This window comes from Pseudomonas sp. CC11G (genome assembly GCF_056174845.1).
Genome location: NZ_JBWBZC010000011.1, coordinates 1 through 57,671 on the forward strand (window position 1 = coordinate 1; position 57,671 = coordinate 57,671).

At 60.4% G+C, this 57,671-nt stretch carries 44 protein-coding genes, 1 tRNA gene and 7 pseudogenes (1 of these 52 running past the window's edge); 28 read left to right on the forward strand and 24 right to left on the reverse strand.

Annotated features, from left to right (window positions below; genetic code table 11):
- The 4 genes and pseudogenes from AC0V2S_RS14550 to can form a co-directional block, all read left to right on the forward strand.
- Positions 1 to 242, forward strand: a pseudogene (locus AC0V2S_RS14550) (hypothetical protein); the annotation flags it as partial.
- Positions 243 to 401: 159 nt separating this feature from the next.
- A complete protein-coding gene (locus tag AC0V2S_RS14555; protein ID WP_475510366.1) occupies positions 402 to 599 on the forward strand; it encodes a hypothetical protein in 198 nt (65 codons plus the stop codon).
- 77 nt (positions 600 to 676) lie between these two features.
- Positions 677 to 880 carry a hypothetical protein gene (locus AC0V2S_RS14560; protein WP_475510367.1) on the forward strand — a complete coding sequence of 68 codons (204 nt, stop codon included), beginning with the start codon at positions 677 to 679 and terminating at the stop codon, positions 878 to 880.
- A 693-nt stretch (positions 881 to 1,573) separates the two neighbouring features.
- A pseudogene (gene can, locus AC0V2S_RS14565) lies at positions 1,574 to 2,220 on the forward strand (carbonate dehydratase).
- A gap of 105 nt (positions 2,221 to 2,325) precedes the next feature.
- On the opposite strand, the gene osmE reads toward can, so the two are convergent.
- Positions 2,326 to 2,664: an osmotically-inducible lipoprotein OsmE gene (gene osmE / locus AC0V2S_RS14570; protein ID WP_475510368.1), complete on the reverse strand. Its 339-nt coding sequence runs from the start codon at positions 2,662 to 2,664 to the stop codon at positions 2,326 to 2,328.
- Positions 2,665 to 2,786: 122 nt separating this feature from the next.
- Here osmE and AC0V2S_RS14575 point away from each other — a divergent pair, with 122 nt between their 5' ends.
- Positions 2,787 to 3,143: a hypothetical protein gene (locus AC0V2S_RS14575; RefSeq protein WP_475510369.1), complete on the forward strand. Its 357-nt coding sequence runs from the start codon at positions 2,787 to 2,789 to the stop codon at positions 3,141 to 3,143.
- Here AC0V2S_RS14575 and AC0V2S_RS14580 read toward each other — a convergent pair whose 3' ends face one another.
- Positions 3,144 to 3,344, reverse strand: coding sequence for a hypothetical protein (locus tag AC0V2S_RS14580; RefSeq protein WP_475510370.1), 201 nt, complete (start codon positions 3,342 to 3,344; stop codon positions 3,144 to 3,146).
- A 214-nt stretch (positions 3,345 to 3,558) separates the two neighbouring features.
- Between AC0V2S_RS14580 and AC0V2S_RS14585 the strand changes: the two genes are divergently transcribed.
- On the forward strand, positions 3,559 to 3,993 hold the full coding sequence (locus AC0V2S_RS14585; protein WP_475510371.1) for a GreA/GreB family elongation factor: 435 nt from the start codon (positions 3,559 to 3,561) through the stop codon (positions 3,991 to 3,993).
- A gap of 135 nt (positions 3,994 to 4,128) precedes the next feature.
- Here AC0V2S_RS14585 and AC0V2S_RS14590 read toward each other — a convergent pair whose 3' ends face one another.
- The 17 genes and pseudogenes from AC0V2S_RS14590 to AC0V2S_RS14670 all read right to left on the reverse strand — a co-directional run bounded on the left by AC0V2S_RS14590 (position 4,129) and on the right by AC0V2S_RS14670 (position 25,070).
- Positions 4,129 to 5,394, reverse strand: a complete 1,266-nt coding sequence (locus AC0V2S_RS14590; RefSeq protein WP_475510372.1) for an Hsp70 family protein — start codon at positions 5,392 to 5,394, stop codon at positions 4,129 to 4,131.
- Positions 5,395 to 5,604: 210 nt separating this feature from the next.
- Complete coding sequence (locus tag AC0V2S_RS14595; protein ID WP_475510373.1) at positions 5,605 to 6,204, reverse strand: MarC family protein; 600 nt, start codon at positions 6,202 to 6,204, stop codon at positions 5,605 to 5,607.
- Positions 6,205 to 6,237: 33 nt separating this feature from the next.
- The gene (locus AC0V2S_RS14600; RefSeq protein ID WP_475510374.1) at positions 6,238 to 9,024 is read right to left on the reverse strand and encodes a response regulator; all 2,787 of its coding nucleotides are present in this window, start codon (positions 9,022 to 9,024) and stop codon (positions 6,238 to 6,240) included.
- A gap of 125 nt (positions 9,025 to 9,149) precedes the next feature.
- Complete coding sequence (gene purD / locus AC0V2S_RS14605; RefSeq protein WP_475510375.1) at positions 9,150 to 10,439, reverse strand: phosphoribosylamine--glycine ligase; 1,290 nt, start codon at positions 10,437 to 10,439, stop codon at positions 9,150 to 9,152.
- A 116-nt stretch (positions 10,440 to 10,555) separates the two neighbouring features.
- Entirely contained in the window at positions 10,556 to 12,163 is a 1,608-nt protein-coding gene (gene purH / locus AC0V2S_RS14610) for a bifunctional phosphoribosylaminoimidazolecarboxamide formyltransferase/IMP cyclohydrolase (protein WP_475510376.1), read from the reverse strand.
- An 82-nt stretch (positions 12,164 to 12,245) separates the two neighbouring features.
- Complete coding sequence (fis, locus tag AC0V2S_RS14615) at positions 12,246 to 12,566, reverse strand: DNA-binding transcriptional regulator Fis (protein WP_108098422.1); 321 nt, start codon at positions 12,564 to 12,566, stop codon at positions 12,246 to 12,248.
- On the reverse strand, positions 12,563 to 13,561 hold the full coding sequence (dusB, locus tag AC0V2S_RS14620; RefSeq protein ID WP_475510377.1) for a tRNA dihydrouridine synthase DusB: 999 nt from the start codon (positions 13,559 to 13,561) through the stop codon (positions 12,563 to 12,565). Before dusB ends, fis begins: the two co-directional genes overlap by 4 nt.
- A gap of 167 nt (positions 13,562 to 13,728) precedes the next feature.
- The gene (locus tag AC0V2S_RS14625; protein ID WP_475510378.1) at positions 13,729 to 14,973 is read right to left on the reverse strand and encodes a DUF3426 domain-containing protein; all 1,245 of its coding nucleotides are present in this window, start codon (positions 14,971 to 14,973) and stop codon (positions 13,729 to 13,731) included.
- Between the two features lie 29 nt (positions 14,974 to 15,002).
- Positions 15,003 to 15,074 (reverse strand): annotated as a pseudogene (locus tag AC0V2S_RS14630) (MJ0042-type zinc finger domain-containing protein); the annotation flags it as partial.
- A 67-nt stretch (positions 15,075 to 15,141) separates the two neighbouring features.
- Positions 15,142 to 16,020, reverse strand: a complete 879-nt coding sequence (prmA, locus tag AC0V2S_RS14635; protein ID WP_475510379.1) for a 50S ribosomal protein L11 methyltransferase — start codon at positions 16,018 to 16,020, stop codon at positions 15,142 to 15,144.
- 39 nt (positions 16,021 to 16,059) lie between these two features.
- Positions 16,060 to 16,911 (reverse strand): EI24 domain-containing protein, encoded by an 852-nt coding sequence (locus tag AC0V2S_RS14640; RefSeq protein ID WP_475510380.1) that lies wholly within the window; start codon positions 16,909 to 16,911, stop codon positions 16,060 to 16,062.
- A gap of 64 nt (positions 16,912 to 16,975) precedes the next feature.
- Positions 16,976 to 18,319 carry an acetyl-CoA carboxylase biotin carboxylase subunit gene (accC, locus tag AC0V2S_RS14645; RefSeq protein ID WP_475510381.1) on the reverse strand — a complete coding sequence of 448 codons (1,344 nt, stop codon included), beginning with the start codon at positions 18,317 to 18,319 and terminating at the stop codon, positions 16,976 to 16,978.
- 17 nt (positions 18,320 to 18,336) lie between these two features.
- On the reverse strand, positions 18,337 to 18,792 hold the full coding sequence (accB, locus tag AC0V2S_RS14650; protein ID WP_475510382.1) for an acetyl-CoA carboxylase biotin carboxyl carrier protein: 456 nt from the start codon (positions 18,790 to 18,792) through the stop codon (positions 18,337 to 18,339).
- A 23-nt stretch (positions 18,793 to 18,815) separates the two neighbouring features.
- Positions 18,816 to 19,259 carry a type II 3-dehydroquinate dehydratase gene (gene aroQ / locus AC0V2S_RS14655; RefSeq protein WP_108098429.1) on the reverse strand — a complete coding sequence of 148 codons (444 nt, stop codon included), beginning with the start codon at positions 19,257 to 19,259 and terminating at the stop codon, positions 18,816 to 18,818.
- Positions 19,260 to 19,388: 129 nt separating this feature from the next.
- Positions 19,389 to 21,167, reverse strand: coding sequence for a protein-disulfide reductase DsbD (locus AC0V2S_RS14660; RefSeq protein ID WP_475510383.1), 1,779 nt, complete (start codon positions 21,165 to 21,167; stop codon positions 19,389 to 19,391).
- A 203-nt stretch (positions 21,168 to 21,370) separates the two neighbouring features.
- Positions 21,371 to 23,334 (reverse strand): annotated as a pseudogene (locus tag AC0V2S_RS14665) (methyl-accepting chemotaxis protein).
- Between the two features lie 129 nt (positions 23,335 to 23,463).
- A pseudogene (locus tag AC0V2S_RS14670) lies at positions 23,464 to 25,070 on the reverse strand (diguanylate cyclase).
- A 293-nt stretch (positions 25,071 to 25,363) separates the two neighbouring features.
- On the opposite strand from AC0V2S_RS14670, the pseudogene AC0V2S_RS14675 reads away from it, so the two are divergent.
- From AC0V2S_RS14675 to AC0V2S_RS14695, 5 genes and pseudogenes are all read left to right on the forward strand, one after another.
- Positions 25,364 to 26,434, forward strand: a pseudogene (locus AC0V2S_RS14675) (DUF2333 family protein); the annotation flags it as partial.
- Position 26,435: 1 nt separating this feature from the next.
- Positions 26,436 to 26,995 (forward strand): annotated as a pseudogene (locus AC0V2S_RS14680) (NUDIX hydrolase).
- A 195-nt stretch (positions 26,996 to 27,190) separates the two neighbouring features.
- Positions 27,191 to 27,562: a translation initiation factor Sui1 gene (locus AC0V2S_RS14685; RefSeq protein ID WP_475510384.1), complete on the forward strand. Its 372-nt coding sequence runs from the start codon at positions 27,191 to 27,193 to the stop codon at positions 27,560 to 27,562.
- A gap of 140 nt (positions 27,563 to 27,702) precedes the next feature.
- Positions 27,703 to 29,616 (forward strand): arginine decarboxylase, encoded by a 1,914-nt coding sequence (gene speA / locus AC0V2S_RS14690; protein ID WP_475510385.1) that lies wholly within the window; start codon positions 27,703 to 27,705, stop codon positions 29,614 to 29,616.
- A 112-nt stretch (positions 29,617 to 29,728) separates the two neighbouring features.
- Complete coding sequence (locus AC0V2S_RS14695; RefSeq protein WP_475510386.1) at positions 29,729 to 30,598, forward strand: alpha/beta hydrolase; 870 nt, start codon at positions 29,729 to 29,731, stop codon at positions 30,596 to 30,598.
- A 108-nt stretch (positions 30,599 to 30,706) separates the two neighbouring features.
- Here the strand turns inward: AC0V2S_RS14695 and AC0V2S_RS14700 are convergent, their stop codons facing one another.
- Entirely contained in the window at positions 30,707 to 30,913 is a 207-nt protein-coding gene (locus AC0V2S_RS14700; protein ID WP_475510387.1) for a hypothetical protein, read from the reverse strand.
- 106 nt (positions 30,914 to 31,019) lie between these two features.
- Positions 31,020 to 31,340: a YdcA family protein gene (locus AC0V2S_RS14705; protein WP_475510388.1), complete on the reverse strand. Its 321-nt coding sequence runs from the start codon at positions 31,338 to 31,340 to the stop codon at positions 31,020 to 31,022.
- A gap of 302 nt (positions 31,341 to 31,642) precedes the next feature.
- Between AC0V2S_RS14705 and AC0V2S_RS14710 the strand changes: the two genes are divergently transcribed.
- Positions 31,643 to 32,476 (forward strand): hypothetical protein, encoded by an 834-nt coding sequence (locus AC0V2S_RS14710; protein WP_475510389.1) that lies wholly within the window; start codon positions 31,643 to 31,645, stop codon positions 32,474 to 32,476.
- A 32-nt stretch (positions 32,477 to 32,508) separates the two neighbouring features.
- Positions 32,509 to 33,027, forward strand: a complete 519-nt coding sequence (locus tag AC0V2S_RS14715; protein WP_475510390.1) for a transglycosylase SLT domain-containing protein — start codon at positions 32,509 to 32,511, stop codon at positions 33,025 to 33,027.
- 631 nt (positions 33,028 to 33,658) lie between these two features.
- On the opposite strand, the gene AC0V2S_RS14720 is transcribed toward AC0V2S_RS14715, so the two are convergent.
- The 3 genes from AC0V2S_RS14720 to AC0V2S_RS14730 all read right to left on the reverse strand — a co-directional run bounded on the left by AC0V2S_RS14720 (position 33,659) and on the right by AC0V2S_RS14730 (position 37,443).
- The gene (locus tag AC0V2S_RS14720) at positions 33,659 to 34,264 is read right to left on the reverse strand and encodes a hypothetical protein (protein ID WP_475510391.1); all 606 of its coding nucleotides are present in this window, start codon (positions 34,262 to 34,264) and stop codon (positions 33,659 to 33,661) included.
- Between the two features lie 149 nt (positions 34,265 to 34,413).
- Positions 34,414 to 34,490 (reverse strand) — tRNA-Met (locus AC0V2S_RS14725).
- Positions 34,491 to 34,575: 85 nt separating this feature from the next.
- On the reverse strand, positions 34,576 to 37,443 hold the full coding sequence (locus AC0V2S_RS14730) for a bifunctional diguanylate cyclase/phosphodiesterase (protein WP_475510392.1): 2,868 nt from the start codon (positions 37,441 to 37,443) through the stop codon (positions 34,576 to 34,578).
- Between the two features lie 469 nt (positions 37,444 to 37,912).
- On the opposite strand from AC0V2S_RS14730, the gene tssB reads away from it, so the two are divergent.
- The 15 genes from tssB to tssF all read left to right on the forward strand — a co-directional run.
- Positions 37,913 to 38,404 (forward strand): type VI secretion system contractile sheath small subunit, encoded by a 492-nt coding sequence (tssB, locus tag AC0V2S_RS14735; protein ID WP_475510393.1) that lies wholly within the window; start codon positions 37,913 to 37,915, stop codon positions 38,402 to 38,404.
- Positions 38,405 to 38,444: 40 nt separating this feature from the next.
- Positions 38,445 to 39,983 carry a type VI secretion system contractile sheath large subunit gene (gene tssC / locus AC0V2S_RS14740; protein ID WP_475510394.1) on the forward strand — a complete coding sequence of 513 codons (1,539 nt, stop codon included), beginning with the start codon at positions 38,445 to 38,447 and terminating at the stop codon, positions 39,981 to 39,983.
- A 23-nt stretch (positions 39,984 to 40,006) separates the two neighbouring features.
- Positions 40,007 to 41,362 (forward strand): type VI secretion system baseplate subunit TssK, encoded by a 1,356-nt coding sequence (gene tssK, locus AC0V2S_RS14745; protein WP_475510395.1) that lies wholly within the window; start codon positions 40,007 to 40,009, stop codon positions 41,360 to 41,362.
- Positions 41,363 to 41,400: 38 nt separating this feature from the next.
- Positions 41,401 to 42,033: a type VI secretion system protein TssL, short form gene (tssL, locus tag AC0V2S_RS14750; RefSeq protein ID WP_475510396.1), complete on the forward strand. Its 633-nt coding sequence runs from the start codon at positions 41,401 to 41,403 to the stop codon at positions 42,031 to 42,033.
- The gene (locus AC0V2S_RS14755; protein ID WP_475510397.1) at positions 42,030 to 43,742 is read left to right on the forward strand and encodes an OmpA family protein; all 1,713 of its coding nucleotides are present in this window, start codon (positions 42,030 to 42,032) and stop codon (positions 43,740 to 43,742) included. The genes tssL and AC0V2S_RS14755 overlap by 4 nt, the downstream gene beginning before the upstream one ends.
- A gap of 15 nt (positions 43,743 to 43,757) precedes the next feature.
- Positions 43,758 to 44,249 carry an Hcp family type VI secretion system effector gene (locus AC0V2S_RS14760; protein WP_475510398.1) on the forward strand — a complete coding sequence of 164 codons (492 nt, stop codon included), beginning with the start codon at positions 43,758 to 43,760 and terminating at the stop codon, positions 44,247 to 44,249.
- A 54-nt stretch (positions 44,250 to 44,303) separates the two neighbouring features.
- Entirely contained in the window at positions 44,304 to 46,703 is a 2,400-nt protein-coding gene (locus tag AC0V2S_RS14765; RefSeq protein WP_475510399.1) for a type VI secretion system Vgr family protein, read from the forward strand.
- The gene (locus AC0V2S_RS14770) at positions 46,700 to 47,479 is read left to right on the forward strand and encodes a DUF4123 domain-containing protein (protein ID WP_475510400.1); all 780 of its coding nucleotides are present in this window, start codon (positions 46,700 to 46,702) and stop codon (positions 47,477 to 47,479) included. Before AC0V2S_RS14765 ends, AC0V2S_RS14770 begins: the two co-directional genes overlap by 4 nt.
- On the forward strand, positions 47,476 to 48,015 hold the full coding sequence (locus AC0V2S_RS14775) for a DUF3304 domain-containing protein (RefSeq protein WP_475510401.1): 540 nt from the start codon (positions 47,476 to 47,478) through the stop codon (positions 48,013 to 48,015). Before AC0V2S_RS14770 ends, AC0V2S_RS14775 begins: the two co-directional genes overlap by 4 nt.
- A gap of 155 nt (positions 48,016 to 48,170) precedes the next feature.
- Complete coding sequence (locus AC0V2S_RS14780; RefSeq protein ID WP_475510498.1) at positions 48,171 to 48,620, forward strand: DUF3304 domain-containing protein; 450 nt, start codon at positions 48,171 to 48,173, stop codon at positions 48,618 to 48,620.
- Complete coding sequence (locus AC0V2S_RS14785; protein ID WP_475510402.1) at positions 48,608 to 50,881, forward strand: T6SS phospholipase effector Tle1-like catalytic domain-containing protein; 2,274 nt, start codon at positions 48,608 to 48,610, stop codon at positions 50,879 to 50,881. Before AC0V2S_RS14780 ends, AC0V2S_RS14785 begins: the two co-directional genes overlap by 13 nt.
- A 222-nt stretch (positions 50,882 to 51,103) precedes the next feature.
- Positions 51,104 to 52,222 (forward strand): hypothetical protein, encoded by a 1,119-nt coding sequence (locus AC0V2S_RS14790; RefSeq protein ID WP_475510403.1) that lies wholly within the window; start codon positions 51,104 to 51,106, stop codon positions 52,220 to 52,222.
- Positions 52,209 to 55,577 (forward strand): ImcF-related family protein, encoded by a 3,369-nt coding sequence (locus tag AC0V2S_RS14795; protein ID WP_475510404.1) that lies wholly within the window; start codon positions 52,209 to 52,211, stop codon positions 55,575 to 55,577. The genes AC0V2S_RS14790 and AC0V2S_RS14795 overlap by 14 nt, the downstream gene beginning before the upstream one ends.
- On the forward strand, positions 55,574 to 57,145 hold the full coding sequence (gene tssA / locus AC0V2S_RS14800; RefSeq protein ID WP_475510405.1) for a type VI secretion system protein TssA: 1,572 nt from the start codon (positions 55,574 to 55,576) through the stop codon (positions 57,143 to 57,145). Before AC0V2S_RS14795 ends, tssA begins: the two co-directional genes overlap by 4 nt.
- Before the next feature lie 27 nt (positions 57,146 to 57,172).
- On the forward strand, positions 57,173 to 57,671 hold the beginning of the coding sequence (gene tssF, locus AC0V2S_RS14805; protein ID WP_475510406.1) for a type VI secretion system baseplate subunit TssF. It continues 1,265 nt past the right edge of the window; only the first 499 of its 1,764 coding nucleotides appear in the window; the start codon lies at positions 57,173 to 57,175; the stop codon falls past the right edge of the window.

Below are 57,671 nucleotides of genomic sequence, written 5' to 3' on the forward strand. Positions count from 1 at the left end.
GCAATATCCAGTTCGACCCAACAGCCCCGGCGACGACAGCCTCAAGGCGCACGCTGACGCCGGGCGCATCGTGCCGTACAAAATTGTCGAGAAGGCGGCATCCGCTTCGGTCTGTTTGCCTGCTCGGCTACAACGCCATTGCCGTGTCGCCGATGACCAAGCCGGTGACCTTTGCCGACCCATTGAAACCGACAAAACCATGGTCAAAAAACTCCGCGAGGAGGACAAGGTCGATGTGGTAATTCTGCTCTCGCACATGGGCGTGGCGCAGCAGGACGACGGCACTTGGCGCGGCGAAGAAGTGGAGATGTCGAGGCAGTTGCCGGGCATCGATATCGTGGTCGGGGGCGGCACTCGCACACCGCGTTGCCGCAACCAGTGTTGGTCAACGGTCAACCCCGGTGGTGCAGGCCGGTTCGGAAATCCAATACCTGGGCGAACTGCATATGCGCCTGGGCGACGACGGGCAAAACTCAGTTGCGGGCGATTACAAGCCTGCACCGATCAACGACCAGACCCCGGGCGATGGCGTGATCACCACCCAGGTCGAAGACTTCAAACAGCAAGTCAGCAAACAGATGCTCGAGCCCAAGGGCTAACCGCTTCGACCAGCGCTGGCCAAGGTCGACAAAACCCTGACCCGCGAACACGACGACCCGATTCTCTCGCCAACCTGGTGACCGACGCCCTGCGCGATGCCACTGGCAGCGATATCGCCTTTACCCAACAACGGCACCATTCCGACGACATGATGGCCGGCCGTACCGGCGTGCAGGCGGTGTCTGACCTGTTCCGTATCGCGCCGCTGGGCCATTGGCCAGCTGGACGATGCGCCGGGCTATCCGCTCGTGAAGGTGTTATGTCACCGGGCAGGAAGTGAAAGACAAAATCCTTGAAGTGCTGCTGCTGGCCTATCAGATGCGCGACCAGCGCCAGCTACTTCCCGCGCGTCGCCGGTCTGCGTTTCCAGCTTACCCCGCCCCGAACCGCGTGCCGTTCGACCGCGTCAGCCCGGGTAGAGCTGGGCGACGCGGTGCGCGGGCTACCACGACCTCGACCTGAGACCCCAAGCTCTACAGCATTGGCGCAGCAGTTACGTCGGCAGCTTTACCTGGCTGATCTCCGACCTGAGCAAAGGCCTGATGACCGTGGTGCCCAAAGACTTTAACGGCAAGCCGATTGCCGAGCTGAACGACGCCATCAATCGACGCCGACCGCCCCCAAAACTCCCGCATTCAGGAGTACAAGGAGTGGCAGGGCCTGCCGACCATATCCGCCGCCTGCCGGACGTCGATGGAGATGGTTCTGGCCGATATCCCCACCCACCGGCGCGGCCGCTGAACACGTTATGGTGCGTGCCCCGAGCTTTGCGCCTGCGGAGTTGTTCCGCTATGCCGGTACGTTGCAGTGGGGGCGTGAGCGTGGTGGTGGGTGCTGGGGCTGCTATTGATTGTGTGGCTGGCGCCAGGCGCTGCGCCGTCGGCCGCGTTAAGGCTGTGACCTGTTCGCCGGCCGGCTTGTCAAAGGCACCAAGCGCACCGTAGGGTGCGCGTCGGACTTTCTGGGAGACTGTATGAGTGACGATCTGCAGCAGCTGTTTGACAACAACGAGCGTTGGGCGGAGTCCATCAAACAGGAGACCCGGAATTCTTCGAAAAGCTCGCCCGCCAGCAGGTGCCCGAATACCTGTGGATCGGCTGCTCGGATGCGCGGGTACCGGCCAATGAAATCGTCGGCATGTTGCCGGGGGATTTGTTCGTACACCGCAACGTCGCCAACGTGGTGCTGCACACTGACCTCAACTGCATGTCGGTGATTCAGTACGCGGTGGACGTGCTCAAGGTGAAACACATTCTGGTCACCGGCCACTACGGCTGCGGCGGTGTGCGGGCGTCCATGAAAGACGTGCAGCTGGGGTTGATCGACGGCTGGATTCGCTCCATCCGCGACCTGTACTACGAGCAGCGCGAACACCTGGCGCAGTTGCCGACCGAAGAAGAGCAGGTCGACCGTCTGTGCGAGCTGAACGTGATTCAGCAAGTGGCTAACGTGAGCCACACCACCATCGTTCAGAACGCCTGGCACCGTGGGCAGAAGCTGTCGGTGCATGGCTGCATCTACGGCATCAAAGACGGCCGCTGGAAAAACCTCAACGTCACCGTCAGCGGCATGGAGCAACTCCCGCCGCAATACCGTTTGCGGCCTCTCGGCCAGAGCTAGATCAAAAGCATCGAGGCTGAAGCCTCTCCCACAAAGAACGTGCTTCCTGTGGGAGAGGCTTCAGCCTCGAGTTTTTGATCTTCAGATGTAGGGCGAATCGACGCCTTACATATTCCGCTCGTTGGTTTCCATTTGCTCACAAGTCATAAAGCCCTTGCCGTCGACGCGGTCGTTGGCGTCAAAGCTCACGTAATAAACCTGCTTGGAACCTTCCTTCTCCATCACATAGTTATTGCAGGTGCCCGAGCGCACGGTGCGATGGAGTTCTGTGGAGGGTGGGCCGCCAACGGTCAGCACTTGCGACTTGGTCATGCCAACGTCCACTTGCTTGGCCAGGGGCTCATTGCGGTAGGTGACGTAGTCGACCGGATTTTCCATTTTACTGGCGCAACCTGTAACCGCTGCCAGTGCACAAAAAGCCGCGAGGAGTTTGGTTTTGTACATGGTGTCTTTCCTTGTGGGGGGCCGTTGTCGGCTTACCTCATTTTGGAGACGTCCGTCGGGAACTAAGTTCGAGTTTTTTGCCCCTTACTTATTCCTATAACAAGAACACCAAGGACACCTGCATGTTCGCCAAACGTTTTCGTTACACGCTGCCCCTGCTCGCCAGCCTGCTACTGGGCGCTTGCTCGGAGCCGCCGGCGCCGGCCAGTTTCGTCAATCGGGTATGGAGCGTCAGCGAGTCACCGACGGTGAGCAAAGGCATGCTCTATGTGTTTCTGTCCGACGGCACGCTGGTGCTGGCCTCCAGCGGCAACAAGCCGGCGTTCGGCCAATGGCAGCAAGACGGTGCCGATCTGGTAATGATCGAAGAAGGGCAGCGCTACAAAACCGAAGTGCTGATGGCCACCAAGGACATTCTGCAATTGCGCCAGCACAACCCCGGCGAGCCGGTGGAAATGACCCTGGTGCCGGCTAACTGATTACTGCTCGGTAGCCTGTTTCAAGCGCTCGTTGTTAACGGCATTGGCGGCATCGATCTGCTTCTGCATGTCTTGCATCTGTTGTTGCGCCTGCTGCGCCTGTTTGGCTTGCAGCTCGGCGGTGGCGGCGGTTTCGCCGAGGCCGCAGGCACTCAGCAGGGTGGCGCAGATGACGATGGCGAAGGTCTTGAACGGGGACATGTGGCACTCCAGGCAGGTCGGCTTGCGCCAGTTGGCGAACTCTAGCAAAAGCCTTCCTTAAACACTGCGGTGAACGACACAATGGCGGCCGCTTTAAGATTCTGGATCCCCGCCTTCGCGGGGATGACGGAGTAAATAGGAATAACACCGTCATCCCCGCGAAGGCGGGGATCCAGGGGCTGCCCCCGTCAAGCGTTCAGGCATACCGTTTTCGATGAACAAAACCCACCTTCACCAGCTTTTTGTCGAACGGCTCAACGCCGATCTGCATAACGCCCAACTCGCCCTGCAAACCGCCCATGAAGCGGCCACCCACGAAGAAAACGTCGCCGAAAACAAATACGACACGCTGGGGTTGGAGGCGGGTTATCTGGCCCATGGTCAGGCGCGGCGCGTGGCGGAAATCGAGCAGGCATTGCTGGCGTTTCGTGCGCTGCAACTGCGTGATTTTGATGCCGACAAAGGCATTCAGTTGAGTGCGCTGGTGCTGCTGGAGAGTGATAGCGGGCAACAGCGGCGGTTGTTCCTGGTGCCGGATGGTGCGGGGATGAAAGTGCCGACCGAGGAGGGCGAGGTGATGAGCATCACGCCGCAATCGCCGATGGGGCAGAGTTTGCTTGGCAAAGCGCCGGGGATTTTGTACGGGTAAATGGGCAGGAATCGGAGATTGTTGAAGCGCTATAAAATCCTGTGGGAGAGGCTTCAGCCTCGATTCCTGGAAACGTCTTTTCCAGGCCTGGCCAATCGAGGCTGAAGCCTCTCCCACAAAAAGCAAAGCGGCGTTTTAGCCGTAGCGTTTCTTCGCTTCGATCGCCAACCCACTGCCGATACTGCCGAAGGTGTCGCCTTCGGCGTGACGGGCATTCGGCAGCAGCCGCTGGATATTCGCGCGCAGCGCCGGAATGCCGCTCGAACCACCGGTGAAAAACACCGTGTCGATATCCTCGGTACTCACCCCGGCATCCGCCAACAGCTGCAACACGCTGCCGTTCACCTTGCCCAGCAAGCCGTCGATGGATTCATCGAACAGCTGGCGGTTCAGCTCGGCCACCAGGCCTGGCTCGACGCGTTCCAGGGAAATGTTGCGGCTGTCCATTTCGGTCAGTTCGATCTTGCTCTGCTCAACCTGCATCGCCAGCCAGTGCCCGGCGCGTTGTTCGATCAGCTTGAAGAAGCGGTCCAGGCCGTCGGTGTCGATGGCGTCGTAACGCATGTTCTTCAGCGCGTTCAGCGCTTGCTGCGAATACACGGCGTTGATGGTGTGCCAGGTCACCATATTCAGGTGGTGGCTGGTGGGCATATAGGCCTGGTTTTTCATGCGGCTGCCGTAGCCGAACAGCGGCATCACGCCGGCCAGGCTCAGCTGTTTGTCGAAGTCGGTACCGCCGATATGCACACCGCCGGTGGCCAGAATGTCGTTCTGCCGCTCGGGTTGCATATGGCGCTCGGGGGCCAGGCGGATCAGCGAGAAGTCGGACGTACCACCGCCGATGTCGACAATCAGAACAAGCTCTTCGCGGCTGATGGTGCTTTCGTAGTCGAAGGCGGCGGCGATGGGTTCGTACTGGAACGACACGTCTTTGAAGCCGAGCTTTTTCGCGACGGCGACCAGGGTGTCTTCGGCTTCTTTATCAGCTTTTTCATCATCATCGACAAAGAACACCGGGCGGCCCAATACCACTTCTTCGAACGGGCGGTCGGCCACGGCTTCGGCGCGGGTTTTCAGCTCGCCGATAAAGAAACCGAGAATGTCTTTGAACGGCAGCGCGCTGCCCAATACGGCGGTTTCGCTTTTCAGCAGCTTGGAACCCAGCAGGCTTTTCAGCGAGCGCATCAGGCGGCCTTCGTAGCCTTCGAGGTACTCGTGCAGGGCCAGGCGACCGTACACCGGGCGGCGTTCTTCGAAGTTGAAGAAGACCACCGAGGGCAGGGTGATTTTTCCGTCTTCCAACACAAGCAACGATTGCTCGCCGGGGCGTAGCCAGCCGACGGTGGAGTTGGACGTGCCAAAGTCGATGCCAATGGCACGAGCAGATTGCGCGTTGGTCATGATGAATTCCGGGTACAAAAAACGGCCGCGCAGTTTACGCGAAGGTGGGAGGTGATGCGCGGTGAGGTTTGCGAAAACGATGAAGGGTTTTTGCTCGGCCGCCCGACGTGCTGTAGGAGCGACCTTGGTCGCGAACCCTGGAAAAGGTATTCGAGAATGGTGTTTGCAGGGTTCGCCAGCGAGCTGGCTCCTACGAAGACCAACGGTGTTTTAGGGAGTAATCAGATAACCCTTGATCCCGGTGAAGATAATCTGCGCCGCCAGCGCACACACAAACAACCCCATCAACCGGCCAATAATCTCCAGGCCCTGATCGCCGAGAATCCGCTCGAACATATCGCTGAGGTACAGCACCAACCCCACGGTGAGACTGGCCAGCACGATCGCCACCAACGCGATCAACTTGCTGTCCCAGTGCGGCTGCCCGGCGCCCATTACCAGCATGGCGCCGATGGTGCCGGGGCCGACGGTGAGCGGAATGGTCAGCGGCACGATGGTGACGTCTTGCTGCAGGTTGTCGCTCTGCACCACCGGCCGACCCTGGGCCATGCCGAGGGCGGAGATGAACAACACACTGCCGGCACCAATGCGGAAGGCGTCGATGGTGATGCCGAACACGGTAAAGATGCTTTGTCCGAACAGGTACAGCACGCTGCTGGCGATGACCACGCCGACGGCCACTTTCCACGCGAGCTTTTTGCGTTCTTTGACGGTGTAGCCGCGGGTCATCCCGATAAAACACGACAGCACGAAGAACGGGCTATAGAGCACCAGCATCTTCAAATACAGGCTGAACAGGGTGGACAGCATCGGCAGGCTCGCAGGCAGAAAAGTAGGGGAACGTCAGTGGGGCAGCGCCGAGTCGGATTCTTCCTGGCGACGGGCGTTGCGTTGTGCCACCCAGTGTTCCACCAGCTCGCGCAGGTTGGACAGCTCCACCGGTTTGGCCATATGGCCGTCCATGCCCACGAGCTTCGCGCGTTCCTTGTGCTCGGACAGAATATGCGCGGTCAGCGCCACCACGGGGGTGCGCTGGCGCTGCTCCTGGGCTTCCCATGCGCGCAGTTGTTCGGTGGCAGAAAAACCATCCATCACCGGCATTTCGCAGTCCATCAGCACCAGGTCGTATTGCTGGGCTTTCATCGCGGTCAGGGCTTCTTCGCCGTTGCTGGCGGTGTCGGGCTGCAGGTTGAGTTTGCCGAGCATGCCGCGAATCACTTTGGTGGAAATGCTGTTGTCTTCAGCCACCAGAATGCGGAAGTCTTCGGGGAAGTCTTGCGGCGCCACCACCGGCGCATAGTTGCGCGGTTCGAGGCCGGGTTTGCGCTGGGCCAGTTCGTCGGCCAGGGTGGTTTTCAGCGTGTAGCCAGCCACCGGTTTGGCGAGGATGCGTTTGATGCCGGCATTGCGCGCGATGATTTTGCTCGGCGCGTTGCTGATGCCGGTGAGCATGATGAGCAGCACGTCGTGGTTGAGGCTCGGGTCTTCCTTGATCTTGGCGGCCAGTTGCATGCCGGTCATGCCGGGCATGTCCTGATCCAGCAGCACCACGTCGAAGTATTCGCGGATATTGGCCTTGGTGCGCAGCAGCGCTAACGCCTCTTTGCCAGACGGCACGGCGCTCACGGTCAGGCCCCAGGCGCTGCATTGTTGCAGCAGTACCTTGCGGCAGGTTTCGTTGTCGTCCACCACCAGCAGGCGCGCGCCTTGCAGCGGGCCGTCGAGGTCGGCGGTCGGGTTTTCCAGGCGTTCGGCGTCCAGTGGCAAGGTCAGCCACAGGGTGTTGCCCTGGTTGCCGCCGCTTTGAATACCAAAGGTGCCGCTCATCAACCGCACCAGTTGCCGGGCGATGATCAGGCCCAGGCGCGCGCCCACGCCGGTGGCGGCGAGGAAGTCTTTGCTGTGCAGTTCGGCGTTGAGCAGGGCGTCGCGTTCGGCGCTGTCCAGCGACCGGCCGCTGTCTTGTACGGCAATGCGCAGGCGCGGGGTATCGCCGCTGGTATCGACGGCCACCACCAGCAGAATCTCGCCTTCGTCGGTTTGCTTGAAGGCGTTGTCCAGCAGGCTCAACAGGGTTTGCCGCAGGCGCGTGGGGTCGCCGCTGATCACGCGCGGCACTTGCGGCTGCATAAAGCTGATGAGCTCGACTTTTTGCTGCTCGGCTTTGGCGCGGAAGATATCCAGGCAATCGTCGATCAGGGCGTTTAGGTCGAACTGCACGTCGTCCAGCTCGATCTGCCCGGATTCCAGTTTGGAGATGTCGAGAATTTCGTTGATCAGGGTGAGCAGTTCGTTGCCGGAGCTGTGGATGGTTTGCACGTAGTCGCGCTGTTTGGTCGACAGCTGGGTGCCCAGCAGCAGTTCGGTCATGCCCAGCACGCCGTTCATGGGAGTGCGAATTTCGTGGCTAATCTTGGCCAGGAATTCGGCCTTGGCCCGCAGCTCGGCGGAGTTGGCCGCCTGGTCACGGCTGTAGGCGAAGTGTTCCTGTTGCAAGCGCAGCTGCCGCTCGGCGAGTGCCAGGCTTTGCAAGAAGCCAGTGACCACCGCAAAACACAGCAGGTTGTAGGCCAGCCAATCGGAATCGTACGACCAATAACCAAACAGCGAGGGCAGGGCGCCGATAAACGCCAGGTTGAAAATCAGCTGCGCCAGGGTGAACAACCGCGCCGGTTTGTAACCATGCATCCAGTGGTAAGCGGTCACCACCAGCACGCTCAGACTGCTGATGGCAGCGACCAGGTACACCACGCGGTTGAACTGCAACTGGCTGGCAACCAGCAGCACCACCACCAGCAAGCCGACGGCCACGCATTCGGCCAACAACACCCGGCGCCAGACGCCAGCGGGTTGTACGCGTTTGAAGAAGCTCAGGGTGAACGCCAGGCTGCAGAGCATGGCCAACAGAATCGATAGATTGCCGGCCTGCACTTGCAACCCCGGCCAACCCACCAGGTATGGCGAGCTGATGCCCAGCAGCGTGCTGCTGGTGCCGAGCAGGCTCAACTGCGCCAACGCCAGCCACAAGCTGCTGCGAATACGGGTGTAGGCGAACCGCACCAGGTTGTAGAGCAGCAGCAGGCCAAAGGCGGCCAGCAGCATGCCGTAGAACAGTGGGCGCGAGTCATCGGCGGCTATGGCGCTGGCGTCATCGATGCTGATGGCCGGGCGTAGCGCGTGACTGCTGGACAGGCGCAGGTAGAGGTCGAGGATGTCGCTGGTCACCGGCAGTGGCAGCAGCAAGTCACGGCTAGGCAGTGGCCGCTCGGCCAGCGGCGTCTGGCTGCCGGTGCGGGTGGTGGCGATCAGTTCGCCGCCGCGTACCACGTAAAGATCGAGGTGGCCGAGGTAGGGGCCGAACACCCGCAGCAGGCGTTCGCGGTTTTTACCGGGCAGGCGCACATGCAGCCATTGGGCTACGTTGTCGCCGGGGGTAACCAGTTGCTGGATATCGACAGGGGAGAAGCGCGCGACGCTGCCGCTGGCGCGCACGTCGTCGAGGGTAAGGCTGGCGTCCGGGTCCAGCAGCGCAGACCATTGGCCTTGCTCCGCTGCCAGGGCTGGCAGTGGTGACAGTGCAGCCAATAAGAGGCTGACAACAAGTCCTATGGCAATCCTGAGCCCGCGCACAATGAAATCCCTTCAGGTTTGAGTGGTCGGATTATAGCCAAGCAAACCCTTCACGTAATACGCAAAAGGCAGCCATCAAGGCTGCCTTTTGTGCGTTTTTGCCGATCAATTGCGTAATTACGCGATCAATCTTCGCCACGCTCGCGGGCAATCGCGCGATAGCCGATGTCGTTACGGTAGAAGCAACCGTCCCAATCGACTTTTTTCGTCAGCTCGTATGCATTGGCTTGTGCGGCCGAAACGGTTTCACCTAGGGCGGTGGCGCACAGTACGCGGCCCCCGGCGGTGACCACTTTGCCATCGCTCAGCGTGGTGCCGGCATGGAACACTTTGCCGTGTTCGGAGACGGCCGCGTCGAGGCCTTTGATTTCCACGCCCTTGGCGTAGTCACCGGGGTAGCCACCAGCGGCCAGTACGACGCCCAGGCTTGGGCGCGGGTCCCATTGAGCTTCGATCTTGTCGAGGGCTTCGGCCAGCGCGCCTTCAATCAGCAGCACCAGGCTGGACTGCAAACGCAGCATGATCGGCTGGGTTTCCGGATCGCCAAAGCGGCAGTTGAACTCGATGACTTTCGGCTTGCCGGCCTTGTCGATCATCAGCCCGGCGTACAGGAAACCGGTGTACACGTTGCCCTCGGCCGCCATGCCACGCACGGTCGGCCAGATGACTTCGTCCATCGCGCGCTGGTGTACCTCAGCAGTCACCACCGGTGCCGGGGAATACGCACCCATGCCGCCGGTGTTCGGACCGGTGTCGGCATCGCCTACACGTTTGTGGTCTTGGCTGGTGGCCATGGGCAGCACGTTCTTACCGTCGACCATCACGATAAAGCTGGCTTCTTCACCGTCCAGGAACTCTTCGATCACCACACGCGAGCCGGCGTCACCGAATGCATTGCCGGCGAGCATATCGCGCACGGCGTCTTCGGCTTCCTGCAGGGTCATGGCGACGATCACGCCTTTACCGGCGGCCAGGCCGTCGGCCTTGATCACGATCGGCGCGCCCTTTTCACGCAGGTAGGCCAGGGCTGGCTCTACTTCGGTGAAGTTCTGGTAGTCGGCGGTGGGGATGTTGTGGCGGGCCAGGAAGTCCTTGGTAAAGGCTTTGGAACCTTCCAGTTGTGCGGCGCCGGCGGTAGGGCCGAAGCAGCGCAGGTTACGGCTGCGGAACAGGTCGACCACGCCTTTGACCAGCGGCGCTTCCGGGCCAACGATGGTCAGGCTGACGTTCTTTTCAGCGAAGTCGGCCAGTTGCTCCAGGGCCAATACGTCGATGGCCACGTTCTCGCACTTGGCTTCGGTGGCGGTGCCGGCGTTACCGGGTGCAACGAATACTTTTGCAACGCGCGGGTCTTGCGCGACTTTCCACGCCAGGGCGTGTTCACGACCGCCACTGCCAATGATCAATACATTCATGGTGCAAGCCTCTGTGGGGCTGGAATTCGGTATTGATGGGTTTCGCCTGCGGCTCTACCCATCCTACGAATCTGCGCTCACCCGTAGGATGGGTAGAGCGCAGCGAAACCCATCAATTAATGACGGAAATGACGCATCGAGGTGAGGACCATCGCGATGCCGGCTTCGTCGGCTGCGGCAATCACTTCGTTATCGCGCATCGAACCACCCGGCTGAATCACGGCGGTGATGCCGTTTTTCGCTGCGTTATCGATGCCGTCACGGAACGGGAAGAACGCGTCCGATGCCATGACCGCGCCCTGCACCTGCAGACCAGCGTGCTCGGCTTTGATGGCAGCAATACGGGCCGAATTCACTCGGCTCATCTGGCCAGCGCCGACGCCGATGGTCTGGCGGTTCTTGGCGTAGATGATGGCGTTGGACTTCACGTACTTGGCCACTTTCCAGGCAAAGATCAGGTCGTGAATTTCCTGCTCGGTCGGTGCGCGCTTGGTGACCACTTTCAGGTCGTCGGCGGTGATCATGCCGATGTCGCGGCTCTGTACCAGCAGGCCGCCGTTAACGCGTTTGTAGTCCCAGGCAGCAGCGCGCTCGGCGTTCCACTCACCGCAGGCCAGCAGGCGTACGTTGGCTTTGGCGGCGACCACTTCGCGAGCTTCAGCGCTTACGCTCGGGGCGATGATGACTTCGACGAACTGACGGTCAACGATGGCCTTGGCGGTGGCGGCGTCCAGCTCACGGTTGAAGGCGATGATGCCGCCGAATGCCGATTCGGTGTCGGTGGCGTAGGCCAGTTCATAGGCCTGGCGAATGCCGCCTTCGCTGTCCAAGGCCACAGCCACGCCGCATGGGTTGGCGTGCTTGACGATTACGCAGGCCGGTTTGACGAAGCTCTTCACGCATTCCAGCGCGGCGTCGGTGTCGGCCACGTTGTTGAACGACAGCTCTTTGCCTTGCAGCTGGGTGGCGGTGGCCACGCTGACTTCGGCGGGCTTGGCTTCCACGTAGAACGCCGCGCTCTGGTGCGGGTTCTCGCCGTAGCGCATTTCCTGGGCCTTGATGAACTGGCTGTTGAAGGTGCGCGGAAATTCGCTGCGGCCTTCTGTGCTCAGGGTTTCAGCGGCCTGGTTAACGGTGCCCATATAGTTGGCGATCATGCCGTCGTAGGCGGCGGTGTGCTCGAAGGCCTTGAGCATCAGGTCGAAACGCTGTGCGTAGGTGAGGCCGCCGGCCTTGAGGCTTTCCAGCACGTTGGCGTAGTCGCTGGCGTTCACCACGATGGCCACGTCTTTGTGGTTCTTGGCAGCCGAGCGAACCATGGTCGGGCCGCCGATATCGATGTTTTCGATGGCGGTCGGCAGGTCGCAGCCTGGCTTGGAAATGGTTGCTTCGAAGGGGTAGAGGTTGACCGCCACCAAGTCGATCGGCTTGATGCCATGCTCGGCCATGATTGCATCGTCGGTGCCGCGGCGACCGAGAATGCCACCGTGGATTTTCGGGTGCAGGGTTTTCACCCGGCCATCCATCATTTCCGCAAAGCCGGTGTAATCGGCGACTTCGACGGCGGCTACGCCATTGTCCTTGAGCAGTTTGAAAGTGCCGCCGGTGGACAGAATCTCCACGCCAAGGGCGGACAGCTCACGGGCAAACTCGAGGATGCCGGTCTTGTCGGAAACGCTGATCAAGGCACGGCGAACGGGTAGGCGGGTGGTTTGGTCGGTCATCTCAATTTCCATCTGAAGCGAAGAAATCAGCAAAAAAGGGCGGCTGTTTGATCAGTCCGCCCTTTTTCGTTTGAGTGCATGTTTATAGCAGGTCGTATTGCTTGAGCTTTTTACGCAGCGTTCCGCGGTTCAGGCCGAGCAATTCGGAAGCCTTGGTCTGGTTGCCCTTGACGTAATTCATCACGGTTTCCAGCAGCGGTGCTTCGACTTCGGAAAGCACCAGGTTGTAGACATCACACACATCTTGCCCATCCAGGTGGGCGAAGTAGTTGTGCAGCGCCTTCTCCACATTGCCGCGTAAGGTCTGGCCTTCATCGCTCGGCGTGTTGAGGTGCTGTTTCAAATTGACGTTATCGGTCACAGGTGCAATTCCACTCACTAAAGTCTCAGTCATCATCGTCATGCGGCCACCTCTTCTCCATCGTTGTGACGTTCGGCGAAGAACTGCCGAACGCTGGCGCATTGCACGTCCGTGTTTTCCAGACGATTGAATTGGGCGCGAAACTCCCTGGCGCCCGGCAGGGTGGCGAGGTACCAGCCAACGTGTTTGCGCGCTATTCGCGGGCCCATCACGTCGCCGTAGAAACTGTGCAGTTCGGCCAGATGCTCTAGCAGAATGCGTTCCACCTCATACAGCGTCGGCGCCGGCAGGTGAGTGCCGGTGCGTAAAAAATGCTCGATCTCGCGAAAGATCCACGGCCGGCCCTGAGCAGCACGACCAATCAACAACCCATCTACCCCGGTGCTGTCGAGCACCTGCCGGGCCTTCTCTGGCGAGGTGATGTCGCCATTGGCGAACACCGGAATCGACACGGCCTGCTTGATCGCGGCAATGGTGTCGTACTCGGCTTCACCGGTGTACAAATCTGCGCGGGTACGACCATGAACGGCGAGGGCGGTAATGCCGCACTCTTCGGCAATGCGCGCAACGGTGATGCCGTTTTTATTGTCGCGATCCCAACCGGTGCGAATTTTCAGGGTTACCGGTACGTCTACCGCGGCAACCACGGCCTGCAAAATCGCACTGACCAGGGCTTCGTCTTTCAGCAGCGCAGAACCGGCTGCCTTGTTGCAGACCTTTTTGGCCGGGCAACCCATATTGATGTCGATTATTTGCGCGCCCAGATCCACGTTAGCTCGTGCGGCGTCAGCCAGCATCTGAGGATCACCACCGGCTATCTGAACCGAGCGAGGCTCGGGATCACCGGCATGGATCAGACGCAAACTGGATTTGCGTGTGTTCCACAGACTCATGTCGCTGGTCACCATCTCCGATACCACCATGCCGGCTCCGAGGCGCCGGCAGAGCTGGCGAAACGGGCGATCAGTGACACCCGCCATCGGGGCGAGAATCAACTGATTGGGCAATGTGTATGGGCCGATGCGTACCGCCGACATGGGGCTTCCCTGCTGAGAAAGGCGGATCTGAGAGTGCGAAAAAGGGTTGGCATGATACCCGCTCTCGATGACTGGAGAAAGGCTGTTTTGGATAAATTATGAACAGTTTTACCGGGTCAGAAAGTCGCGGGTCGCGCGCTTGAATGGCAAAAACGTCGTGTGGGAAATCACTCGGGCGAGTGAAAACTCAGGCTGTAATTCACGGCTTTGTTGCCCGGATCAAGGATGTCCAGGGAGATATGAATCGGCGTTTGCGGTGGCATTTCGGCCTGGCCTGCCAATTCGCCCGCCAGGTATTCGCTGGGTTTGAAGCGACGACTGGCAAGCAGTTGACCATTCAGGTCGGCAAAGCGGATTTCCAGCAACGGGAACGGCTGGGCGAAGGTGGCGCGGTTGTAGATGATGGCATCGACCACCAGTGCGCCATTGAAGTCCGGGTGGCTGCGCACCACCAGGTTGCTGCTTTTGATCAGGCTGATTTCAACCTTGGAAGGCAGGTTGCAGCCGATGTTCGGGCACATGGCTTCGAACCACGGGCGGTATTGGTCTTGGCGGGCCAGCTCGTCGAAATGGTAGGCGACGTACTGCGTGGCCAAGGCGGTGGCGCCGATCAGGTTGAGCAGGCCCCAACCTATCCAGCGGCCCCAGGGTTTGCGTTGTTCCTGCCAGTCCAGTTGCAGCGGGTCATCGGACAGGTGGAACAGGCTGTCATCGCGCATTGCAGGTTCAGCGCGATCAGTTTTGTTGAGATTTTTTACCGCCGAGAAGTTATCGCGCTCGGAGGCGCTCTCTTCGGATTCGTCGTCCATCGAGCGGTCGAAGCTGCGGTCGGCGCTGAGCTTGAAGGCCGGCGCGAGGTCGTCGTCTTCATCATCATCGATACGGCCGTTGCCCAGGGTTGGCTCGGCGTCGACCGGCTCCGGCTCATGCGCTTCTTCTACAACTGCAACCGGGCGGGCGCGAAACACCGGCGGCGGTGGCGCCAGGCTTGGGGCGGGCGGCTCGATGCCGTCGCTGGATACAGCAGGTGCGGTTTCTTTTTTCAGCAGGGCTTCGGCCCAGCCTTCATCGTGCTGATCGTCGATACGATCGGGCGCTTTGAGGAAATCGTCTTTGGGTTTGTTGGCCGCCGCCGGCGCGAGCGACATGAATTCTTTAGACAGCTGCAGTTCTTGCTGCTCCAGCTTGGCCAGCTCTTCGTCGAGGCTGTCCAGGTCCAGATCGTCGTGAATCCATAGGGTTTCGCTGGTGGCTTTGCCGGCGGTGGGAATGACGGCTGCCGGGCAGGTGGTGCTGGGATCGGGGCGGGTATCGGAGGCGCCGGCGGTTTGGGCGCGGCCGCCTTGGGCATGAACGTCTGCACCGGGTGCTCGTCGAGAATCTGCTGGGCCGCGTTGAATACATGCAGGCACGCCCCGCAACGCACAGCGCCATGCGCGGCACCCAGCTGCGTACTGCTAACGCGAAAGCTGGTGCGGCAATGTGGGCATTGGGTGACGAAGCTGGCGGTCATGCAGTATTCCGGGGTTGCGCAAATCGATCGGGGGCTAGTTTAACTCAAGGCTCGCGCCAGGCGAGCTTCAGCGGCGGCGGCCGCTAATACGTACCCAGCCGTCTTTTTCGGCGGTGGGGTCCAGCTCGAATTCAGCGGTGTATGCCGCACGAACTTCCTCGGCCTGTTCGGCGAGGATACCCGACAGCGCCAGAAGGCCGTTGGGTTGGACCAGCGCCGTAATCGTTCCAGCGAGTTGGACCAGCGGACCGGCCAGAATGTTCGCGACCACCACCTCGGCTTGCTGCGGCGGCAAGTCTTCGGGCAGGTACAGCGGGAAGCGGGCCGGGTCGATACCGTTGCGCCCGGCGTTATTACGCGAGGCTTCCAGGGCCTGTATGTCGATGTCTGTGCCGACGGCCTGTTTGGCGCCCAGCAGCAAGGCAGCGATGGCGAGAATGCCCGAGCCGCAGCCGAAATCCACTACGTCCACGCCGTTCAGTTCCTGGCCGTCCAGCCATTCCAGGCACAGGGCGGTGGTGGGGTGAGTGCCGGTGCCGAACGCCAGGCCTGGATCGAGCAGCAGGTTGACCGCGTCGGGCTCTGGCGCGGCGTGCCAGCTCGGCACAATCCACAGGCGCTGACCAAAACGCATTGGCTGGAAGTTTTCCATCCAGCTGCGTTCCCAATCCTGATCTTCGATACGCTCGACGTGATGGTCCGGCAGCGTGCCGCCCGTCAACAAGGTGAGGTGCGCGAGTAGGTTGGCTTCATCCACGTCGGCTTCGAACAGCGCCAGCAGGTGGGTGCGCGACCACAGCGGGGTGGTGCCCAGGTCCGGCTCGTAAATCGGTTGGTCTTCGGCGTCCATAAAGGTTACCGATACCGCGCCCACGGACAGCAGGGCGTCTTCGTAGGTTTCTGCCTGTTCCGGGCTGATGGCGAGACGGACTTGTAACCACGGCATAACGAACAACCTCGAAGACGGTGCAAAGAAAGACTGGCTTTAACAGGGCGGCAAGCTTACTTGAGCAGCCTGCCCCACACCAGCCGCGCGGCGCGCGGGGTTCAGCCCTCGGTAGCCGAGGTGGCAGGCACCGCCCGCCAGCAGCGCCGGCAACAACAGATTGGCAATGGGCACCAAGGCTAGCAACACAATGAGCACACCAAAGGCCAGAATGGCGCCGCGCTGGCGGCCGATGGCGTCCAGTTGTTCGCTGCTACTGACCAGATTGGCAAAGGCGGCCGGAGTAAGAAAACGCACATTCAGGTAGGCCAGCAACAACAGCAGCAGGATGCCGTTGACCAGAGGAATAAGCAGGCAAAGCAAGGTGCCGACGGTGATGCCCAGCCACGGCCCAAGCACATAACGGGCGCCGAGCAGCAAATTTCCGTCGGCCTTGGCCCGCTGTTGCAACTGCGGGTAATGGCGCAAGCAGCGCTCGCGCACCGAACTCATCAACACCCAGCGCAGTGCCAGGCGGATGCTGGCAACAATGGCGCCGGTGTACAGCACCACGACCAGAACCACCGCCAGCCCCGCGACATACAGCACCAGCATCGCCAATGGCCCGGCCATGCCACCCATGCTGCCGCCGCTGCCACCACCGAGGCTGGGCAAAAAGCCCAGCACAGCGCCGCCATAAATAATGAATAGCGACAGCGCGCCACAGGCGGTGCCGATCTGTTGGTAATGCTCGAAAAACACCCAGGTCCACAGGGCAAACATCAGCACGCACAGGCCGGCCGAGCGCAACAGAATGCCGGGTCGCAGGCTGTCCCTGAAGGCCAAGCCGAAGCAGACGAATGCTTCGCCGAAGGCGGCAACGGTGTTATCGGCGAATGCTTTGATGCCCATGATTCATGTCCTTATGAAACGAGAAAGGCCGCATCAAGCGGCCTTTCCCATGGAGCGATTTCGGTTAGTGAATTCCGAGCTTCTTCTCAAGATAGTGAATATTGACACCACCCTTGCAGAAACCTTTGTCACGAACCAGATCACGGTGCAGCGGGATATTGGTCTTGATCCCGTCCACCACAATCTCATCCAGCGCATTGCGCATCCGCGCCATGGCCTCGTCACGGGTCGCCCCGTAGGTGATCAGCTTGCCGATCAGCGAGTCATAGTTCGGCGGAACGCTGTAGCCGCTGTACAGGTGCGAGTCCACGCGCACGCCATTGCCGCCAGGGGCATGGAAGTGCTTGACCTTGCCGGGGCTCGGCATAAAGGTCGACGGGTCTTCGGCGTTGATCCGGCATTCCAGGGCATGGCCGCGGATTACCACATCTTCCTGCTTGATCGACAGCTTGTTGCCAGCGGCGATGCTGAGCATCTCCTTGACGATGTCGATGCCAGTGACCATCTCCGATACCGGGTGCTCCACCTGAACGCGGGTGTTCATCTCGATAAAGTAGAAGTGACCGTTCTCGTACAAGAACTCGAAGGTGCCGGCGCCGCGGTAGCCAATGTCGATACAGGCTTTGACGCAACGGGCGAACACTTCCTGGCGGGCTTTTTCGTCGATGCCCGGGGCCGGCGCTTCTTCCAGTACCTTCTGGTGGCGGCGCTGCAGCGAGCAGTCACGGTCACCCAGGTGAATGGCGTTGCCCTGGCCGTCGGACAGTACCTGCACTTCCACGTGACGTGGGTTGGTGAGGAACTTCTCGAGATACACCATCGGGTTGCCGAACGCAGCACCGGCTTCGGTACGGGTCAGCTTGGCCGATTTGATCAGGTCATCTTCGTCGTGCACCACACGCATGCCGCGACCACCGCCGCCGCCAGCGGCTTTGATGATCACCGGGTAGCCGACTTCGCGGCCAATGCGCAGGGCGGTTTCTTCATCTTCGGGCAGCGGGCCGTCAGAGCCTGGAACGGTCGGTACGCCCGCGGCGATCATGGCGTGCTTGGCCGACACCTTGTCGCCCATCAGGCGGATGGTGTCAGCTTTCGGGCCGATAAAGGCAAAACCGGATTTCTCTACCTGCTCGGCGAAGTCGGCGTTCTCGGCGAGAAAGCCATAGCCTGGGTGAATGGCGGTGGCGCCGGTCACTTCGGCTGCGGCGATGATTGCCGGAATATGCAGGTAGGATTTGTTCGCGGGGGCAGGGCCGATACACACCGTCTCGTCTGCCAGGCCCAGGTGCATCAGCTCACGGTCGGCGGTGGAATACACCGCGACGGTCTTGATGCCCAGCTCTTTGCAGGCGCGCAGGATGCGCAAGGCAATTTCGCCGCGGTTGGCGATCAGCACTTTTTCCAGCATTGGAGGCTCTCCGCGGTTCAAACGATGGTGAACAGCGGTTGGTCGTACTCAACCGGCTGGCCGTTTTCCACCAAGATGGATTCGATGACGCCGCTGGTTTCAGCTTCGATGTGGTTCATCATTTTCATGGCTTCGACGATGCACAGAATGTCGCCTTTCTTCACGCTCTGACCGACTTCAACGAAAGCTGGCGAGGTAGGCGCCGGGGTGCGGTAGAAGGTACCGACCATTGGCGAGCGAACCACGTTGCCATTGAGCTTGGCGACAGCAGGTGCAGCGTCGGCAACCGGCGCAGCAGCCACTGGTGCAGCGGCAGGTGCTGGGGCGGCGAACACTTGTGGAGCAGGGGCGTATTGCGGCTGTTTGCCGTGACGGCTGATGCGTACGGACTCTTCGCCCTCACGGATCTCCAGCTCATCGATGCCGGATTCTTCCAGCAGCTCGATCAATTTCTTAACTTTACGAATATCCATAAGTAGCAACTCCCGGGAAGAGGTCAGGGGCGTTCAAGTTGTTCGAGGGCAGCCTCCAGGGCCAGCCGGTAACCGCTGGCGCCAAGGCCGCAGATCACACCTACAGCAACATCCGAAAAGTAGGAGTGATGGCGGAAAGGTTCTCTCTTGTGCACGTTGGAGAGGTGCACTTCGATGAATGGGATGCTCACCGCCAGCAACGCGTCACGTAATGCGACGCTTGTATGCGTAAAAGCTGCCGGATTGATAAGAATGAAGTCCACCGCCTCGCTGCGAGCCGCGTGAATCCGCTCGATCAGCTCGTACTCGGCATTGCTCTGCAAGTACATCAGGTGGTGGCCGGCCTCGCGGGCGCGGCGCTCCAGATCGAGGTTGATCTGTTCCAGGGTGGTGGCGCCGTAGACGCCTGGTTCGCGCGTGCCCAACAAATTCAGGTTGGGACCATGCAGCACCAGCAAGGTGGCCATGAGGGTGTTTCCTTATTGTTTTGCTAATCGACGCTGCGCCGGACTATGCCGCAGCCAGGTTGGGCATGTCCAGTTCTCAGCAGTAGCTAGCACGATAGCAGCAGATTGCTGCAAATATAGGTCTGCTCGTCAGTACGCGGCCGCCGTACGCAGGCGTTCGGCGAAGGTTTTCGCGTCAATCTCTCCTACGACACGGACATCGACCCATTCGTCACCATTGGGCGCAAAAAACAGAATGGCGGGCGGGCCGAACAGCTTGTAGCGGTTGAGCAGGGTGCGTTGTTCTTCGTTGCTGTCGGTGATGTCGAAGCGCACCAGGCGATAGCGGCCAAGCTGGCTGGTGACCTCCGGTGCATGCAGCACTTCACGCTCGATCACCTTGCAGCTGATGCACCAGTCGGCATACCAATCCAGCAGTAGCGGCTGGTTGGCGGCCTTGGCAGCGGCGAACGCGGCGTCCAGTTCGGCGGGAGTTTTGACGGTTTGCCAAGTGTCGGCCACGGGCGCGGCACCGGGAGCGGCAACACTGGCGACCGGGCGACCCAGCGGGCGCAGCGGATCGCTTTCACCCTGCAACGCACCGATCCACGCCGTGATGCCGTACACCAGCAACACCAGGCCCAGCAATTGCGCCAAGCGCGCACGCGGCGCTTTGTAGCTGAACTCCAGCGCGCCGAGAAACAGCGCCACGCCCACTGCCAGCAAGCCCCACAACGCCAGCGCCAGGCTCGGCGGTAGTACGCGTTCGAGCATCCACACCGACACCGCCAGCAGCAACACGCCAAAGGCGTTGCGCACCGTCACCATCCAGTTGCCGCCCTTGGGCAGCAAGGTGCCGCCGCCGACGGCAAACAACACCAACGGCGTGCCCATGCCCAGGCCAAGGGCAAACAACTTCAAGCCGCCGCCAAAGGCATCGCCACTGGCGCTGATATAAAGAAGGGCTCCGGCCAATGGCGCCGACACGCACGGCGAAACCAGCAGGCTCGATACCACGCCCAGCAGCGCCGCGCCCCACAACGAGCCGCCTTTGGCGTTGCCCGCCATACGGTCCAGCGGTTCGCTGATAAAGCGCGGCAAACGCAGTTCGAACACGCCAAACATCGCCAATGCAAACAGGCCGAAGAACAGCGCGAAAGGCACCAGCACCCAGGCCGATTGCAGCCGCGCCTGCAGATTCAATTCGGCGCCGAACACGCCCATCAGTGCGCCGAGCAGGGCAAAGCAGGCCGCCATCGGCAGCACATAGGCCAGCGACAAACTCAAACCACGCAGCCCGCCAATCTGCCCGCGCAGCACTACGCCCGAGAGAATCGGCAGCATCGGCAACACGCACGGGGTAAAGGTCAGGCCCAGGCCGGCAATAAAGAACAGCAGCAATTCATGCCAGCCCCAACCGGCGACCGGGGCGGCGCTGCTGGCCGCCGGCACATTGCTTGGTGCGCCCTTGCCATCGAGCTCCAGACGCTCGGTTTCCGGTGGATAACACAGGCCTTTGTCGGCGCAGCCCTGGTAGGTGACGTACAGGGTGTAGGGCAGGTTGTAGGCATTTTTCAGTGGAAGTTCGACATCGAGAATGCCGTGGTACACCTCCACGTCGCCGAAATACTCGTCGTGTTTTTTCTCGCCCGGCGGCAATTGCGCGGGGCCATTGCCGACGTCGGCCGGTTCGATGCGGAATTGAAAACGGTGGCGGTACAGGTAATAGCCGTCGGTGGCGACAAAACGCAGGGTGACCTTGTCGGCGGTGTTATCCACCACGCTCAACTTGAACGCCTCACGCACCGGCAGGAAGTCGGCGCTGTTATTCAGCGGCGCGCCGAGGGTGGCGCTGGGGCGGTTATCCAGAAGACTGGCGCTGACAGGCAGGGCGAGCAACAGCAGAAACAGGCTGAGCAGGCGGCGCATGGAAATCTCGCTAAGAGGAAAGTGCGCGCAATCATAGCGGAAAGCGCCGGCGCGTGGCCTTGGGCGAAAGGACACACGAGGTTTCAGTAGGGCGCTTAACGTCGACAACGTTCGCGATTCTGGATTCCCGCCTTCGCGGGAATGACGGTGAACTCAACAATACTTCCGTCATCCCAGCGTAGGCTGGGATCCAGAGTGTCGGATCAAACGCGAAACGCCTGCACCGCCGTATGCAACTGCCCACCCAGCGCCTGCAACTGCTCACCCTGACTACGCCCATGATCGATGCGCTCCAGGTTGTCGCCGCCCAATTGGTGAATGCGCTCACTGTGCCCACGAATCTCACTCACCGCGCCACTTTGCTGCGCTGTGGCATCGGCAATCCGTTCGGCCATGCTGGCGATGGTGCGAATGGCCGTAACAATTTCATCCAGCGCCCCATCGGCCGCCTGGGCCTGACTGGCAGTCGCCTCGGCATGCCCCACCTGCGCACGCATGGCTTCCAGTGATTGCCCGGCCGCTTGTTGCAGCCGACCGATCAACTGCTGAATTTCCCCGGTAGCGCCGGCGGTGCGCTGCGCCAAGGTACGAACTTCTTCTGCCACCACTGCAAACCCACGCCCGCTTTCACCGGCGCGCGCCGCTTCAATCGCTGCGTTCAGTGCGAGCAAATTGGTCTGGTCGGCAATTGAGCGAATCACCGTCAGCACGCCGCCGATGGTGGCGGTTTCGGCGGCCAGGCGTTCGATGGCCTGGGCGTTGCCCTGCACTTCGCTGACCAATGTATGCATGCCGGTCAGGCTCTGGCCGATCACCGTTTGCCCTTGTTCCAACGCGCGGCCCGCTTCACGGCTGGCATCGGCGGCCTGGCTGGCGTCCCCGGCCACTTGTTGAATGGTGGATTCGAGGTCGCCCAAGGCATCGCGAATCTGTTCGGTGTCGCCGGCCTGCCGTTCGGCGCCGCTGTGCAAGCCATGGCTCAGCTCGGCCAAGGTACGGCTGCTGCCGGCCACCTGTTCAGCGTGCTGGCGAATGGTGCCCACCAAGTCCACCAGGTAAGCGCGCAGGCGGTTCAGCGATTCTTCGATATCGCGCAGCTCACGGGTATTGGAGTCCAGCACGATGCCTTCGGCAAAGTTGCCCTGGGCCCAGGCCGACAGCGATGGCGCCAGGCGGCTTAGCACGGTACTCAGGCGCCGCTGGATACGGTCGATGACCAGCGCGATCAACAGAATCAAACCAATCATGGCGCCTTGTAGCACGCGCACTTGCAGTTGAATGCGGCCGTATTCGGCGCGCACCGCTGGGCCAGTTCGTCGAGGGCGTGTTGGCTAGCGTTGAGCTTGTCGCTGGTTTTGCTCGCCAGGGCGCTGCGGGTTTGAATCAGCTCGCGGGTGCGGGTGAGTTCTGCCGGGTAGCGTTTGATCAAGCTGACCAGGTCGCGCTTCAGGCCGATGCCACGGTCTTCGGCCTGGCTGGCGCTGGTGTCGCTGGCAATGCCCATCATCGAGGCGAAGTCGTCGGAGCCGGAGTTGCTGGCATCGGCCACACCCAGCAGCGGCAGCGCTTGCAGCACATCGGCCTGCTGGCTGAGTACGGTTACTTCGCGCTCCACATCGCCGGCCAATTCATCTTTTCCGCTGCTTACCAGTTTGCCGCGCGCGTGGCCGAGGCGACTCAGGTGTACGGCGGCACTGAACAATGGCGCGCGGTAGGCGGCGCTCTGATCGGCCGAACCGCTGTCGGCGTAGGCGCTCAGTTGCTCCAGTGCCCCGGAAATTTCCCGTTCGGCTTGCAGCAGCAAACCTTGTGGGTCGCCGGCCAGTTTACCGGCGGCCAGCAGTTCATTGCTGGTGAAGGTCTGCAAGTCGCTCAGGCTCGGGCGCAGGTTGGCGGCCAGTTCCGACGGCAGTTCATCGGTGGCTTTCTGCAAACCGTCGATAGCCTGGCTGGCGCTGCTATGGCGCAGGGCGTCGCCGCTGGCCAGGTAGTCCTGAATATTCTTGGCCACCTCGACCTGAAACCGCTGCGACAGATTCAGGTACTGCTCCATCAGCTGATACGGACGCTCCAGCGCACGCTGCGACCACCAGAGCGTGGCCGCCAAAGCCAGGCACACGGCAACCAGCAGGGAGGTGTTGAAGTTGGTGAGGTGTTTTAGGCGCATAGACAGGACTCGACCGATAACACATGGCGTCAAAACGCCATGACTGGCTGTAAAGTCCTGAATTTATTGCTCTTTCATTGCAGGCTGATGACAGCGTGACGGGCGTCACGCTTTTTCCTGGGTGGAAAGTCAGCTTTCGAAGATGTCCACGCGGTTGCGGCCGCCGTGTTTGGCGACATAGAGCGCCTGGTCGGCGCGCTTGGAAAGTTCGTTGCTGTCCATGTCATCCAGCAACTGGGCAATACCGCAGCTAAAGGTGCAGGACAAATCCTGCGGGGTCGCGGGGTAGTGAATTTCAGCGAAACGCTGACGAATGCCATCCAGCACTTTCGCCGCCGTGGCCGCGTCGGTATTGGGTAATACCACGGCAAACTCTTCGCCGCCGTAGCGGCCGATATGGTCGGTCTTGCGCAGCCGCTGCTTGAGAAACAACGCCAGGCTTTTGATCACGCGGTCGCCCATGGGGTGGCCATACACATCGTTCACTTTTTTGAAGTGGTCGATATCGAGCATGGCAAACGTCACTGGCTGATTGTCGCGACGGGCGCGGGTGCGGGTGTCGTCGAGCAACTGCAGGATGTGCGTGTGGTTGTACAAACCGGTGAGGCTGTCGCGGACCATGCGCGATTTCAGGTTGCGCGCACGCTCGGCACGGTTGCGCACCGTGGCGATCAAATGACGCGGCTTGATCGGTTTGGTCAGGAAGTCGTCGCCGCCTTCGCTCATCGCATCGAGCTGTTTATCCAGATCGTCTTCAGCCGAGAGGTAAATGATCGGCACGCTCACATAGCGGTCGTTGTGGCGAATCACCTGGGCCATCTCCGTACCGCTGCACTCGGGCATGTACATGTCGAGAATGATCAGGTCAGGCTGGAATTCAGCCAGCACGCTCATGGTCTTGATCGGGTCGGTGAGCGTCTGGGTAATGATGCCGGCGCTGTTCAGTACCCGTTCGGTGTGGGTGGCCTGGGCGCGCGAGTCATCGATGATCAGAACGCGAAACGGCTCGTACTGGCTCACATGGGTGAGCACTTCAATACGCTCCAGCAGCGTGGAAGCATCCAGGCTGCCGGTGAAAAATTCTTGCCCGCCGGCGCGCACGGCCGCCAGGCGGGTAGGGGTGTCGGTTTCTTCTTCGCTATAGAAAAGCAGCGGTAGCTTTTGCTCGAGGTCTTGCTGAATTTCGTGGGCAAGCTCAAGGCCTTTGCCGATACCGGCGAAGTCCACTTCCATCAGGATGGCGGCTGGATGGCGCTCGCGCATGGCGGCGCGGAAGGCGTTGACGTTGGCGAACGACTGCGCGCTCAAACCAAAGAATTCCAGTTGCTGCGCCAGGCGCTCGGCACGTTCGCGGTCTTGCAGGCCGACGTACACGGGCTTGCGCAGCGGCGGCAGGAAGGTTGTTCGTATTGGTCGCCATGGCGCAAACCGGTACGCGACAGACGCTGCATCAACTGGTTGAGCTCGGTGATCAGCGCACTATTGAGACGGCCTTTATTGGCGCCACTGGCCTCGAGGCACTGGCCGATGCTGCGGGCCAGTTGGGCGTGTTCGTCCTGACCAAAACGCTCGGCATAACGCAGTAAACGCAGGTTGGCTTCGGCCAGTTCGGCGTCGTTCCATTCGCGCTCCTGCAGCCGTTGCCACACCTCCAGCACTTGCCGCGCCTGGTGAATCACGCGCTGGGCAAAGTGGTGTTTGAGGCGATCGCTGCTGAGGTCTTCTTGCTCGGACATGGCCGGACGTCTTCTTTAGTACGCGGTTGCCGCTCAGGCGGCTCGAATGGTGGCGCTATGCTACCAATGCTTAATTTGTACGCTAGTACCGTCGATCATTTGACGCCAGTCAAGTAGCAAAATTTTGACGGGCGGCGAGAAGTACTACGCATGTCAGACTTGTTACAGGACCAGCGGTAAGTTTGCGTTGTCGCGCTGCGCATCCGCAAGCGGTTCCCTTATAGTGCCAAACAGGCGGCACCCTCCAGTCAGGCTGTGGTCGAACTGCTGACTTCGATTGAAAGGACTAGGTCATGTTGAATTGGAAGAACCGCGCCAGCACCGTACGTGATGGCGTCGGCAACTCGGTAGATGGCGCTCGTAGCTACTTCGGCGGCCTGTGGGTAAGCCGCGCATTGGGCACCTTGCTCGCTCTTTATTTGATTGGCGCCGGCCTGATTGGCTGGTGGTGGAGCCAGGAGCCGGGCCTGTTTCAAGTGCAACAAAATGCCCAGCAGGCCGCGCAAGCAGCGAATCGCAAACTGGTGAGCGGCTACACCACCGTCGAAACCCTGAAGAAAGTCGTCTCCACCTTGCTGGATAAACCCGGCGGCTACCTCTCGAACGACCTGGCACCGCCCGGCCTGTGGCTGGATAACATGCCGAGCTTCGAATACGGCGTGCTGGTGCAGGTACGCGACCTGTCCCGCGCGCTGCGTAAAGACTTCGCCCGCTCGCAGACCCAATCCACCGAAGACCCGGATCTGGCCAAAGCCGAGCCGCGTTTCAACTTCGACAATAAAAGCTGGGCATTGCCGGCCTCTGAAGCCGAGTACCGCGAAGGCATCAAATCCCTCGACCGTTACCTGGCGCGCCTGTCCGACCCGAACCAGCCGAGCGCGCAGTTCTACACCCGCGCCGACAACCTGAACAACTGGCTGGGCGACACCGCTACCCGTTTGGGTTCGTTGTCGCAGCGCCTGTCCGCCAGCGTCGGCCAGGTACGTTTGAACAGCGTCGTGAAAGAGCCTGAGCAGTCCGTTACCGCTGGCGACGTGCCGGCCGTGCGCGAGGAGGTCTACGAAACGCCGTGGATGCAGATCGACAACGTGTTCTACGAAGCCCGTGGCCAGGCCTGGGCGCTGTCGCACATCCTGCGTGCCATCGAAGTTGACTTCGCCGACGTGCTGGCGAAAAAGAACGCCACCGTCAGCGTGCGGCAGATCATTCGTGAGCTGGAAGCCAGTCAGGAACCGCTGTGGAGCCCGATGGTGCTGAACGGCAGCGGCTACGGCATTCTCGCCAACCACTCGCTGGTGATGGCCAACTACATCTCCCGCGCCAACGCCGCCATCATCGACCTGCGTCAGTTGCTGAGTCAGGGTTATGGTTGCTGTGTCCCAACAGGAGGTCGCGCACCGCGCGGCCTCCGACGCCGAACAGATCGCCTGGGTCGATGACGCCGATAACGAACTGGGCAGCCTGCCGCGTGCCGAGTTGCGTGAACGCGGGTTGATCGGCCGCGGCACTTTTATCCTGTTGTTCAACAGCGCCGGCGAACTCTGCGTGCACCGGCGCACCTTGAGCAAAGCCATCTACCCCGGTTACTGGGATGTAGCCGCCGGCGGCATGGTGCAGCAGGGCGAAAGCTACGCCGAGTCTGCCGCCCGCGAGTTGGAAGAAGAGCTGGCATCGGTGGCGTGCCGTTGACTGCACACGAACATTTCTTCTTCGACCAACCCGGCAATCGCCTGTGGTGCGCGGTGTTTTCCGCCGTCTCCGATGCGCCGCTGCGCCTGCAACCCGAAGAAGTGCTGGAAGCGCGGTTTATGCCCCTTGAGGCCGCCTTGGCCGCCGCAGAAAGCCAACCGTTTTGCCCCGACTCGCTCGATGCCCTCAAACGCTACGTGCGCAGCCAGGCAGCAGGTCGCGAATTCGGCGTTTAATGGCGCAAATTGGCTATTAGCAACAGCCGCTTTTATCGGTACACTTCGCCGCCTTTCAAGCCTGAGCCTCCCGGCCCAGGTGCGCTGCCCCTGCCAGAGTGGGGCTTCGCGGCTGACACCTTTGTCAGCTAGTCGCTTTCAGGTCCAACCATTCCATAACGCTGCGCTGGACCTTCCTGACCGAGGAACAACCCGGTGGTCAAGAAAGCTTCGTCCTTTTCCGCCCTTGGCGGTTTGGTGTTTTCCACCGATGCAGGCCGGCATTGCCCCGACTGCAGCAAACCTGTGGACGCCTGCATCTGTAAACAGACCGCCATTCCCGATGGGGATGGCATCGCCCGTGTACGCCGCGAAACCAAAGGTCGCGGCGGCAAGACGGTGACCACCATCACCGGCGTGCCGCTGGCCGAAGAACCGCTGAAAGAGTTGGCCAGCCAGCTCAAACGGCGGTGCGGCTGCGGTGGCTCGTTGAAAGACGGGATCATCGAAATCCAGGGCGACCATGTGCAGCTGCTCCTCGATGAATTGCTCAAACAGGGCTTCAAAGCAAAGAAATCTGGCGGCTGACAGACTGCCTCCTAAACTTCGCCTTTTACCCGTTTGCCATCGACGCGGCTGAACACCTCAGTAATCGTCATGTCCACTGCTTACCTTGCACGAGTCGGGGCTGCCCGGCGCTTTTGAATTCTTTTAAGAAGGGAACCTGAATGTCCGTACGACGCACACGTAAAGATGACGGCAGCCAATGGACAGTCGCGGACAGCCGCAGCGTTTACGGCATTCGCCATTGGGGCGCCGGTTATTTCGCCATCAACGAAGCGGGCCGTGTCGAAGTGCGCCCCAGCGGCCCAAACAGCGCACCTATCGATCTTTTCGAACAGGTTGAAGAACTGCGTCAGAGCGGCCTGTCGCTGCCGTTGCTGGTGCGCTTCCCGGACATTCTGCAAGACCGCGTACGCCAGCTGACCGGCGCCTTCGACGCCAATATCGCGCGCCTTGAATACCAGAGCCAATACACCGCGCTGTACCCGATCAAGGTGAACCAGCAGGAAGCGGTGGTAGAAAACATCATCGCCACCCAGAACGTTTCCATCGGCCTGGAAGCTGGCTCCAAGCCCGAGCTGTTGGCCGTGCTGGCGCTGGCGCCGAAGGGCGGCACCATCGTCTGCAACGGCTACAAAGACCGCGAATTCATTCGTCTGGCGCTGATGGGCCAGAAGCTCGGTCACAACGTTTTTATCGTTATCGAAAAAGAATCCGAAGTACAGCTGGTGATCGAAGAAGCCGCTGAACTGAAGGTGGCGCCGCAGGTTGGTCTGCGTGTGCGCCTGTCTTCGCTGGCCTCGAGCAAGTGGGCCGATACCGGCGGCGAGAAATCCAAATTCGGTTTGTCTGCCGCGCAACTGCTGTCGGTGGTCGAGCGCTTCCGCGCCGCCAAACTCGACCAGGGCATTCGCCTGCTGCACTTCCATATGGGCTCGCAGATCGCCAACCTGGCCGACTACCAGCACGGCTTCAAAGAAGCCATCCGTTACTACGGCGAACTGCGCGGCCTTGGCCTGCCGGTTGACCATATCGACGTCGGCGGCGGCCTGGGTGTGGACTACGACGGCACCCACTCGCGCAATGCCAGCTCCATCAACTACGACATGGACGACTACGCCGGCGTCGTGGTGGGCATGCTCAAAGAATTCTGCGACGCGCAGGAACTGCCGCACCCGCACATCTTCTCGGAAAGCGGCCGCTCCCTCACCGCCCACCACGCCATGTTGGTGGTGCAAGTGACCGATGTGGAAAAGCACAACGACGACGTGCCGACCATCGACGACAAGGAAAACCTGCCGGAAACCGTGCAGTGGCTGGTCGATTTGCTCGGTCCGACCGATCTGGAAATGGTCACCGAAACTTACTGGCGCGCCACCCACTACATGAGCGACGTGGCCAGCCAATACGCTGACGGCAAAATCAGCCTGACCCAGAAAGCCCTGGCCGAGCAGTGCTACTTCGCCGTGTGCCGTCGCCTGCACAACTCGCTGAAAGCTCGCCAGCGCTCGCACCGTCAAGTGTTGGACGAACTGAACGACAAGCTCGCCGACAAATACATCTGCAACTTCTCCGTATTCCAGAGCCTGCCGGACACCTGGGCTATCGGCCAGGTCCTGCCGATTTTGCCGCTGCATCGTCTGGGTGAAGAACCGCTGCGTCGCGCCGTGCTGCAGGACTTAACCTGCGACTCCGACGGCAAGATCAAGCAATACGTCGACGAACAAAGCATCGAAACCAGCTTGCCGGTGCACGAAGTGCGTGAAGGCGAGGACTACCTGCTGGGTATCTTCCTGGTTGGCGCCTACCAGGAAATTCTCGGCGACATGCACAACCTGTTCGGTGACACCGACTCGGTGAACATCTACCAGAACGCCGACGGCACCGCGTACCACGCCGGTATCGAAACCCACGACACCATCGAAGACATGCTGCGCTACGTGCACTTGTCGCCGGAGGAGTTGATGACGCACTACCGCGACAAAGTCGCCAGCGCCAAGATCAGCCCACGGGAACGCACCCAGTTCCTCGATGCGCTGCGGTTGGGGCTGACGCGTTCGTCGTACTTGTCGTCGTAACCCAAACGACAGCTACTCCTCGTAGGAGCGAGCTTGCTCGCGAAGCTCTAAGAGCCCTTCGCGAGCAAGCTCGCTCCTACAGGTGGCGTCACCTGCAGGAGCAGCACCCCGTATGCGTCTACTGCTAACCCCATTTTTTCTCGCCATCAGCGCGCTGCTCAGCGCGTGTTCCCCAGTCGGTTTGCTTAACGCCATCACCCCGACTGACAGCTACACAAAAACTACCGCCATCGCCTACGGCAGCGACCCCCGTCAGCAGCTGGATATCTACACGCCCACCGTAAAGAAACCCGGCCCCACGCCGGTGGTTTTGTTCTTCTACGGCGGCAGTTGGAATAGCGGCGAACGCAACGACTACCGCTTTGTCGGCGAGGCATTGGCCAGCCAGGGCTACGTCGCCGTGATTGCCGACTACCGCCTTTATCCACAAGTGCGCTACCCCGACTTTCTCAAAGACAACGCCAAAGCCTTCGCCTGGGTTCGCGAGCACATAGGCACCTACGGCGGTGACCCCGAGCACCTGTTCGTGATGGGCCACAGCGCCGGCGCCTATAACGCCGCGATGCTCGTCCTCGACCCGCGCCTGCTGGCCGAAGTACACCTCGACGCCAGCGCGATTCGTGGCTGGATCGGCCTGGCAGGCCCCTACGATTTTCTACCCATCGAAAATCCGGACGTACGCCCGGTGTTCTTCTACCCCAACAGCCCACCGGACTCGCAACCGATCAACCACGTCACCGCAAACACCCCACCGGCCCTGCTGCTGGCAGCCCGCGACGACGACCTGGTCAACCCGCAACGCAACACCGGCGGCTTGGCCAAGCGCCTGCGCGCGGTCGGAGTGCCCGTGAGCGAGCACTACTACGACAACGTCAGCCATATCACGTTGGTTGCGGCGCTATCGCGGCCGCTGCGTTACAAAGCGCCTGCGCTGGAAGAGATTGCGCGGTTTATCGACAGTGATGGTGGGCGTACGCCCTGACGATTAAAAGCTCGAGGCTGAAGCCTCTCCTACAGGTGGCGCGATCTTTCGTGGGAGAGGCTTCAGCCTCGATGCTCTTCAGGTCTTCAAGATAACGAGAGGGGGCTACTACGGCGCGCCCAACTTAAGCGTACCCAGCGCCAAATGCGCGAACACCGACCAACCAATCACGCTCAAAACGCCCAGCACCAGATACCCCACCACAATGCCCAGCGCGATCTGTTTCCACAGGCCGGCGTGTTGATTCGAGCTGCTGCTATTGGTACGGGTAGGCCGGTCGCGCTCAGCGCGGATATCGTCGAAATCGTCTCTCATGTTCTCTCCGCGACGCCCAGGGGCGCCTCTATAAGTAGTTGGCCTGCTTGTGGCTGCGCAGGCAGTGCCGGCCATTCTACGGGCCGGTGCCGGGATAGCCGAGTGACTACTTGCGCCGATAGCTCTTGTTACCCGACGGCGTCAGGCAATACTCCCCGCCGCGCGGCCCCACACACAGCGAGCCGCCGCCGCAGGGACAGTCGCCGTTGCTGCTGCCGACGGCTTTGAGCGGCGCCTGGCTGCCACCCACACTCGCCGAGCAGTTCTTCTTCGAACCGCTGATCGAGCCGTCGTTGCATACAAATAGCGGCCCATCGCAGCGAGCAATTCCGCCTTTGGCGCCGGAGCAGGGCGTGTTGGCGAAGCTGGGTTGGGCAAGGCCGAGGGCGGTAAGCAGGAGGGCAAGCTGAGCGAAACGGGCGAGCACGGCGAGATCCTTTTTGCGCGTAATAGGGCGATATGGCGGGCGATCGGTCTATCCGTCCAACGTACTGCGGCCGATTCTGCCCAGCCATTTTCTCGCCGTCACCTGTCTCCCCGTTTGGACAGCCCGCCAACCCTGTACTAGGTTCATCACGTTGTGCTCCGACAAGGATGCAGCCCGGCGTTCGCCCTGTTCTGCATCGTTCTCTCCAGGAGCTTCTGCAATCAACTGCCCATCGATCCGCCAGCGTTGGCAAACGCAGGCGGTGAAGTGCGCTCGTCTACCTGATTGAGGACGTTGCAGATATGGATACGGGGAGTATTTCGCTGTGGCTGTCGCTGGCCTTTATCGGCATTTCCATGTGCGGCCTGGTGGTCATCTTTCTGATCATCAAAAACAAAACCATCGAAAACGAAAACATCGACAAGATCATCGAACTGGGCAAATGGTTCGTGGCGTCGGTCGCCATCACCCTGTCGGCGTCGATCATCAACGACGGTTTTCGTGAGCGCGACCAGGACATCAAGGAAATGGAGGTCTTCGACAAGTACGTCAGTACGGTGCTGGAGGCCGACAGCCTGGAAAAACGCAAACTGCTCTCCGAATACTTTGTAGCCGTCTCGCCCAACGGCGAAATCCGTGATGCGTGGAGTAACTACGAGCAGATCGTGGATAAACACATCAAGGAAAACGAAGCGGACCTGGCCAAGGTCGCGCAGCTGGAATCCAAAGAGCAGAAGGGCGAAGCGTCTCCCGAGGACGTAAGTCTCAAAGCCAATCTCGCCGAGAAAATCAGCATTCGCAATGAAAGCCTGATGGTGCAAACCAGCCTGCCAAAACCCAAAACTACACGGGTGTTTATCCACATCAACGATGAAGCACAGCGCCAATCCATGACGGAGCTTCGCAACAACCTGTCGGGCCTGGGGTTTGCCGTTCCCGGCATCGAGAACATTGCCGGCAAAGCGCAGGTTCCAGAGAACCCCAATGTTCGCTACTTCAACGACCAGGATGCCGATCAGGCCGCGGTCATCGTCGAGCAACTCAAATCCCTTGGTTATCCGGACGCCTACCCCTATCGGGTAAGGGCCATCAGCGCGCCGTTGGGTTCGCTGGAAGTGTGGTTGGGCAAAAAATAACCTGAGGTGTTATCCACAACGAGGAGACTTATATGCTTGCCTGGGGCCAGAAAGTATCCAAACCATTCCGCGACCGCGTCGTTGGCATGTCCACCACGCTGAGCGTCGATCCCAACTTCCTGATGGCCTGCATGGCCTTTGAATCCGGCGAAACCTTCAGCCCTTCCATCAAGAACGCCGCCGGCAGTGGCGCGGTCGGGCTTATCCAATTTATGCCCAGCACCGCCCAAGCGCTAGGCACCACCTCGCAGCAACTGGCCGCCATGAGCGCGGTGAAGCAACTCGACTTCGTGGAAAAATACTTCTTGCCGCGGACGGGGAAATTGAAGTCGCTGGAGGATGTGTATATGGCCATTCTCTGGCCTGTCGCTATCGGTAAGCCGCTGGATTTTGTGCTGTTCGATAAGAGCGACCCCGAGCACCCGAAGCGTTATATCCAGAATGCAGGGTTGGATTTTAATCGGGATGGGAAGATTACCAAGGCGGAGACGGCGGCGAAGGTTAGGGCTAAGTTGGAGAAGGGGTTGGAGGTGGGGAATGCGTCTGCCTAGCGCGGAGTAACGGTTGCATCAGATTTTCTTCCATCTAACGTGGCATCTCCCGAATAGTCGCAACGCAAGGTACTGCAGGAAGAATCAAGATTCTTCCTGCAGTACCTAAGAACTTTCGCTCCGGTTCGAAGAGCGGTCTGAGTTCAAATATTGCAAAAGTAGATAACTATATAGGCTCACTCTACGGGCATTGGATTCTTTCGCTATTTCCTAGCCGAACTCTGGTTTAGGCGAAGTTTCTATGAGTTTGGAGTTTGATTAGTCGACTTTTAAAAGAAGGAATGAAAAATGGCTTTTTACGTAGTAAATACTCAGAAGTATCTTGAGAAGACAACTGAGCCCGACGGTAGTGTGTGGCGATACCTGTATCACCCCGGAACAGAGTGCCCCGCCTCCGGAATTTACCGTTGTGCCGGTTGCGGGATGAAGTGACTTCCAACAAGGGGGATCCTCTTCCGCCGCAGAGTCATAGGCAGCACACCACCGGCGATAAAATTCTTTGGCAGTTGATTGTTCAGACGAAGACTAAGTAATTCGGCTTGGGTTGGGTTTTGCGGGCGACGCGTTAGTGGGCGCCCGCAGTCTGAATTGAGTAATCGGGGACAGACCACCATTTCCTTCCGCGAAAGTCTTACTGGACACCATCAGGGCATGTCGTGCCATTTCCCATCTCATCGATAAGCTGAATCACCTGAGGGGATATCAGGAAGCTCGACAATAGCGCCCTGTTTTCATTGAGCTCATTCCCGATTTCATTTATCTGAGTAACCGCTCTTTTCGCCTGCTCATTTAAGTTATCTAGATAAGCCTTCGCCGCCAAACATCCGCTTTCGGTTGATAGCCTGAACTCACTGCGAAAATGATGAACCAGGAAATTCCGCTTCTGCAGAAGGTCGGTTAGGTCGTCGGAAATCTGCTTGGCTCGCTCGGCGTTCACCGGGATTCTGAAGCGCGAGCGAAACGCAACGTTCTGGCCGGCAGGCAGTTCCGGTTCTTTGGGGGCTTCATCCAGTTCGGCGGTCCTTTCTAACAGCAGCCGAATGAGGGAGCCCATTGGAAGCTTTGCAAGCTTCTCCCGTTGCTGCTTTGGCGTTGGCCCATAGCTCGACACTTCAAAGTGCGGCAACAGGTTTTTAAGCGCCTGCTCATACAACTGCAGGTTAAGAATGCATTTCCCGATCAGCACAAAAACCGCTGTCTGCGCTTGCTCGAGTTCGTCAGGGGGGAGATTGGTCATCCATTTCCAGCCGTGTGGGTTCGGCTTGGATTCTAGGCACGAGTGAGGGAAATTTCGAGGTGGGCTGTGAGGCAGTGATGTAGTCACCTTTCCCGCTTTTCTAACGCGCACAAAAAAGGGCTTAGCTTTCGCTAAACCCTTGTTTTGTTTGGTGGCTACACAGGGACTTGAACCCCGGACCCCAGCATTATGAATGCTATGCTCTAACCAACTGAGCTATGTAGCCAAGTGGCGCGCATTATTCTTGGGTCGGGCTTGGCTGTCAAGCTGAAATTTCTTCCTTTTTTCACGCACGATCAATCGCTTAGCTTCTAGTGGGTATCGCTTTGGGTGATGCCGCTTGGCTGCATCAGCGGGTTTTGCGTGAGCTGCTCGAGGGCCAGTGGTTTGGCGAAGTAGTAGCCCTGGGCCTGGCCGGCGCCGATCTCTCTGAGCAATTGCAGCGTAGCTTCGTCTTCCACGCCTTCCGCTACCACTGACAACCCCAACGATTCGGCCATCCGCACAATGGCGCGCACGATGGCGCGGCTGCGGGAGCTGGTGGTGAGTTCGAAAATAAAGGATTTGTCGATCTTCAAGCCGCTGAATTGATATTGGTGCACGTAGCTCAGGGATGAAAACCCAGAGCCGAAATCGTCGAGCACCACGCTCATGCCTTGGTCGGACAGTTGCTGCATGGTCCGTTGTGCCTGCGCGGGTTCCGCCACCAGTGCGCCTTCGGTGAGCTCCAGGCAAATGCGTGCCGGCGCGATGCTGTGGCGGGCGAGCAGGGCCAGCACTTCTTCGGCGAATTCCGGGCGGGTGATGCTGTAGCTGGAGCAGTTGACGTGCACTGGCGGCCAGTTGGCGTGCTCGGGCTTGGCGAGAATTTCTGCCACGCTGTTGAGCATGTACAGGTCAAGGCGGCCGATCAGGCGCAGGCCTTCCAGCGCCGGCAGGAAATACCCTGGGGCCAGCACGCTGCCGTCGGGTTGCTGCCAGCGAATCAGTGCTTCCAGGGAAACCAGCTCGCCGGTGCGCACGTTAACGATGGGTTGGAAGTACGGCACCAGTTCGTCGCTGCGTTTGAGTGCATTGCGCAGTGCTCCTTCGCGTTCCATCTGGTCGGACACTTCGCGGCGCAGTTCCTGGTTGAATACTGCAAAGCTGTCGCGGCCGGCGTTCTTTACCCGGTACATGGCGGTGTCGGCGTCACGCAGCAGGTCGGCCGGTTCTTGATGGAACTGCTGGTCGGCGCTGACGATGCCGATGCTGCACGAGGAAAACAGTGTGTGGCCGTCGATGACAAACGGCACATCGAATTCGGTAAGGATGCGCTCGGCAATCCCGATTGCCACTTCCAGTGGGGCGCCGGGGGCCAGTACGGCGAATTCGTCACCGCCCAGGCGGGCCAACAGGTCGCTACCGCGCAGGCAGGCACGCAGGCGCGCGGCGGCTTCGGTGAGCAGCAGGTCGCCGAAGTGATGACCGAGGCTGTCGTTGATCAGCTTGAAACGGTCGAGGTCGATAAACATCACCACCAACTGCTGGCCGTGCGCGTGGAAGTCGCCCCACGCCAGATTCAGGCGGTGTTGCAGGTGGCTGCGGTTGGGCAGGCCGGTCAACGAGTCGTGGGTGTTTTCGTGCTGCAGTTTGGCGTTCGCGTAGTCCAGTTCGCGGGTGCGGCTCTGTACGCGTTCTTCCAGTTGCAGATTGGCCGCCTGCACCGCTTCGGCGGCGTTGCGACGGGAGAATGCGGTGTCGATATGCCGCGACACAAAAGTCAGCAGCTCCTGGTCGCGCAGCGTATAGCGCACGTTGGGTTCGTAGCTTTGCACCACCAACACGCCGCGCACGTCGTTGTCGGCGAACAGCGGAATGCCCAGCCAGGATTGCGAGCGCACCGGCTCGTTGCTGCGCTCGATTTCGCCGACGTCCATCAGCCGTGAGGCTTCGTCGTAGTCAATCAGACAGGGGCGCCGTTGGCGTATCACGTATTCGGTAAGGCCGCGGCGGCCACGGCGCGAGGGCGGCGGGTCGCTGCGTTGTTCGTCGACGAAGTAGGGAAAACTCACTTCGTTCAGTTGCCGGTCGAACTGGGCAATATAGAAGTTGAGAGCGAACAACAGCTCGCCAACGATGCTATGCAGGCCGCGGAACAGGTCGACCATTTCCCCGGGCTGGCTGGACAGCTCGGTGATCTGGAACAAGGCGCTTTGCAAGTGCTCGGCGCGTTCTCGATCAGCCACTTCCTGGCGCAATGTGTGGTTCAGCTCGGACAGTTGCAGAGTGCGGCGCGACACGGTTTCTTCCAGGTCGGCACGGTGCAGGATGCGGTCCAGCGCCATGGCCACGTGGCGCACCACCACCAGAAACAGCGCGCGGTCTTCGGAGCTGTACACCCGAGACTTTTCATACACCTGCATGGCGAGCATGCCGAACACTTCGTCGGACGCATTCTTCAGCGGTGCGCCCATCCAGAATTCCGGCTTGTGGCCTACGCAGAAAAACCGGCCCTGGGCTTCGGCTGCGTAAATGCCCGCAGCGTCGATCAGCAGCGGTTGGCCACTGGTGAGCACCATGCCGGTGAGGGACAGATGCTCGGGGTCGAGGTACTCGTAGGTTTCCGCTTCCAGCGCTTCGGTGTCGATGATGTCGACGTAGTAGGGGTAGGTGATCTTGCGGGTGTCGCAGTCGTACAGCGACAGATAGAAGTTTTCCGCGTCGATCAGGCTGGCCAACTGCTGGTGCACGCCCATAAGGAACTCGGAGCGTTCGCGGGTGGAGGTGGCCAGGTAGGTGATTTCGTACAGCACCCGTTGGGTTAGCTGGGCGCGGGCCAGGGTCACGGCCTGGGTTTGCAGGGCCAATTGTTGCGCCAGGTCGGTCAGCGCGATGGTGTCTTCAGGGCTGCACTGTTGCGGCGCGAGCAGCCAGCCCAGCACGCTCTCTCCGCTGCCTGTCGACCAGCGCCTGAGTTGACGACTTTGGCAAAAACTGTCGAGTTGTTCGGGTGCAAGGCTGTCTGGCCATTCGGCGTCAGGTTCGCCGCGGCCGCTGAGGTGCAAATGATCGTTCACTCGGTACCAAGCCCAAGCGTGTGTCTGCGGCCATTTGCAGGCGTTCGCTAGCAAGGTGCTGATGGCGCTGGCAAAGGCGCTCGCGTGGGGCGAGCCGTGGGGCAGGGTGGACGAATTCATTGGCGCTCCAAGCCAGAAGCTGACTGGGGCCCATCTTCGGGCCTACACCCACGCGCTGGCAAGCGAGCACGTGGGAATTGCCTGATTCACGAGTGGATGGGTAGTTGGGCGTTCCAAGGGATTACTTAATTTGCAGCGGATTTTTGGAGTTATTTAGTTCTGTTGCAAATAAATATGTTGCTCCCCTCTTGAGGTCATTTTTATGCTTTTGTTGTTTCAGGCTTGCTATTAAGTAGGTTTTTTCTTGCAAGTTATATTTAAGTATTTAATTACAGAAACGCTTAGAGGTCGCGGACTAAAAGGGTCTCGTCAGTGTGGGGCTAGGCTATATCTCTAGAAAATGTAGGTTTGGTCTTTGATTAAATTTGGCTATGGAAATTTCTTTTAAAGTTCGGCAAGGTTTGAGCGTGTTCAACTTGCTGAACTGCAGCCGAACATATTTGCAACATAGGCATTGTGAGGGAAGACAATGAGCAGCTTTCAAAACGAAGTACCCAAGGCTCGGGTCAATATCAAGCTGGATCTGCATACCGGCGGCGCCAGCCAAAAAGTTGAACTGCCGTTAAAGCTTATGCTGCTAGGCGACTACAGCAACGGGCGCGAGCAGCGACCGCTGTCGACGCGATGCAAGGTCAGCGTCAACAAAAACAACTTCGATAACGTCTTGGCCGACTTTTCGCCGAAGTTGAAGCTGGCGGTAGTGAATACGTTGGTCGCCGATGGTCCCGAGGCCGCGATCCAACTCTGCTTCGAGAAAATGAAAGATTTCGAGCCCGAACAGGTTGCGAGACAGATACCGCAATTGCGCGCGCTGTTGGCGATGCGCAATTTGCTACGTGACCTGAAATCCAACTTGCTGGATAACGCCACCTTTCGCTATGAACTTGAACGTATTTTAAGAAATGAAGCGCTACGGGGTGAGTTGCGTATAGAACTTGCTGCGCTCACCAATCACGGGTAACACCGCCAGATACCGTTATTTTTTGTAGGAAATATAACTAATGCCGCACGAACATATACCCGACTCTTCGCGGGACGCTGAAGTGTTGCCCGAAGAAAATAAAAGCGTTTATTCGGCGCTATTCGACAAGATCAATCTGAATACCGTGTCTTCGCTGGGGGCTATCGAGCCGTTCCAGAACAGCGATGCATTGTCCGAAGTCTCGGCTGACGAGCGCGTGACGGCGGCGGTCAGCGTATTTCTCGGCTTGCTTGAGCAGGCGGCGCAGACCGTCGACCGCTTGGACAAGGCCCTGCTGGACGAGCATATCGGCGCACTGGACCAGCAGATCAGCCGCCAACTCGATGCGGTGATGCATCACCCGGATTTTCAACGCGTGGAGTCGACTTGGCGCGGGGTGAAGTCGCTGGTGGATCAAACCGATTTCCGCCAGAACGTGCGCATCGAATTGCTGGATATCAGCAAAGAACATCTGGTGCAGGACTTCGAAGACGTACCGGAAGTCGCGCAAAGCGGCCTGTATCTGCACTCCTATATTCAGGAGTACGACACGCCGGGTGGCGAGCCAATTGCGGCGGCCATCTCCAATTACGAGTTTGACCGCAGCCCGCAAGACATCGCCCTGCTGCGTAATATTTCCAAAGTGTCGGCGGCGGCCCACATGCCGTTTGTGGGCGCCGTGGGGCCGGCCTTTTTTGGCAAAGACTCTATGGAAGAAGTGGCGGCCATCAAAGATATCGGCAACTACTTCGACCGTGCCGAGTACATCAAGTGGAAGTCCTTCCGCGAAAGCGACGATGCCCGCTACATCGGATTGACCATGCCACGTGTGCTCGGGCGCCTGCCCTACGGTCCGGACACCGTCCCGGTGCGCAGCTTCAACTATGTGGAAAGCGTAAAAGGCCCGGACCATAACAAGTACCTGTGGACCAACGCCTCGTTCGCCTTCGCCGCCAATATGGTGAAGAGCTTTATCAACAACGGATGGTGCGTGCAGATCCGCGGGCCGCAGTCCGGCGGTGCGGTCACCGATTTACCAATACATCTGTATGACCTCGGTACTGGCAACCAGGTAAAGATCCCCTCCGAAATCATGATCCCGGAAACCCGCGAATTTGAATTCGCCAATCTGGGTTTTATTCCGCTGTCCTACTACAAGAACCGTGACTACGCCTGTTTCTTCTCGGCCAACTCCACGCAGAAGCCGGTCCTGTACGACACCGCCGACGCCTCCGCCAATAGCCGCATCAATGCGCGTCTGCCGTATATCTTCCTGCTGTCGCGCATTGCCCATTACCTGAAGCTAATCCAGCGCGAAAACATCGGCACCACCAAGGACCGCCGGCTTCTCGAGCTGGAGCTGAACAAGTGGGTCGGCGGGCTGGTCACCGAAATGACCGACCCGGGCGATGACCTTCAGGCTTCTCATCCTCTGCGTGAGGCCAAGGTCACCGTCGAAGACATCGACGACAACCCGGGCTTTTTCCGCGTCAAGCTGTACGCCGTGCCGCACTTTCAGGTGGAGGGCATGGACATCAACTTGTCGCTGGTGTCGCAAATGCCCAAGGCGAAGGCCTGAGCCGTGGCGCAGGGAAAAACGCCATGAGAATCCACCGTCCCCTTTGGGCTACCGGCGTGTTGCTGGCGGCCCAGCAGTTCCAGCAACAGACGCGCTGGGACGCCTGGAACGCCGCCAACCTGGCGCACCTGGCGCTGGTTTATCCCTGGGGCGTGAAGACGGCTGCGTTCGATCACGAGGCCTTGCGCCTGGGCAAACTCAAGGCCGTTCGGCTTGGTGTGCGCATGCCGGACGGCACCCTGATCGACAGCCAGCGAGTGGACTCTCTACCTCCGGCTATCGAGCTGGCCAGCGTGTTGAGCGAAGACACGCAGCGCGCCACGTTCGTGCTGGCGCTGCCCCTTGAGCAGGGCAACGGCAATAACTGTGTGTTCGAGGGTAAGCGTGCCGAGCGGCCCACCCGCTATAGGCAGGTTTGGCACGAGGTCCAGGACCTCTACGGTGAAGATGCCGTATCCATCGGTGTGCAGGAGCATCAATTGAGCCTGCGCCTGGAAACCGATGACAACAGTCAATACCTCACCTGCCCGGTGGCGCGTCTGCTTCGCGATCCGCTGGGGCTGTGGAGTATCGACACCGACTATGTGCCGCCGCTGCTGATCTTCTCCGCCCATACGGGGCTGCTGATGCAGTTGGACAATCTGCTGACCCAGCTTTCCAGCAAGCGGCAGCGCCTGATGGCCATGCGCCGGGAAAGCAACCAGCGCATGGCCGACTTTGCCGTGGCGGACGTTTCGCTGTTCTGGCTGCTCAATGCGCTGAACAGTTACCAGCCGGTGTTGGCGGAACTAAAGGCGCATCCCGAACGCCCGCCGGAGCTGGTTTATCTCGAACTGGTGAAACTGGCCGGCAGCCTGCTGACGTTTTCTCTGGAACACGACATCGACAAGATTCCCGCCTATCAGCACCAGAATTTGCAGGCGGTATTCCCACCCCTGATGCGCACGCTGTCGTCCTTGCTGGAGGCCAGTCTGCCGTCACGGGTCATTGCGCTGGAACTGAAAGAAACCGGCGCCCATCGCTGGCAGGTCACGTTGCACGATGCTCGTCTGCGTGAGCGCGATGGCGCTGATTATTACCTGTCCGTACGCTGCCAGTCGTCGGCGATTCAGGTGCAGGAGCAATTCCCGCGACTGTGCAAAGTCGGTACGCCCGAAGACGTTGATCATCTGGTAAATGCCGCTCTTGATGGCGTGCCGTTGGTGCCGCTCAGCCACGTGCCAGCGGCCATTCCGCTGCGCCTCGAAAACCAGTATTTCGCTCTCGATATGCACCACCAAATGGGACAGTTGGTGCTGGCTGAAGGTGTCTGTGCGTTCTATGTGCCGGCCACCTTGCTGGAGGTGAAGCTGGAACTGTTTGCGGTGCTGCGCTCGTGACGTCTACGTGCGCGTTAACCGTCGATACGGACGCCTTGTTGCAAGACAGTTACTTGCTGGTGGTACAGGTGCGCAACGGCACCTCGGCCAACGAAAACCAGAACCTCAAAGAGGAGTGTGCCAAGCAGGTTGCGCAGGTGCAGGAAGCGCTCAACGCAGCTGGTATGAGTCAGCGCAGTATCGATTTAATCGGTCACGCGCAGTGCGCGTTGCTTGATGAAGCAGTGCTCCTATCCAGTGAGGGCCTGGCCCATGAGAAATGGGCAGGCGAGTCGCTGCAAGCGAGGTTTTTCAAGCAGCATCAGGGTGGCGAAACGCTGTATGAAAATATCCGGCAGGTGTTGAACGAGCCCGCGCCGGATCCTCACTTGCTGACCGTTTTCCAGCGCGTACTGATGCTCGGCTTTCTGGGCCGCTACCGCGCCGAAAACGATCCGGCCCGTGAGCAACTGATGGCGGCACTGACCGCCCGGGTTCAGCCGCTCGATTGTGCGTTAGCCGCATCGTGCGCGCCGATGGTTGATCGTTCAGCGCGCTTCTCTCACTGGTTGCACGCGCCGCTGGTTCACCTGCTTGCCGCCGGCGTGGTGTTGCTCGGGCTGTGGTGGGGGCTGGACCAGATGTTGGAACGCGCCATCGATTCGTTGATGGTCAGTGGGGTAAGCCCATGACGCTTCGTCTGATGCGTGCCGTGTGGCTATGGGCGGGCCTGCTCGCCTTGGCGTTGTTGGTTTTCCTGCCGATCACCGGCTGGGTCGCGCTGCAGGCTGGCGTGGCCATTGTGGTTGTCGTTGCCATCGGCTGGGGTTGGGCTGCACGAAATCTCACAGAGCAGGGAGCAGCGTTGGTGCTGATGGACGATGCGACATTGCCCGCACCGAATTATCAGCAGCCCGTGGCGCTGGTGTGCGGCGATGGTTTGGACGCCCTGTTCGGCGGCGAGTGTGGCGATAGCGTGGCACTGCGCCTGACCGATGCGGGCTGTTACCTGTCCATCGCCGGCGCACAACGGTTACCCGCCGTCGTGGACAGAGTCTTGGCGCTTCGCCCGCATTGGGGTCGCCAGCTGTGCGTCATTATGGTGGTCAACCCCAGTGAGCGCGCCGTCGGTTCGGGATTGGCTGCCGAGCTCAAAGCATTGCGTCATCAACTGACACGTGCCCGTCGCCGCGGTATCGGGTTGCCGTTGCTGCTGGTCAGTTACCTGCCCGCCAGGCATCGGGACAGCCCATGGATCGGCTGGCGCCCTGACTGCGCCAGTCTTTATGTGTTGGAACAGGGCAGCCACCTGCGCCTCGCTGCCTGGCAACGCCAAGCCCCCAACCTGGTGTCCGGCGCGTGTCGATTGCGCAGTGTCGTGCAGTGGAATGCGGCCATGGCCTGGTTGGCGGAGAGCGTCATTGCACCGCTAACCGATGGCGAGGCGTATGACCCGCCCTGTATGGCCAAAGCGTGCGGCGTCATTCTGCTGCCAGGGCTGGCGCTGGGTGTGCCCAATAACCTCTGGCAGCGCTGGCTGGGCAACTGCACCGGCCTCTACGAAAGCGCGCCACCGCCGCGCGGTGCGACCCCCAAGTTACCCCTGCCAGACCCGCTTCTGGCCATGCTGTCGCTTGAGCCTGAACGGGCACCCCTGCACCGGGCCGGTGTCATCGCGTTGTGGTTGTTCGCGGTGGCAGGGGGAATCGCGCTAAGCAGTGCCGCCTGGCAGAACACCTTGCTGGCGCGCCAGGTCAGCGATGACTTGCGCGAGTACCAGGCAGTGCGTCGCGACCCTCCGACCAGCGCCCGTCATGAAAACGCCCTTGCCGTCTTGCATCAGCACGCCAGCGTGCTGGGCAATTACTACCGCCATGGCGAGCCGCTGGCGCTCGGCTTGGGCCTGTATCGCGGCGAGCGCCTGCGTGCCCCGCTGCTGCAAACCCTCGCCGCCCTTGGCCGCGCAGCGGACACTCCTCCGGCCGGCGAAGGGGTGCAGCTCAACAGCCTGTCACTGTTCGCCGTCGGCAGCGCCACGCTCAAGCCCGACTCCGCCAAGGTGCTGATCAATGCCATCAGCGAGATCAAGGCCCGTCCCGGCTGGCTGATTCTGGTCAGCGGTCATACCGATGCCATCGGTCCGGATGAAAACAACCAGCAGCTGTCGCTGGCCCGTGCGAATGCCGTGCGTGACTGGATGCAACAGATGGGCAGCATTCCCGCCCACTGCTTCGCCGTTCAGGGGTTGGGGGCCAGCCAGCCGGTTGCCAGCAATGCCACTGAACAGGGGCGGGCGGCCAACCGTCGCGTCGATATCCGTCTGGTGCCCGAGCGGGGCGCGTGCATGCCCCATTCAGGCCCGGACTCACCACCGCCGCAAGCAGCGGCTATTACCCTCTGAAACAAGGAGCTTCATATGGCTATTCCCGTTTATTTGTGGCTGCAGGACGACGGCGGCGCCGCCATCAAGGGATCTGTAGATATGCAGAAACGCGAAGGCAGCATTGAGGTGCTGGCGTATGACTACAACGTGCAAATCCCCACCGATAACAGCACCGGCAAGCTGACCGGCACGCGAGTGCACACCCCGTTTTCGTTTGAAAAAGTAATCGATGCCTCCACCCCTTACTTGTTCAAGGCGGTAACCACCGGGCAGACCCTCAAAGGTGCCGAGTTCAAGTGGTACCGCGTCGACGACGCCGGCCAGGAAACCGAGTACTTCAACATCAAACTGGAGAACGTCAAGGTCGTGAAATACGCAAAGAAAATGCACGACGTCAAAGACCCCTCCAAGGAAAAACATAACCACCTGGAGCAGGTGCAGCTGCGCTACGAAAAGATCACCGTCACCTATAAGGACGGCAACATCATTCACTCCGACGCCTGGAGCGAGCGCCAAAGCGCTTGATCAAACCCCGCGGTCGGTTATCCGGCCGCTGTCTCGCTTCCTTGAGGTGTGAAAATGGCCAGCCAACCTGCCGTTCCCTTTTTCGACCACAGCCGTCATCGACTGAAAGTGCGTGCGCTCGATATACCCTTCGACGTGCTGGCCTTTCGTGGCGAAGAGGGGCTGAGTAAAGCGTTCTCCTACCACATCGAATTCACCTCTACGGAGCGCGATATCGATGCCGCTCAGGTCCTCGGTCAGGAGGGCAGTTTCAGCCTGCATGCACCTCCCATTCACCAGCGCGTTCACTCTGCGGACGCTGAGGCTGCCAAGCCACTGCGTACCCTGTACGGCGTGATCACCAGCTTTAAACGCGTAGCCGGCTCCAACGATCAGGCCGCTTACGAAGTGACGCTCGAACCCCGTTTGGCGCTGCTGAACCGTGGTCAGCAATACCGCATCTATCAGCAGCAATCAGTGCCGCAGATTGTCGAAAGCATTCTGCGCAGCCGCCATGCGTTCCGTGGGCAAGACCTGCATTTCGCCCTGCATCGCGAGTATCCCAAGCGCGAACAGGTGATGCAGTACGGCGAGAGCGACCTGACATTCATCGCCCGGCTGCTGGCCGAAGTGGGCATCTGGTATCGCTTCACCAGTGACGACCGCCTGGGTATCGAAGTGGTTGAATTTCACGACGACCAGCGCGCCTATCAGTTCGGCATCGAGCTGCCGTATCGACCGCCAGCCGGCACCACCAGCAACGGCCAGGACGGCGTATGGCAACTGCAAGCCAATCATGCGGTCGTGGAGCAGCAAGTCACCTTGCGCAGCTACACGCCGCGTGATGCCAGGGCCCATCTGGACGGCGAAATCGCTGCCCGCCCAGGCGCGCCCATTACCTACGGCGATGCCCATCGATTTGGCGAGCCTTACGCCGTAATGGGCGACGCACTGGCTGAGCGCGAAGCACTCGAAAGCGAAAGCGGCTACTTCTTCGCCCGCTTGCGCCATGAGCAGTTGCTCAATGGCCAAACCCACCTCAGTGGCATCAGCAGCAGTGCCAGCCTGGCACCTGGGCACGTGCTAAAAGTCACCGGCGGCGCGCCGCAAGCTTTCGCCACCGGAGCCGTGCTGACCGAGTTGATCACCACTGCCGCGCGTGACCGCAGTCTGGCCGTGCAATTCAACGCCATCCCGTTCTCGCAGCAGTACTGCTTCCGGCCGCAACGGCTGGCCAAACCACAAATGGCCGGCACCATCCCCGCGCGCATCACCAGCACCCAGGCCAACGATCCCTATAGCCATATCAACCTGGAAGGGCGCTACAAAGTCAGCTTTCTGTTCGACCGCGACACCTGGGCCCCCGGCGGCGAAAGCCTCTGGCTGCGCCTGGCACGCCCCTACGCCGGTGCCAGCCACGGCTTGCACCTGCCGCTGCTGGCCGGCACCGAAGTGGCCATCGCCTTCGAAGAGGGCGACCCCGACCGGCCCTATATCGCCCACGCCCTGCACGACAGCGAACACGCCGACCACGTCACCCTGCGCAACTACAAACGCAACGTCCTGCGCACCCCGGCCAATAACAAACTGCGCCTGGACGACAGCCGCGGCGAAGAGCACGTAAAACTCAGCACCGAACACAGCGGCAAAAGCCAACTCAACCTCGGCCACCTGGTAGACGGCGACCGACAGAAACGCGGCGAAGGTTTTGAACTGCGCACCGACGGTTGGGGTGCGATTCGGGCAGGGAAGGGGTTGTTTATCAGCGCCGACGAACAGCTCGGTGCCGGCGGGCACGTGCTCGCCATGAACGCCGCGACTGCCATGGTCGAGGGTGCCAGGCAGCAGATGCTGCACGGCCAAGATGTCGCGCTGGCGCATAACAGCCGCCAACCGTCAGTCGAGGGTTTGCAGCAATTACAAACCGACGCCAAAGGCCTGCATGGCCCAGCCATTTTGCTCAGTGCGCCGCAGGGCATCAGCGCAGTAACCCCAGCCAGCTTGCTGCTCAAAAGTGGCGGTGCGCTGTACCTGCAAAGCCAGGACGAAATCAATCTGGCCGCCACCCAGCGCCTGAGCATTCAGGCCAATCAGGCGATCTCCCTGCTGGCCCAGCAAGAGGGCATGCGCCTGGTGTCCGGCGACGGCCCGCTGGAAATCGAATCCCACGGCAACCGCGTCAATCTGATCGCCAAACACGACATCACCGTGCAGTCCGCCGAAGGCCATGTGCAGGTGACCGCGAAGAACGGCATCACGCTGGCCAGTGGCGGCGGCTTTATCCGCATAACACCGCAAGGCGAGGTGCACGTACACAGTGCTGGGGCGCTGGTGTTGAAAGGGCAGCACCGTTTCATTGTCCCCGAAAGTAAAAATTTCCCGCTTCCCAAGCTGCCGAAATTCGCGTGCGTCACTTGCGTGCTAAAGGCCCTTTTGAGCAGCGTGGCGGCGTTGCCACGGGAGGGCCAAGCATGACGTCAGCACCACTCTCTGCCTGGCTGGACATGTTGCAGAACGACTGCACGTACACGCCCGGTTTGCGTCTGAGTTTCATCGTTGATCCGGCCGGTAGCGGGCTGCAATTGCTGCCGGGCATCACCACCATTTTTTCCCCACAAACGGTCCATTCACTGTTCACCGACTTGCCGGAGGCGCACCTGATCGACCTGGCGCCATTGCTGATCCAGGTGGATTTCAGCGAGGCCACGCAGCGCCAATGGTTTGCCCATCTGCTGGAGGTGATCAACCCCAGCGTGCGCGTGCTGGCGCTGCATTCGCTGTGGCCATTTGCCGACCTGGCCGCCTACCTCGGGCGTTGCCTTAACGCGAGCAATGGTGGGGTTTCACACCTGTTCCGCTTCCACGACCCGCGCCTGTTTCCGTTACTGGTCGGCCACGTCCTGGACGCGGAGCAACGGCAGCAATTGCTGCGTCCTGTCCTGAACTGGACTTGGCTCGATCGCGATGGGGTGTCCCAGCGCTTGGCGGGGCTGGCCGAGCCGCCAGTGTCGGCGGAAAGCGTAAGTCCCTTCGAGCTTACAGATGCGCAGATGGAAACATTGGGATGTGCCAGCGACGCCACGGTGGCTGCATGCAACCTTTCTGCGCAGTTGCCTGGCGAGTGGGGGCCCGAACGACGATATCAAGCGTGCTACGCCGCCATGCTCCAGGCAACGCAGGAGGGATTTTTGGTGCCCGATCAACGGGAGCAATTCGTTTTCGACAGCCTATGTTCGGTGCACAAATCATGAAAGTAATCAGCAAAGCCACGGCCCAACACGGCATTCCAAAACACGTATTAACCCTGCTGGGTGTGATGGCCGTGGCGCTTTTCAACAGCGCGGCGCACGCCGGCGCGCTCTATGGAATCAACCATACCCACTGGGCGATTAACCGCTTTAGCGTTGATGGCAATCCGGCTATCGACATTGTTGGCCCGTATCAACGGGGCGGTGGTGGCTGGGGCTACACCGCGCCCGAGCGCTGGACGCCGGGAATGACTGTGCGGGTGGATTGGGAGACGGGGGTCGGTACTACCAAAGGGTTCCCCGGCTTTGCTGACGTAGATAAATACGATGCATGGCTCAGAGAAATTGATGCTCAAACGCGCGAGCACAGCAAGTTGATTGCTGTGCCGGATTACACCGGTCAAGACGTGTGCGGCATGACCGTACATTTTCTGCCGTGCGATGAGCTCCAGGTCACCACGTCATGTTTTGCCTATGGCAACCCAAATTACCCAATCAAAACCGCGCTGAAACTGCCGGAGCCGACGTCATGCCCGTAGTAATTCATGCACCGCTTTGGTATCCGCCGCAGTTTCCAGAACAAGGTCGCTCGACTGCTCGGCCCGAGCAGGTCTACCGGAATTTATTTCGACCGAGATTGATGCCTTTGGTGTTGAGGCTTTTGTGTCTGGTGTTGCTCACCCTGCCAGCCCACATGGTTTCGGCCGGCGCGCTCTACGGCATCAACCATACACACTGGGCGATTAATCACTTTAGCGTTGATGGCAAACCGGCTATCGACGTTGTCGGTCCATATCAAGGTGGCGGCGGTGGCTGGGGCTATACCGCGCCTGCGCGCTGGAAGCCCGGAATGACGGTGCGGGTGGATTGGGAAACCGGATTGGCCTACTCCAAGGATTTCCCTGGGTTTGCCGATTGGCCTAAGTACTTGGAGTGGGAGGAAAGAGTCGACGCCCAAACACGCAAGCACAGCAAGTTGATCACTGTGCCGGATTACACCGGTCAAGACGTGTGCGGCATGACCGTACATTTTCTGCCTTGCGATGAGCTCCAGGTCACCACGTCATGTTTTGCCTATGGCAACCCGAATTACCCAATTAAAACCGCGCTGAAACTGCCGGAGCCGACGTCATGCCCACAGTGACCCATGCGCCCATTTGGTATCCGCCGCTGTTTCCAGAACAGGGTCGCTTGCCCAGTCGACCCGAGCAGGTTTATCGAAACATCGCTCTCCAGAGGCGGTTGGAGCGTGACTATCACGGGGCGCTGTCTGTTGCGGCCGGGCGGATTGTGACGCCACCTTGCTGCAATACGTTGCACATCAGCCTGTTTTTCGACGGTACCGGTAACAATCTGTTTGACGATCTTTACCGTTCCCAGATTCCACACCCTACGAATATTGCGCGACTGTTTCGCGCCACCATCGGCGCTGGCCATGCGGGCGGAGCCGCTAGCGTCGAGGGGTTGACCGACCCGCCTGGCACCGGCATGGGCCAGTATTTCAAGTACTACATGCCCGGTGTCGGAACCCCTTTTCCAGAGGTCGGAGACCTCGATTACTCCGGCATGGGGCTGGCTTTTGCCTACTACGGTGAAGAGCGAATCAACTGGGGCCTGCTTATGATCATCGATGCGCTGCGCCGGTATCTGGATATGCCGAGGATGGGCAATGCCAGCCTCCATGCCTCCGTCAAAGCGATGGGTGCGGTGATGAATGGCGGGGGGCGTGGCAGGCGGAAAAGCGAGTTCAGCAAGCAGTTTCAAGCACTCGAAGCACCATTGCGTATTGCGCTGGTGCAGCCCTCGCAGGGCAGACCAAAGTTGGTCGGCATCAAACTCTATGTGTACGGTTTTTCTCGTGGCGCCGCTGCTGCTCGGGCATTTGTAAATTGGCTTAACGAACTGCTTGGCCACGAAGAGCCGGCCCAACCCGCGCTGGTGCTAGGTAAGTTGCGTCTTCCGGTCGAAGTGCAATACCTGGGGCTGCTAGATACGGTCGCATCGGTGGGGATCGCCGCCATCGCGCCCGGCGCCAGAGGTCAAATGAGCTGGGCCGATGAGTCCCAGCAACTGCCCGGCGGAAATGCCCTGGTTAAACGCTGCCTCCATTTGGTTTCCGCACACGAGCAGCGGCTATGTTTTCCGCTGGACTCTATCCGCCGTGAGACGGGGGGCTATCCGGTTAATAGCCAGGAAGTGATTTATCCAGGGGTGCATTCGGATTTGGGTGGCGGCTACCCGCGGGGCGATCAGGGAAAAGCAATTGGCAAAAATGATGGTCAATTGTTGTCGCAGCTCGCACTTCACGACTTATTTGCCGATGCCTTCAACAATGGTGCACCGTTGAAAGTAACGGAGAGCACGCTACCTGAAGAATTGCGTCACGAACGTTGGCGTGTCTTAGGGGTTGTTGTTGCTCGGGAGTTTGGCTTCTCTCCTGCTCTAGTTTCCCGCTTTAACGCTTGGCGCCAAGTCACTCTCGGTCTTGCTGTTAAGCCATTGTCTGATAACTCTGTCGGGACGTACCAACCACTTCCCGCTACTGAAACCCTCGAGCAAGCCGCGCGCACGCAGCTCGGCTGGCTCACCGCCTGGCGTATCGACCGCTACGCGTTCGCCAGCCTTAAAAATACCGACTTCTACCGCCAGGCAACCGACACCCACAGCGATCCGGCGCGGCTCGCCCAAGCCAGAGCCGAGCGCGACAAAGCGCAGGCGAAAGTTGCCGAGGAGCGCAAGGCTTACAAGGAGACGGTGAGGAGCGGGAACGAGGAGCACAAGGCTCTGGAGCCGGGCCTCAAGGATATCGATCCGGACCTGGCTCAAACCCAACTTCGTGAAGCCGCGCAGGAGTTCGCGGCGGCCTTTCGTGACCCCGACCACCTCAGGCTTGCCGTACACCGACTTGTTCCCGCGCGTGCGCCATCCCTGCTTGTCTACGAAGTTATTCACGTCGACGCCGGCGCCGAATGCCTGCAGATGAAGGCGGCCGGCCGGGCTCGGGTCGGTCAGTTGTTCCCGCCACCGGCCGGGTACTACAACCACCTCGACGACAATCACCGTGGTCAGGTGGACGAAAGCCTCAATGCCCAGAAGCCCGAAGGCATGCTTCGCGCCTTGTTCGACGACCAGGTACATGACTCCCGAGCCTGGTTTTTTTACGCGCTGGGTCGTGAACCCATGGGCAGCTTTTTCCGTGAGCGAATGGTGTTTTTCGGCAACGCCAGCAAGCGCGAACTGGCGCTCAACGAGCAACAGGACAACACCTTGTTAGCCGCGCACATAGTGCGGGCGCCAGCGCCTGACATGACGCCCGAGCGGTTGGCGCAGGTTCAACGGGAAAGTGAGGAGCGATACCGTGCCTATCAGGCGTCGCTAGAGAGGGGGCGCCATGAGGTTACGTGATTCCGCAATCAGGTCGAGTGCTTACCCGTTGCTGATAAAGCGCATACCGAACTCGTTGAGCGCCTCTCTAACGTTGACGCTCGCGTTGTCCGCTCAAACTGCGTCCGCTGGCAACGCATACGGCGTCAACCACACGCATTGGGCCATCAACCGTTTTGCCGTTCACAAGGAAGAAATCATGCAAAGCAGTCTGCGTTTCGGGTCCGGCAGGGTGGTTGAGTAATGAAGGCCATCCGGCAGTTCCGCCCCTATCCGCTGAACCCTCGGCCTACCTATTTGAATTGGCTGACGGCGGGTGCGGTGTTGCTCAGTCTGGTCGGGGTGGCGGGGCTGCAGGTGTCTTCGATTGTCGAGCCACGGGTAGTGATGGGCACCGTGGTGCTGGTGATGGGGACGTGGTTGTTGGCGTTGTTGTTGCGCATGCTTTATCACAGCGCGAACCGCTCCAATGCTCAGCGCTACAACCAGCTCAGCCAGGAAGTGCAGCAGCATTGGTGGCAAGAACACCGTCATGCGGTGGCGATGACGGAGGTTGTATTGATGGGGGCGGCGTGCCGTTCGACGCAGGGGGCGGCTGCCCTGTTTACTCGGCTCTACCAACCCGCTTTTGCCGCACTGCCTGATAAAAAATCCATGTTGCGCACGTCACTGACGCAGGGCGCAAGCCGCGCCACTCGGGAGGCGCAGCTTGCCCGGTGCCTGGCGTTGCAGTGGCATGAAGAATACCCAGGGGCCACTGCGGTGCAGCCGTTGCGTTGTTATTGGCTGGGGTCGCCGGCTGCCTGGCAGGCCTTCAGGGCTCGTGTTCTGGAATTGAAGCCGTCGGAGCGTTTGCCGGAGCAGCCGGAGCCTTGGCTGGGAATGGAAAGTCTCGATGCGATTATCGACAGCCTGCAAACGGCTCCGGCACAGGCACGCATTCTGTGTGCAGCCTGTGTGTCATTGGACGATGTTCCCCATGCCGGCGACGCCGCGCTGCTGTGGTCGCTGGCGCCGCAAGGCGGCGTGCGCATTCTGCGTGGCGAATGGTTTACCGAGGGCACCGAAGCGCTAAGCGATGTCGCGACCCGCGCCTTGGAGCAAGGTGAACTCGACGAACCTGCCGAGGCTTGCATGTCGTTCAGTCAGCCGGCCGCGCTTGACGTCGGGCAGATCGGCTGGGATATCGCCAAGCATTTGCAGGATGCCCATTTTGGCGACCTGGGCGAGCTGCAAGGCATGGTCGCGCTCACCCTTGCTTGCATGTACGCGCAGCGTAATAGGGTGCCGTGCGCCTGGTTGGCAAATGACCCGAAACAGACGTTGGCCCTTGGAGTGGTGAAGCCTGATGAGTCGCGCTGAACCTTCTCAGTCCCCTGCCTGGGGCGTGCCGGTGTTGATATCACTCGCAGCGGCTGTGGTGCTGGTATTAGCTTTGTTTGCCTGGAAAACGTTCTTCGAGTCTCCATCTGCCGCGTTGACTTCGAGGGGGGAGTTGCTGCTCCAGGCAGCGGGAGCTTGGGTTCTGTTATCTGTTTTTGCATGGGTGACGTGGCGCATTTTTCAGGGTGGATTTGCTCCGTTATTGGGGCTTGAGCGGCTGCCCTTGCTGCGCAGATGGAGCATGTGGCGCGAGGCGCGGCGCCGCGGGCTGAGCGCCGATATTGCGACGGCCGTGGGCGAGTTACTCGGCGTTTTCTGGCGTCACCAGGCGCGCATTCTATTGATCATGGGCGAGCCCGAGCAGATCGAGCGGCTGGCCCCCGGCCTGACCGAAAACCGCTGGTTACACGACGAGAATTGTTTGTTGTTGTGGGCCGGTTCCCCGCAGGCAAAACCGGACACCAATCTGCTCGAACAATGGCGCGCATTGCGCCCTTGGCGTCCGGTGGACGGCATCGTCTGGGTGGTGGACGAGGCTCAGCGTGACAACGCGGCCTTTATCGCAACCGGCGCTGGTTTTCTCCAGCGCGTCACCCGCACCCTGCGCTATCAGGCGCCTCTGCATCTGTGGCAATTGTGCGCCGTGCAGTGGGCGCAGAAAGACCGCCCCGAGCAGGCGGTGGGTTGCCTGCTCCCGGCACGGCTGGATGCGCCACAGTTTCAAGCGCGGTTGAGTGCGCTGCTGCAGCCGCTGCGTTGCCAGGGCCTGGCGCAGACGCAGGTCAATCGCGCGCATGATTTTCTCTGGCGTCTTTCCCGCGATTTGCAGGCTGAAGGCATCTCCCGTTGGAGCCAGGTGCTGGCGCCTCTTTTTGACCACCCACGCCGCACGGTAAGCCTGCGCGGAATATGGTTCAGCCCGCAGCCACCGCCTGTGCCTAACGCCATAGAACCCCTGCCGCGTTGGCACGTATCACCCGCCTGGAAGGGTGTGTTGGGCGACCGGCAAAGTGGCCGCCGCCTGGGTTGGTCCGTACCGCGGTTGGCCTATGCGTTGGTGCTGCTAGTAGCCGGCCTATGGGCCGCGGGCTTGCTGCTGTCGTTCACCAGCAACCGCCTGTTGATTACTCAGTCACAGCACGCGCTTACGGTGTTGCAGCAGGCGAAAACGGGGGATGAGCAACTGCTGGCGCTGCATGAACTGGTGCATGAGTTGGCGCGTCTGCAGCATCGCGCGGGCGTCGGTGTGCCGTGGTATCAGCGCTGGGGCCTGAGCCGTAATGCCGCTGTGCTGGCGGCATTCTGGCCGCAGTATGTCGAGGCCAATAATCGCCTGGTGCGTGATCCGCTGGCGGCCAGTTTGCGCACGCAATTGGCCGCGCTGCTGGTACTGCCGCCGCAGAGCGCGGAGCGTGCCACGCGTGCGGTCGAAGCGTACGAATCTCTCAAGGCGTACTTGATGATGGCCCGCCCGGCGCGCAGTGACGCGGCGTTTTTGGCCGCTACCCTCGCGCATGCGATGCCGTCGAATGTCGATTTAACGCCAGCACGCTGGCAGGGGTTGTCGGCCGGTTTGCTGCGGTTTTATTCAACCGAGTTGGCGGCCCACGAGGACTGGCGCATCGTCGCCGACTCGCAGTTAGTGGCCCAGGTGCGCCAGGTGTTGCTCGGGCAATTGGGGCAGCGCAATGCCGAGTCGCATCTTTACCAGCAGGTACTGGATTCGGCGGCGATTAACTATCCGGCCCTGGGGCTCGACCAGTTGGTGGGCGAGACCGATGCACAAACCTTGTTTACCACCACGACCCAGGTGCCCGGCGTTTTTACCCGGCAGGCCTGGGAGGGGCAGGTGCGGCAAGCCATCGACAAGATGGCCGAGGCTCGCCGCGAGAAAGTGGATTGGGTGCTGAGTGAAACGCCCGCCGAGCTCGCCCCTGAGCTCACACCCGAGCAGCTTAAACAGCGCCTGAGCGCTCGCTACTTTCAGGATTACAGCAGTGCCTGGCTGAAGTTTCTCAATAGCCTGCACTGGCAACGCACCACAAGTCTGGCAGATGTTATCGATCAACTGACGCTGATGAGTGATGTGCGCCAGTCACCGCTGATTGCCTTGCTCAATACGTTGGCCTATCAAGGTCACGCCGGCAGCCGCCAACAGGCACTGACCGACACATTGATCGACTCGGCGCAAAAACTTCTGGCCAAGACACCGGCGGCAGCAGTTATCGATCAGCGTCCGCAAGGTCCCGAGGGCCCCTTGGATGCCACTTTCGGCCCCTTGCTGGCGCTGCTCGGCAAAGGCGATGAAACCCGTGGTGATCAGCACCTGAGCATCCAGGCATTTCTCACTCGGGTAACGCGGGTGCGGTTAACGCTGCAGCAGGTGAGCAGCGCGCAAGACCCGCAGCAGATGACTCAGGCGTTGGCGCAAACGGTGTTTCAGGGCAAGAGCGTCGACCTTACCGACACTCGCGCCTATGGTGCCTTGCTCGCCGCGAGCCTCGGCGCCGAGTGGGCAAACATCGGCCAGACATTGTTTGTGCAGCCACTGGAACAGGCCTGGCAGCGAGTGTTGCAGCCGTCGGCAGCGGCGCTCAATCGCCAGTGGCAACGCACCCTTGTCGATCCGTGGGACAAAGCGTTTTCCGGCCGCTACCCGTTCGCTGCCACAACCAGCACGGCGTCGTTGCCCATGTTAGGGCAGATGATCCGCGCCGATTCCGGGCGCATCGAGCAGTTTCTCCAGCGCCAGCTAGCTGGGGTCTTGCGTAAAGAAGGCACGCGCTGGGTCACGGACCCCAGCCAAAGCCAAGGGCTGCGCATTAATCCGGAATTTCTGGCGGCAATCGAACAACTCAGCCAACTCGCTGATGTGCTGTTTACCGATGGCGGCATGGGCCTGAGTTTTGAGCTGCAGGCCAAGCCGGTACGGGACGTGGTGCAAACCACCTTTACCCTCGATGGACAACGCCTGCACTACTTCAACCAGATGGAGAGCTGGCAGCGCTTTACGTGGCCGGGCACAGGTGAGTACCCGGGCGCGAGTCTGACCTGGACCAGCCTGCGTGGCGGCGAGCGTTTGTTCGGCGATTTCCAGGGGCCGTGGGGCCTTATTCGTTTGCTGGAACAGGCCCAGGTCAGCGCCCTGGATGATGGCGACAGCCGCTACCGACTGCAGCTTAAAACGCCGGATGACCTGCTGTTGACCTGGCATCTACGCACCGAACTGGATGCCGGGCCGCTGACGTTGTTACGGCTGCGCGGTTTTCGGTTGCCGGCACAGATTTTTCTTGATGAGCGCACGGCGCTTGAAGATACGAAGGAGCGCCTATGACGCTGCAGTCCTTGATCGAAAGCTGCCTGGACCAAGTCGACGGGCTCCCCTTGGCGCACGAGCAGGCAAAGCGTTGGGAGCCCTGGTTGCAGCCTCTGGCGCAGAATCCGCCGGTCGGTATAGACCCTGGCTACCACGACGACTTTCAACAGATGCGCGAGGAAGTCGACAAGCTATCGGGCCCCGATGCCGCAAGTGTGGCCAGCCTGGCACTGGGGTTGCTGCAAGAGAGCTGCAAGGATTTACGCGTCGCGACCTACTACGTATGGGCACGGCTGCATCAGCACGGCGAGGCAGGCTTGGCCGACGGCTTGACGCTGTTGGCGGCCCTGATGGATCGGTTCGGTTGCCAGTTGCTGCCGGGGCGGCCTAGCGGGCGCCAGCTGGCGTTGGAGTGGCTGGCCGGCAGCAAGGTGTTGGCCAGTTTGTCGCTGTACCCGGAGGTGGCCAAGCCCGATGCCCAGCGCACGGTGGCGGCATTGGTCTGGCTGGATAAAAGCGTGGCTGCCTGGCCGGTGGAGCAGCGCCCCAGCTTGCAGCCGCTATACGCTGCACTGGCGCAGCGCATCAGCCAGGCCGGCGGCGTCAACGCGCTGGTGCCGCAACATAGCGCGAGCCACGCAGTCATCAGCACGCCAGCGCCGGCGGTCATTCAGTCCGGCCGCGATCTACTGGAGCATGGGCGAGTGCTGGCCGTGTATTTGCGCGAGCAGCCACTGGGCTGGCTTGCGGCCCACCGACTGATGAAAAGCCTGCGCTGGGACACCGTGCAGCAATTGCCGCCCTTGGGCATGGGCGGGCATACACGGCTGACCCCGCCGCGCGCCGATTACCGTGCGCAACTTCGGCGGCTGTACCAACAACAAAGTTGGACCGAACTGCTGGAGCTGGCCGAGCGGATCTATGCCGAAGGGGTTAACCATTTCTGGCTGGATGTGCAGTGGTACCTCTATCAGGCCTTGAGCAAACAACCCGCGCCGCAGGAGGGCTGGGCCGATGTTGTCGTGGGCGATCTGCGCCTGCTTCTGGACCGCCTGCCTGGGTTGGAAACGTTGTGCTGGAACGATGGCTCACCGTTCGCCGACGCCACTACCAGCGCCTGGATTGGCCAGCAGGTCCGTCAGGCAGCGCCGCAGTGGCTGCCAGCGGATGCGCCCGTGGCAGCGGCGCAATCCGACATTCTCGCCCTGGAGGGCGAAGCCCTGGCGCAGGCCGATAGCGAGGGCGTAGAGGCGGCCCTGGCTTGGCTGGCGGCGCGACCCGATATCCACAGCGGCCGCCATCGCTGGTTATTGCGCTTGCTGATGGCGCGAGTCGCCGAGCAATGCGGCAAGAGCGAGCTGGCCGTGCATTTGCTCGATGAGCTGGACCGCCGCGCCCACGCTCAGGCCTTGCTGGAGTGGGAGCCGGAACTGGCTTTCGAGGTCAAGGGGCGGCTGCTCAAGCTACTGCGCAGTCGAGGTGTGCATAACCCACCTGACAAGGCTGCCCTGCAGTTGCGTATGGACGGGTTGCTGGCGTCGCTGGTTGCTATCGATCCACTGCGCGCCGCCGTGTTATGCGGCTGATAACCCTGCGAGGAGCGAAGTGAGCCCATGGACAATCTGACTCTGCAGTACTTCGATGCCGAAATGCGTTACCTGCGTGAAGCCGGCAAGGAATTCGCCGAGGCGTTTCCAGACCGCGCGGCGCAGCTGAATCTGGATAAACCGGGGGCGCGCGATCCGTATGTCGAGCGGTTGTTCGAGGGCTTCGCGTTTCTGATGGGGCGGCTGCGCGAGAAAATTGATGACGACCTGCCTGAGCTGACTGAGGGCCTGGTCAGCCTGTTGTGGCCGCATTACCTGCGCACCATCGCGTCGCTGTCGGTGGTTGAGCTGGCGCCGGATCTGGCGCAGATGAAAAGCAGCGAAACGCTTGCCCGCGGTTTCGAGGTGCTGTCGCAACCGGTCGGGCCGCAGCGCACCCGGTGCCGCTATACCACCACCGAACCGCTTACCTTGCAGCCGCTGGCCCTGGAGTCGCTGCGGCTCGCTCAGGAGGCCGATGGCCGTTCGGTGCTGCGTATGCGGTTCACCTGTGGGCCGTTGGTAA

Coding starts and splice junctions, on each gene's coding strand:
- osmE (WP_475510368.1), bottom strand. CDS start 2,664: ATGTACAAAACCAAACTCCTCGCGGCTTTTTGTGCACTGGCAGCGGTT.
- AC0V2S_RS14575 (WP_475510369.1), top strand. CDS start 2,787: ATGTTCGCCAAACGTTTTCGTTACACGCTGCCCCTGCTCGCCAGCCTG.
- AC0V2S_RS14580 (WP_475510370.1), bottom strand. CDS start 3,344: ATGTCCCCGTTCAAGACCTTCGCCATCGTCATCTGCGCCACCCTGCTG.
- AC0V2S_RS14585 (WP_475510371.1), top strand. CDS start 3,559: ATGAACAAAACCCACCTTCACCAGCTTTTTGTCGAACGGCTCAACGCC.
- AC0V2S_RS14590 (WP_475510372.1), bottom strand. CDS start 5,394: ATGACCAACGCGCAATCTGCTCGTGCCATTGGCATCGACTTTGGCACG.
- AC0V2S_RS14595 (WP_475510373.1), bottom strand. CDS start 6,204: ATGCTGTCCACCCTGTTCAGCCTGTATTTGAAGATGCTGGTGCTCTAT.
- purD (WP_475510375.1), bottom strand. CDS start 10,439: ATGAATGTATTGATCATTGGCAGTGGCGGTCGTGAACACGCCCTGGCG.
- purH (WP_475510376.1), bottom strand. CDS start 12,163: ATGACCGACCAAACCACCCGCCTACCCGTTCGCCGTGCCTTGATCAGC.
- fis (WP_108098422.1), bottom strand. CDS start 12,566: ATGACGATGATGACTGAGACTTTAGTGAGTGGAATTGCACCTGTGACC.
- dusB (WP_475510377.1), bottom strand. CDS start 13,561: ATGTCGGCGGTACGCATCGGCCCATACACATTGCCCAATCAGTTGATT.
- prmA (WP_475510379.1), bottom strand. CDS start 16,020: ATGCCGTGGTTACAAGTCCGTCTCGCCATCAGCCCGGAACAGGCAGAA.
- AC0V2S_RS14640 (WP_475510380.1), bottom strand. CDS start 16,911: ATGGGCATCAAAGCATTCGCCGATAACACCGTTGCCGCCTTCGGCGAA.
- accC (WP_475510381.1), bottom strand. CDS start 18,319: ATGCTGGAAAAAGTGCTGATCGCCAACCGCGGCGAAATTGCCTTGCGC.
- accB (WP_475510382.1), bottom strand. CDS start 18,792: ATGGATATTCGTAAAGTTAAGAAATTGATCGAGCTGCTGGAAGAATCC.
- aroQ (WP_108098429.1), bottom strand. CDS start 19,259: ATGGCCACCTTGCTGGTGCTGCATGGTCCCAACCTGAATTTGTTGGGC.
- AC0V2S_RS14660 (WP_475510383.1), bottom strand. CDS start 21,167: ATGCGCCGCCTGCTCAGCCTGTTTCTGCTGTTGCTCGCCCTGCCTGTC.
- speA (WP_475510385.1), top strand. CDS start 27,703: ATGTCCGTACGACGCACACGTAAAGATGACGGCAGCCAATGGACAGTC.
- AC0V2S_RS14695 (WP_475510386.1), top strand. CDS start 29,729: ATGCGTCTACTGCTAACCCCATTTTTTCTCGCCATCAGCGCGCTGCTC.
- AC0V2S_RS14700 (WP_475510387.1), bottom strand. CDS start 30,913: ATGAGAGACGATTTCGACGATATCCGCGCTGAGCGCGACCGGCCTACC.
- AC0V2S_RS14710 (WP_475510389.1), top strand. CDS start 31,643: ATGGATACGGGGAGTATTTCGCTGTGGCTGTCGCTGGCCTTTATCGGC.
- AC0V2S_RS14715 (WP_475510390.1), top strand. CDS start 32,509: ATGCTTGCCTGGGGCCAGAAAGTATCCAAACCATTCCGCGACCGCGTC.
- AC0V2S_RS14720 (WP_475510391.1), bottom strand. CDS start 34,264: ATGACCAATCTCCCCCCTGACGAACTCGAGCAAGCGCAGACAGCGGTT.
- AC0V2S_RS14730 (WP_475510392.1), bottom strand. CDS start 37,443: ATGAATTCGTCCACCCTGCCCCACGGCTCGCCCCACGCGAGCGCCTTT.
- tssB (WP_475510393.1), top strand. CDS start 37,913: ATGAGCAGCTTTCAAAACGAAGTACCCAAGGCTCGGGTCAATATCAAG.
- tssC (WP_475510394.1), top strand. CDS start 38,445: ATGCCGCACGAACATATACCCGACTCTTCGCGGGACGCTGAAGTGTTG.
- tssK (WP_475510395.1), top strand. CDS start 40,007: ATGAGAATCCACCGTCCCCTTTGGGCTACCGGCGTGTTGCTGGCGGCC.
- AC0V2S_RS14755 (WP_475510397.1), top strand. CDS start 42,030: ATGACGCTTCGTCTGATGCGTGCCGTGTGGCTATGGGCGGGCCTGCTC.
- AC0V2S_RS14760 (WP_475510398.1), top strand. CDS start 43,758: ATGGCTATTCCCGTTTATTTGTGGCTGCAGGACGACGGCGGCGCCGCC.
- AC0V2S_RS14765 (WP_475510399.1), top strand. CDS start 44,304: ATGGCCAGCCAACCTGCCGTTCCCTTTTTCGACCACAGCCGTCATCGA.
- AC0V2S_RS14770 (WP_475510400.1), top strand. CDS start 46,700: ATGACGTCAGCACCACTCTCTGCCTGGCTGGACATGTTGCAGAACGAC.
- AC0V2S_RS14775 (WP_475510401.1), top strand. CDS start 47,476: ATGAAAGTAATCAGCAAAGCCACGGCCCAACACGGCATTCCAAAACAC.
- AC0V2S_RS14780 (WP_475510498.1), top strand. CDS start 48,171: ATGGTTTCGGCCGGCGCGCTCTACGGCATCAACCATACACACTGGGCG.
- AC0V2S_RS14785 (WP_475510402.1), top strand. CDS start 48,608: ATGCCCACAGTGACCCATGCGCCCATTTGGTATCCGCCGCTGTTTCCA.
- AC0V2S_RS14790 (WP_475510403.1), top strand. CDS start 51,104: ATGAAGGCCATCCGGCAGTTCCGCCCCTATCCGCTGAACCCTCGGCCT.
- AC0V2S_RS14795 (WP_475510404.1), top strand. CDS start 52,209: ATGAGTCGCGCTGAACCTTCTCAGTCCCCTGCCTGGGGCGTGCCGGTG.
- tssA (WP_475510405.1), top strand. CDS start 55,574: ATGACGCTGCAGTCCTTGATCGAAAGCTGCCTGGACCAAGTCGACGGG.